This window comes from Micromonospora sp. CV4 (genome assembly GCF_003667455.1).
Lineage (GTDB): Bacteria > Actinomycetota > Actinomycetes > Mycobacteriales > Micromonosporaceae > Micromonospora.
On record NZ_RCVI01000254.1, the window covers coordinates 1 to 57,671 of the forward strand.

A 57,671-nucleotide genomic window follows, 5' to 3' on the forward strand; every position below is an offset into this window, starting at 1 on the left:
GGCGAGGACTCGCCACCGCCACCGCCACCGCCGTCCTGGCTCGACGCGGACGACCCGGAGCACCCCCCGGAGGCGTCCTCCCGCGAGGTGCAGAACATCCCGCTTGGGCTGGGCGCGCTGCTGCTCGGTGTGGCCGCGGTGGTTTTCGCCGCGGTGGCGACCAGTTCGATGGACGCGCTGGCCCGGCTCGGCATCCTGCTCCTCGCCACGGCGCTGCTGCTGCTCGCCCCGCCGGCGTTGGCCCGACGCGGGCTCACCTCGACCGCCGAGACGATCTCCGCGGTCGGCCTGCTGCTGGTGCCGCTCGCCGGAAACGCTCTGTGGGCGGTGGACCGGATCGGCAACGGCGGCGCCTCCGGCGCGGTCTTCGCAGGGGTGATCTTCGCGGTCACCGCCGCCGTCGCGTTCGGGTACGCCGGCTGGACGGGCCTGCGCACCCCCCGGTTCGCCACCGTGCTCGCCGCGCAGCCGGTGCTGCCGCTGCTGGCGTACGACCGGATCACCGGGCCGGGTGGCTGGGCCCTGGTGCTCACCCTGGTCGCCCTCCTCGACCTCTGGCTGACCCGCTCCGCGGTCACGGTGGAGCGGCCCGTCCGGCAGGACCTGCCGGACCCGGGCACGCCGTCGGCGCCCCGGCAGCGCAGCGCCGAGAGCCGGCCCGAGGGCGACCCGGAGGAGGCCGCCGAGCTGGTCGACGCCGACGCGGGGTCCGCCGCCGCACTGCCGACCCGCCCCGTGCCCGGGCTGCGCGAGCTGATCTGGCTGCTCCACGCGGTGGCGGTCGCCGTCGCCCTGGCGTACGCGGTCACCGCCCTGCTCCGGGCGCAGACCGTGCCGACGGCGGCCGGCGCCGGTGCGGCGCTGATGCTGGCCGCCACGGTCGGACTGGGCGGCGCGTTGGTGCTGCGCCGCCCGCCGCTGCCGGACGTCGCGGCCGGCATCCTCACCCTGGCCGTGATCGGGACGCTCGGCCGGATCGCCTCGGTGGCGCTGCCCGGCCGGGCTCTGCTGCTGATCGCCGCGGTCATCACGGTGACCGGGCTGGCCGTACGCGCGGTCCCCGAGGCCGCCCGGCGCGGCCCGCAGGTCGCCTCGGCGGTGGCGCTCACCGTCAGCGGGCTGGTGGTGGCCGGGGGCGCGCTGCGCGCCGGCGTGGCCCCGGTCCGGGCGGCGCTGCCCGCTTGGGGCGCCGACCTCGACCGGTACCCGGCCGAGCTGGCCGCCGCGGTCGGCCCGACCACCTGGCAGCTCGCGGCCGCCGCGTTCCTGCTCACCATCGCCGCGGTGCTCGCCCTGCCGCCGGACATCCGCCGCGAGTTCGCCGTCGCCGGGGCGGCGCTGACCGCACTGGCCGTGCCGGCCTCCTTCGGTCTCGGCTGGGCGGCGGCACCCTGGCCGATGGTGCTCACCGCCGTCGGCATCGGGGTGATCGGGCTCTCCGCACGCACCACCCGGGCCGCGCAGGCGCATGCCGTCGGGGCCGCCGTGGTGGGCCTGTTCGGAGCGGGCGCCAGCCTGGTGGGGCCGGTGCTCACCGCCGCGGTCCTGCTCACCCTCTTCGCCGCCGGCGCTCTGGTCGCGCTGGCGCCCCGGATCCGGATCGCCTCGGCCGCTGCCGACACGGTTGCCGCCTGGGCTGCCGGGGGCGCCGCGTTCGCGCTGCCCGGGGCGGTCGCCGCGTTCGTGGCCGCCACCGTGCCCACCGACCCGACCCCCACCCCGGCGAGCCTGCGCGAGGTGACCGTCCCCGTGCTGGCGGCGAGCTTCCTCGCGGTCTGCGTGACCCTCGGCTACGCCGCCATGGTGCAGGTGTCCCAGCGGCGCATCCCGGCGCCGCTGTCGGTCGGCACCGGGCTGGGCGCGCTGGTGGTCACCGCCGCCGCCTTCGGCGCGCCCGGGGCGACCGTCGCCGACGCCTGGGTCGGGGCCCTGCTGCTGGTCGCCGCCGTACTGCTCTTCCTGGCACCGTCGATCGACGCCGGCCGCCGCTCCGACCACAAGCTGGACGGCTCGGACCTGGCCGCCGCGGCGGTCACCACCGCCCTGATCGCCACGCTGGTCCGGATCGCCGCCGTGCTGACCCCGGGCGGTCAGCTGGCGGTGGCCGCCGGCCTGGTGCTGGTGGTCGCCGTCGGGGTCCGCGCCATGCCCGAGGAGTGGCGGCGCGGGCCGATCCTCGGGATCACCGTCGGCGGCCTGCTGATCGGCGTACTGGCCGGGTGGACGGCGCTGCGCGGTGGGTTGGGCGTCCTGGCGACCCCCGGTCCGATCTGGGACGGCAACCTGAGCGACTGGCCGGCCGCGCCGACCGGCGGCGCCACCTGGCAGGCCCCGGTCGCGCTGGTCCTGCTGGCCATCGCCGCCGGCATCCTGCTACCCCCTCCGTGGCGGTGGGACGTGTCCGGCGCGGCGGTGGTGCTCGCCACGATCGGCGCGCCGGCCGCGTTCGACCTGCCCTGGTGGTCACCGGTCCTCGTCGGCGGAATGGTCGCCACCGTCTACGGGATGGCCGCGGTGGCCACCGAGGAGGCCCGGGCCGGGCTGTCCCGGGCCACCGTGGCCGGAGTGGTCGCGCTGCACGCGGCCGGCGCCGGCCTGGTCCGACCGTGGACCACCGCGCTGGCGCTGGGCAGCATCGCGCTGATCGGCGTGGTGGTGGCCGCGCTGGCCCGCGTACTGGCCGGCCCGCAGGTCACCGACATCGAGACCGAGGGGATGCCACCGCACCTGGTGCAGATCGGCGGTGCGGCCGCGGGCGCCGCCCTGCTGGCTCTGCCCGGCTCGGTGGCGGCACTGGCCGCCGAGTTCAACCACTCGGCACAGGTGGTGTTGACCGCCGCGCTGGCCGCGTCCAGCCTCGGTCTGGCCACCGTCGCCGCCGTCCGCCGGCACGTCCCGCAGTACCTGCCCTGGGTCAGCGTGGCCGTGGTCGGCGGGGCCACCATCAGCGCACTCGCCGCCATCCCCACCGGCCTCGCCTCGGGCGTCTACGCGGCCGCCGCCGCGCTCCTCGGCGTACTGGCCGAGCTGATCCGCGCGGCCACCGTGCCGCCGACCGGCTCGGCCCAGCCGGTCCGGCGCTGGGCGGTGCTGCTCGACGGCGCACTGCGACGACTGCCGGACGACCCGGAGCGGCGGCGCTGGCGGGTCAGCCCGTCCGCCGGCGCGCTGGCCGCAGCCGGCCTGCCGACCGCCCTGGCGCTCGCGTCGATCACACCCGCTCTGATCACCGCCCTGGTCGAGCCGCACCGCACGTTGAGCCGCATCTGGCAGGGTCCGCCGCCGGAACTGCTCTCCCCACCGCCGGACGTGGTCGACCCGACCCACGTGCTGACCGCGCTGCTGCTCACCGCGACCGCAGCGCTGGCCGCCACCGGATTCAGCGGTGGACGGCGGTCCCGGGCCGTGCCGGTGGTGCTGCCCGGCGCCGCCGTCACGCTGCTAATCGCGCCCATCGCGCTGGGCAACGGGTGGCCGGCGAGTTCCCTCGCCGCGCTCTCGGTCTTCACCATCGCGATGCTCGGCCTCGCACTGACCCCACCCCCGCCACTGGTCGAGCCGGCCCGCTCGCTGCGGTTGGCCCGGGTGCTGGTGTTCCTCATCGGCCTGGCCGCCGGAGGCGCCGGGCTGGCCGGCAGCCTGGCCACCCGGGAACTGACCCTGTTCACCCTCGGCGGCGCGGTCGGCGTGGGCGTGGTGGCGGCGCTGTACGGCACCACCCAGCGGGCCCGCATTCTCGGCTGGCTCTTCGCCTCGCTGATGGCGCAGCTCTTCGTGCTCACCGCCGGCCTGGTCGCCGGGCTGGCCGCGGTCTGGTCCGCGTTCGGCGTCCTCGCGGTCGGGGCGGCCCTTCAGGTGTTCGCGGCGACCCTGCCCCGACTGCGTCGACCGGAGGCGCAGCGCGAGGCCGCGACCGTGGAATGGAGCGGGTACGCGGCGGCGCTGATCGCACTGGCCCTCGCCTTCGACTCGCCCCGGCACATCGCCGCCCTGCTCGCCGCGTGGGGCGCGGTCCTCGGGGTGGCGGCGACCCGACCCAACCGCCGGCCGGTGGAACGCCGGATCCTGTTCTGGGCGGTGGTGGCCTGCGAGATCACCGCCTGGTGGATCCTGATGCGGGTCGCCGACGTGGCGCTGCCCGAGGCGTACACGCTGCCGTTCGCCGCGCTGGCTCTGCTGGTCGGGGTGCTGGAGCTGCGCCAGCGCTCGGACATGAGCAGTTGGGTGGCGTACGGGCCGGCGCTGGTCGCCGCGTTCGTGCCCACGCTGGCGATCGTGCTGGCCACCGAGTCCAGCACGCTGCGGCAGATGCTGCTGCTGCTCGGCGCGGTGGCAGTGCTGATCTTCGGCTCGTCCAGCCGGCAGCAGGCGCCGGTGATCGTCGGCGCGTCGGTCACGGCGATCACCGCGATCCACGCGCTGTTCAGCCTCGGCCCGTGGCTGGCACTGATCCCGGTGGGCATCCTCCTGCTGATCCTCGGCGCCAGCAACGAACGCCGCCGTCGCGCCCAGGAACGCCTACAGACCGCCCTACGCGGCATGAGATGAATCGGAGGGTCCCCACGGCGTCGGGTGAGTGGGCACGCTGAGCGTGCCAGGTACGTACAGCGGGCTGCGGCTGAGCGTGCCGCGGTACGTACGGTGGCTGCGGTTAGCGGGGCGGGTGGGTGCGTCGGTTGCGGTGAGCGTGGGGGCTTGCCAACCCTCAGGACAGGATGACCGCACCGTGGCGACCAAGATCCGCACAACAACAGGGAAAGTGCTGCCTCCGCAGCGCCCGAGGCAACACTTTCCCTGAAAGTGCGCAACCAGCGGGCACCCCCGCCGGCACCCCGCTGGCCGGTGACCCGACGTGGGGCATCACCGGCAGGCCGCGACACCCGGTCGGACCCGGCGGAGCACAGGGTTTCGGGGGGAGCCCGCCCGCGGAGGGATCAAGCCTGACCGCCCGGAGCGGGCGGGCTCCCCCCGAAACCCCCACGGCCGAAACCCACGGCCAACAACCCACGGCCGAAACCCACGGCCAACACCCCACGGCCAGCCCGGACAAGGGCAGCGATCAGCTGAGAGTCTCCTGGAGAGCGGCTTCCTTGGCGGCTACCAGCTGCTCCAGATCCTGCTGGTAGGTCGCCATCTTGGCGCGCAGGTGCTCGTCGGCCGCGCCGAGGATCCGCACGGCGAGCAGGCCGGCGTTGCGGGCGTTGCCGATCGACACGGTGGCCACCGGGATCCCGGCCGGCATCTGCACGATGGAGAGCAGCGAGTCCATGCCGTCGAGGTGCTTCAGCGGCACCGGCACGCCGATCACCGGCAGCGGGGTCACCGAGGCGACCATGCCGGGCAGCGCGGCGGCCCCGCCGGCACCAGCGATGATCACCTTGAGGCCCCGGTCGGCGGCGTCGCGGCCGTACTCGATCATCGCGACCGGAGTCCGGTGGGCCGAGATCACCCGGACCTCGTACGGCACCCCGAAGTCGTCCAGCACCTCGGCGGCGGCCCGCATGGTCGGCCAGTCCGAGTCGCTGCCCATGATCAACCCGACCGTGCTCACTGCGGCTCCCTCATCGTTCGCGCCCGTGCGGCTCACTCGTGGCCCTCGCGCAGCCAGCGTGCGGCACGCACGGCCCGCGCCCGTACGTCGTCCAGGTCGTCGCCGAGCACCGTGACGTGCCCGATCTTGCGGCCGGGCCGCACCTGCTTGCCGTAGAGGTGCACCTTGGCCCCCGGCTCGGCCGCGAAGAGGTGGTGCAGCCGTTCGTCGATCGACATCCCGCCCGGCTCGCCGCCGAGCACGTTCGCCGACACCACGACGGGGGCGGCCAGCGCGGTGTCACCCATCGGGTAGTCCAGGACCGCCCGCAGGTGCTGCTCGAACTGGGAGGTCCGGGCCCCCTCGATGGTCCAGTGCCCGGAGTTGTGCGGACGCATCGCCAGCTCGTTGACCACGATCGCCGGGCGGCCGGCCGCGTCACGCACCTCGAAGAGTTCCACGGCGAGCAGGCCGATCACGCCGAGCGCCGTGGCCAGGTCGATGGCGAGCTGCTGGGCGGCGACCGCCAGCTCCTCGTCCAGGCCGGGCGCCGGGGCGAGCACCTCCACGTTGATGCCGTCCCGCTGCACCGTCTCGACCACCGGGTACGCGGCCACCTGGCCGAACGGCGAGCGGGCCACCTGCACGGCCAGCTCCCGCAGCAGTGGCACCCGTTCCTCGACGATCAGCCGCGTGCCGCCGGCGAGCAGGGTTCGCGCCAGCTCGGTGGCCTGGGTGGCGTCGTCGACCATCCAGACTCCCCGGCCGTCGTAGCCGCCCCGGGCCGCCTTGAGCACCACCGGCCAGCCGACCTGCTCCCCGAAGGCGATCAGGTCGGCGGGCTCACTGACCGGCTGCCACGCGGGGTTGGGCGCGCCCAGCTCGGTGAGGCGTTCCCGCATGACCTGCTTGTCCTGGGCGTGCAGCAGCGCGTCCGCCGGCGGGTACAGGGTGACGCCCTCCGCGGCCAGCGTGCGAATGTGCTCGGTGGGCACGTGCTCGTGGTCGAAGGTGACCACGTCGCAGCCCTTGGCGAAGGTGCGCAGCGCGGCCAGGTCGGTGTGGTCGCCGTACTGGACGTCGGCGGCGACCAGCGCCGCGCCGTCGTCGGGGGCGACCGCGAGTACGCGCAGTGACTGGCCGAGGGCGATCGCGGCCTGGTGGGTCATCCGGGCCAACTGGCCGCCACCCACCATGCCGACAACAGGCAGACCGGTACGGGAATCCATAGCGCGGCCAGCCTATCCGGGCCGTCGGCGCGGCCACCCGCAGGGCCGGCGCTCCCGCCGTCGACCCGTTCGCGTGCCGCCGTGGGTGCCGGCCCCGGGCGGGGGCGACCTCGCGGACCGCTACGCCGGGCAATCGGCGGCACGCTCAGCCGAGCTCGGCGACCAGCTCCTCGACCGACGTGACCGGGCGCTGGCAGACGAAGCCCCGGCAGACGTACGCGGCGGACCGCCCGTCGACCAGCGGCCGGTCGACCAGCAGGGGCACCCCGGGCTGGTCCGGGCGCCCGGCGACCACCACCGCGCCGGGCGGGGCGTGGCGGTGGGCGGCTGCCACCAGCGGGTCGCCGGCCGGGTCGTCGGTCGCCACGGCGATCTCGTACGGCCCGGAGAGCAGCGCCTCGCCGACCGTGGCCGCGTACCCGGTGAACCGGGCGTGCCGCCCGACGATCGGCGCGACCGTGCCGAGCGCCACCTCGGCGGCCTCCCGGTAGCGGGTCTCCCCGCTCAGGGCCGTGTACGCGACCAGCCCGGCGATCAGCGCCGACCGCCCGGACGGGGTGGCGTTGTCGGTCGGGTCCGCCGGCCGGGTGACCAGCCGCTCGGCGTCGTCGGCGGTGTCGTAGAAGGCGCCGCCGGGCGCGGCGAAGTGCTCCAGCGCGGTGTCGAGCAGCCCGCCGGCCAGCGTGAGCCAGCGGCCCTCGCCGGTGAGCTGGTGCAACGCGCAGAACGCCTCGGCCACGCAGCCGTAGTCCTCCAGCACGCCGGCCGGCTCACCGACCGCACCGCCCCGGGAGACCCGACGCAACCGGCCATCGACCAGGTGCACGGTGGCCAGGTGCTCGGCGGCGTCGCGCATCGCACCGTCGACGACGATGACGACGCCCTCCATCAGGTTGGCGTCCTCGTCCTGCGGCGACGCGTACAGCGCGACGACCTGCTGGAACTCGACGATGGCGGTGATCGCCAGACCGTTCCAGGCCGCCACCACCTTGTCGTCACGGGCCGGCTGTGGGCGGTTGTCCCGGGCCGTGAGCAGCCGCCCCACCACCTGCTGCCAGCGGGCCCGGACCTCGGGTGCGGCATCGTCGACGTCCCGGGCGAGCCGCAGCACGCTCGTGCCGTGCTCAAAGGTGCCGTCTTCGGTTACGGCGAACAGGTCGGCCGCCCAGCGGCCGTCCTCCTCGCCCAGCACCTCGACCAGTTGGGCCGGCGTCCAGGCGTAGGTGAGCCCCTCGACGCCTTCGGTGTCGGCGTCCAGCGCGGACGCGAAGCCCTCCCCCGGCCGGTGCAGCTCGTCGGCGAGGAAGCGGGCGGTGTCCCGGGCGACCCGGCGCGCCAGCGGGTCGCCGGTCAGCCGCCAGATCTGGGTGTAGACCCGCAGCAGCAGCGCGTTGTCGTAGAGCATCTTCTCGAAGTGCGGCACCGTCCAGTGCGCGTCCACCGAGTACCGGGCGAAGCCCCCGGCGAGCTGGTCGTAGATGCCGCCCCGGGCCATCGCCTCGGCGGTGTGCCGCACGATCTCCAGGCTGCGCGGATCGCCCGTGCGCTGGTGGTGACGCAGCAGGAAGAGCAGGTTCATGTGCGGCGGGAACTTCGGGGCGCCCCCGAAGCCGCCGTTGGTCGTGTCGTACTCGCCGGCCAGGTTGGCGGCCGCGGCGTCGAGCAGCGGGGCGTCCAGCGGCGCGGTGGGTCCGCCCACGGCCTGGGCGCCGCCGATCGCCTCGACCACCGCAGCGCCCTGGCGCAGCACCTCCTCGCGCTGGTCCCGCCAGGCGGTGGCGACCGACTGGAGCAACCGGACGAAGTTCTCCCGCGGAAAGTAGGTGCCGCAGAAGAACGGGGTGCCGTCCGGGGTGGCGAAAACTGTCATCGGCCAGCCGCCCTGACCGGTCATCGCCTGGGTGGCGGTCATGTAGACCGCGTCCACGTCCGGGCGTTCCTCACGGTCCACCTTGATCGATACGAAGTCGTCGTTCATCAGGGCGCCGACGTGCTCGTTCTCGAACGACTCGTGCGCCATCACGTGGCACCAGTGGCAGGCGGCGTAACCCACCGAGATGAGCACCGGCACGTCCCGCCGCTTCGCCTCGGCGAACGCCTCGTCGCACCAGGGCCACCAGTCGACCGGGTTGTCGGCGTGCTGGAGCAGGTAGGGACTGGTGGCGCTGGCGAGTCGGTTCACCCGACGACCATAACCAGCCCCGACCGGATGCGCCGGGCGGTCACCCGGCCCAGGCCGCGCGGGCCTGGGCCGGGCGCGGATCAGCGCCGCCTCAGGCTGACCGTCGCGGTCGCGGAGTCGCTGACGAAGATGTCGTACGTGGTGTCGTACGAGCTGGCATTGGCGGTCACCTCGACGTCACCCTTCCGGAACGGGGTGGAGGTGAACGAGGGTGAGCTCGTGGTCCAGGCGACCGGGGCGCCCGGGGTGCAGGCCACCTCAGCCCGGACGAGTCCTTCGGCGCGCCTGCCGTGCCACGTCTGGGTCATGCCGCCCTCGACGTAGACGGTGGCCGGTGCGGTGCAGGTCACGGTGCCGCGCACCGTCGCCTCGTCGGTGCGGGTGTCGATCGTGCCCGAGGTCGCCACCTGCACGCCGACGGCGAGCACCGGCGGCGCCGGTGGGTTGGCGACGTGCACCTCGCCGCGGGCCGAGCCGGTGCTGTAGTTGCAGCGCTGCTCGAACGTGGCGTCGAACCGTTCCAGGTAGCCGTGGGGGCCCCAGGAGATGTCCGTGACGGTGAACGAGCCGGTCTGCCCGTTCGTGCAGAACCGGTCGTTGCCGCTCAGCGCGATCCCGGGCAGCGGGCTCTCGTAGAGATACTCGGTGGCGCCGGTGTAGGTGCCGACGGTCAGCGGCTGACCGACCGGCGCGCTCAGGTCGATCGTCCAGGGCCCGGCGGGCGGGTCGAAGACCTGGACGGTGAGGTGGTTCGCGGTGCCCCAGACGTTGAAGCCGTCCCCGGTCGCCGTGGCGAACGAGTAGCTCCGGCCTTCGCTGACCGGGTCATCCGGATCGCCGGTGACGGCCAGCGAGCCGGACTGCGGCGCCTTGGCCTGCACTGGTGGGGCTGCGGCCAGCGCGCCGACCGTCGCGGCGGCCAGCGCGAGCGCTGCGGCGAGGATGGGACGTTTCCGGGAGAGTCGCATGCTGTCCCCTCGACAGGTGAACGTGGCGGCTCCGTAGATCACGACATCCACGCAGCTCAATCGCGACTCTAGGACGTCGGCGGACGATTGACTGCCCCGTCCGGAAGTGATCAGCGGCGGACGCCGGCGGTCCGGAGGCGGCTTCGGCGCGCAGGGTCAGGAGGCGCCGTCGGCGCGGAGGCGGAAGACGTTCGACTCCGCCGAGTCGCGCAGCGAGCCGAGCACCGCGCCGATCTTGTCGGCGGGCATCGGCTTGAAGAAGTGGTAGCCCTGCGCGGAGGTGCAGCCCAGCTCGGCGAGCGCCATCCGCTGCTCGGCGGTCTCCACCCCCTCGGCCACCACCCGCAGCCCCAGCTCGTGGGCGAGGCCCACGGTGGTTCGTACGATCGCAGCCGCCTCCGGCGAGTCCGCCATCCGGATCACGAAGGAGCGGTCCACCTTCAACTCGTCCACCGCGATCCGGGTGAGGAAGGTCAGCGAGGAGAAGCCGGTGCCGAAGTCGTCCACCGCGAGCTGCACACCCATCGACCGGAGCGTGGCCAGCACCTCGTCGATGACCTCCAGCTCGCTCATCACCACCGTCTCGGTGATCTCCAGGACCAGCCGGTGCGGCGGCACCTGGTGCCGGCGCAGCGCGTCGGCGATCTCCGTCGGCAGCCGGGGATCGAGCAGGCTACGCGCCGACAGGTTGACCGAGATCGGGACGTCGAGCCCCTCCCGGGCCCAGTCGGCGGCCACGCTGAGGGCCTTGTCCAGCACGTACCGGGTGAAGGTGCCGAGCTGCTCGCTGTTTTCCACCGGGCGGATGAAGTCGGCCGGGCCCAGCCAGCCGCGCCGGGGATGCCGCCACCGGATCAGCGCCTCCACGCCGGTGGGCGCGCCGGTCGCCAGGTCGACCGCCGGCTGCAACGCCAGCACCAGCTGGTCGTCGACCTCCAGCGCCTCACGCAACTCGGCGAGCAGGGCCAGCTGGTCGGTGCTGGCCGCGTCCCGGGTGCTGTCGTACGCGGCGACACTGCCGCCACCCTCCTTGGCCTGGTACATCGCGATGTCGGCCCGGCGCAGCAGCTCCGTCAGGTCGGCGGTGCCAGCGTCGGCCACGACCACCCCGACGGAGACCTCGATCGACATCCGCACCCCGGCCACCTCGGTCGGCGCGGCCAACCGTTCGGCGATCTCCCGGGCCTGGCGGAGCGCGTGCGCCATCGGGGCGGCCCGGTCGCCGACCACCGGCACCGAGCTGAGCAGCAGAGCGAACTCGTCGCCACCGAGCCGGCCGAGCAGGTCACCGGGGCGGGCCATCGCGCTGAGCCGGTTCGCGGTCAGCCGCAGCAGTTGGTCACCCGCGGCGTGCCCCAGCGTGTCGTTGACTTCCTTGAACTGGTTGATGTCCAGCAGCAGCAACGCCACCGGGTGGTCGTGCGCGAGCTGCCGCAGCGTCTGATCACCCTTGCCGAGCATCGCGGCCCGGTTGGCCAGCCCGGTGAGCGGGTCGTGCACCGCCTCGTACGACGAGCGGGCGGTGACCAGACGCAGCTCGCGGTGGGTCGCGGCGTCGTGCAGCGCGGCGGCGAGCGCGTCGCCGAACGCGGCCACCGCGTCGCGTTCCCGGGGGGTGGGTGGAGCGGACCGGGGGAACCGGACCCGCAGCCGACCGACCGGCGCGGCACCGACCGACAGCGCACGGATCAGCTCGTCCTCGTCGGGCTCCGACCGGCCCGGCGGGCCCACCTCCCGGTCGACCAACTGGCCGCCGGCGTCACCCCGGTAGCGGCGCCACCGGCCGTCGGCCCGGGCCACGTCCACATCGACCAGCTCGGCGTTGAACAGCGCCAACGCGCCGGTCACCGCCGCGCTGGCCACGCCCCGCTCGTCGAGCTGGTTGAGGGCCGCGGTGGCCTCGGCGAAGGCCCGCCACGTCCGGCGTTCCTGGTCGGCGCGCAGCCGGTAACGGTAGGTCTGCTGAAGCAGCCAGAGCAGCGGCGGGAGCAGCAGCAACCAGCGCGGGTCGAGCTCCAGCAGCGCGACCACCACCAGGCCGACCGCCACGTTGCCGACGAACATCAGCAGCTTGCCGCGCAGCGCGGCGAGCAAAGGGGGCCCGATCGGCAGCCCGTGCCGCAGGCCCAGCGTCACCCCACCGAGCCAGGCGGTCACCAGGAGGTACGTCACCGAGCCCGCGATCACGGCCAGCGCCAGCATCGGGGTGGGCGCGGCGAGCAGCGGATGGCCCAGCGCGGTGGCCACGGACACGGCCAGCGCCGACGCGGCGGCCAGCGACGCGGCGATCCGGACGATCTCCAGCATCGGACGGCGGTCGTTGTGCAGCGAGAGGACCGTCCAGGCCAGCCCGGCGCCGAGCAGGGTGGCCGCCGGCAGCCAGCCGGCCGGCGCCAGGTAGAGGCAGACGATCAGCGCCGCCTCACCCCAGGTGATGCTGACCATGCCGGCGGCCGAGCGGAACCGCAGCCGTGCGAACTGGGCGACGGCGAAGACGGCGACGGCGATGCCGAAGCGGGCCGGCCCGCCGAGCGGATCGTCGGCCGGCAGCCCGTGCGGGAGGGTCAACCCGACCGCGGCGGCGATCAGGGCGGTCAGCGTCACGGCGGCGGTGAGCACGAGCAGCCGGGCCGGCATGCCGCGCACCCCGAGCCGGTCGAACGGGTCGCCGGCCGGGCCGGAGGTCATCGACCTCCCCCGTCAGCCGACCGACCGACGACGGTACGGCGGGCGGCCGGTGCTGTGACGGTCATCGGCGCCCCCTTCCGCGCACGGCTCGGGAACTTTTGGTCCCCCCGGCGGAAGGCTAAGCCAAACCGGGTGGTCGCAACAGGGGGCGACCACCCGGTTCGGCGTGAATCATGCGCGGACTACCCGTTCCGGTGCTGCTGGTGCCCGTTGGGAGCGGGCGTGGAGGAATCACGCGCTCCGGTCCCGTCTGTCGGATCGGCGACTGCCGCTTCGGCCCTGGTCGGGTCGGTCGGCGGCGTCTGCTGCGGAAACCGGCCGGGCAGCCGGCGCAGCCGGGCGTTCATGTTGCGGATCAGCAGGATGGTCGCGGCGGCCAGCAGCAGGATGAGGAACAGGCCCATCGGACCGGCCAGACCACCCGTGCGGGTGTCCCCGAAGTTGTTCTCCGCGAGCACCTGGGCAGCGGTCAGCATGGCGTTCCTCCGATGTGCGGTTGGTTACCAGGGTAGCCCTGCGCGGAATCAGCGCGCGTGCGCCGTCTCCCGCACCCCGGCGAACAGATCGGACTCCGGCATCGGGCTGTCCACCACCGAGCGGGCGAGCTCGTAGTCCTCCGTCGGCCAGGCCCGCTGCTGGAGCTCCATCGGCACGTGGAACCAGAAGCCGTCCGGGTCGACCTGGGTGGCGTGGGCGCGCAGCGCGTCGTCGCGGACCGGGAAGTAATCGGCGCACTGCACCCGGGTGGTGATGCGGGGGCCCTTGTCCGGCCGGTCCTCCCAGCGCTTGAGCCACTCCTCGTAGGGCGACTCCTGGCCGATGGCGAGCATGCCCTCGTGCAAGGCCATGATCTTGGCCTTGGAGAAGCCGATGTCGTAGTAGAGCTTCAGGGGCTGCCACGGGGCGCCCAGCTCCGGATAGCGCTCCGGGTCGCCGGCCGCCTCGAAGGCGGCCACGCTCACCTTGTGGCACATGATGTGGTCGGGGTGCGGGTAGCCGCCCTCTTCGTCGTACGTGGTGACCACGTGCGGACGGAACTCGCGCATCAGCCGCACCAGCGGGCCCGCGGCCACCTCGACGTCCTGGAGGGCGAAGCAGCCCTCGGGCAGCGGCGGCAGCGGGTCACCCTCGGGCAGCCCGGAGTCGACGAAGCCGAGCCACGCCTGCTCGACGCCGAGGATCGCCCGGGCGGCGTCCATCTCGGCACGGCGGATCTCGCCGATGTCGGCCCACACGTCGGGGCGGTCGAGCTTGGGGTTGAGCACGCTGCCGCGCTCGCCGCCGGTGCAGGTCACGACCAGGACGTCCACGCCCTCGGCGACATACTTCGCCATGGTCGCCGCACCCTTGCTCGACTCGTCGTCCGGGTGCGCGTGGACGGCCATGAGACGCAGCTGTTCTGCCAACTTCGGCACTCCTCGTCTGTGCCGGCCGGTGGACCCGACCGGGCTCGACCGGCTGACCCGCCGGAATCCCCCGCACCCGATGGCCGGTCGGCGCCATGGGGCCCGACCTGCCATTCCTGCCGCTGAGCCGGGCTGGGAGGATGGACTCTGTCATTCTTGCTGATGCCGCCGACAACAACGCCAGGAGATACCCGCCGGTGACCGAGACGCACGCCACAATTTCGCCGGGCGCACCGGTTTTCCCGGCCGGCCGCTACGGCCGCCGTCGGGCGACCGGCGGCGGGCGCCGTCGCACGCTGCTGGCCGCGCTGGCGCTGCTGGTGCTGGTGGGGGCGCTGAGCCTGATCTCGTTCCGGCTCTACCGGCAGTACGGCGATCCCGTCTACGACGCCCAGGTGATCACCTACACCGACATCACGGACAACCAGGTGCTGGTCGACTTCCGGGTGACCGTGCCACCGGGCGGATCGGCGGTCTGCGTGCTGCGCGCCCGGGACCGCGCCGGCGCCGAGGTGGCCCGCGAGGAGGTCACGGTGACCGCCGAGCCGGGCGACCGGCACGTGACCGCCCGGCACCGCCTGGCCACCACCGCGCGGCCGTTCATCGGCGAGGTGCTGCGCTGCCGAGCCCCGGTCTGAGCGGCCAGGACAGCGCCGCGGCAGGGAGCCGCGAACGGGCCGTGCGGGCCCCCGCCGCCCGGCGTCGGATGCGGACACCAGCCGTGATCGCCGACACCCTGTGTCGTACCGCACTGGTAACTTGGTAGTTCACCTGTCAGCCAGCCACGCACAACTGAGGAGACCGCCTGTGTCCACTGGCAACGAGGCGCCCGCCACCTGGCTGTCGCAGGACGCGTACGACCGCCTCCAGGCCGAGCTCGACGAGCACATCGCCAACCGCCCGGCGATCGCCGCGGAGATCAACGCCCGGCGCGAGGAGGGCGACCTGCGGGAGAACGGCGGCTACCACGCCGCCCGCGAGGAGCAGGGCAAGGCTGAGGGCCGGATCCGCTACCTGCAGGAGCTGCTGCGCACCGCCAAGGTCGGCGAGGCGCCGACGACGGATGCGGTGTCGCCCGGCATGGTGGTGACGATCTACTTCGACGACGACACCGATGACACCGAGACCTTCCTGCTCGGCTCCCGGGAGATCGCGGCCACCACCGACCTGACCGTCTACAGCCCCGAGTCGGCGCTCGGCAAGGCGATCCTGGGCGGTCGGCCCGGGCAGACCTGCACCTACACGGCGCCGAGCGGCGCCGACATCAAGGTGACCGTGGTCAGCTTCGAGCCGTTCTCCGGCTGATCGCCACCGGCCCCACCGCACGCTGAGGCGTACCGCCGCCGGGGCGTGGCACCTGCGGGTGTCACGCCTCGCCGGCGAAGACCACCTGGTAGCCGCTGGCCCGCAGCGCGCTGATCAGCGTGTCCGAGTGCTCCACCCCTCGTGTCTCCACCGACAGCGCCACCTCCACCTCGCCGAGGCCGAGGTGCGGGTTGGCCCGCTGGTGCTCCACGTCCACCACGTTGGCCCGGTGCTCGGCGATCTGGCTGAGCAGCGAGGCCAACTGCCCGGGCCGGTCCGAGCAGCGCACCGTCACCCGGAGATAGCGACCCGCGGCGGCGAGCCCGTGTTCGATCACCCGCAGCATCAGCAACGGGTCGATGTTGCCGCCGGAGAGCACCGCGACCACCGGGGCCTCCACCTGCACCACACCGGCCAGCAGTGCGGCCACGCCGACCGCGCCGGCCGGCTCGACCACCTGCTTGCCGCGCTCCAGCAGCATCAGCAGGGCCCGGGAGATGTCCTCCTCGGAGACCGTGACGATCTCGTCGACCAGCTTGCGGACGTGGCTGAAGGTGATCTCGCCCGGCCGGCCGACCGCGATGCCGTCGGCGATGGTGGAGAAGGCGGGCAACCGGACCGGTTCCCCGGCCACCAGTGAGGGCGGGAAGGCCGCCGCGCCGGCCGCCTGCACGCCGATGATGCGGACGTCGGGTCGCAGCGCCTTGGCGGCCACCGCCATGCCGGAGATCAGACCACCGCCACCCACCCCGGTGATGATGGTCCGTACGTCCGGGCACTGTTCGAGGATCTCCAGCGCCACCGTGCCCTGGCCGGCGATCACATCCGGGTGGTCGAACGGGTGGATCAGCACGGCGCCGGTGCGCTCGGCGTACGTGTGCGCGGCGACCAGCGCCTCGTCGACCGTGTTGCCGACCAACTCGACCTGCGCGCCGTACCCCTTCGTGGCGGCCACCTTCGGCAGCGGCGCGTTGACCGGCATGAAGACCGTGGCGTGTGTGCCGACCAGGCCGGCGGCCAGCGCCACGCCCTGCGCGTGGTTGCCGGCGCTCGCCGCGACCACGCCGCGTTCCCGCTCCGCCGCCGACAGCCGGGAGATGCGCACGTACGCGCCGCGCACCTTGTAGGAGCCGGCCCGCTGCACGTTCTCGCACTTCAGCCACGTCGGCCCACCCAGCGCCGCGCTCAGCGGCCGGGAGGGCTCCAGTGGCGTGGTCCGGACGACGCCGGCGAGCAGTTTCCGCGCGGCCCGCACGTCGTCGAGCCCGACCAGTTCCGTCATGCCCCGATCGTGCCACCCGCCCCCGGCGTCCCCTGCGGCGACACCGGGGTCGTCGGAGGCGCCGCGGCCGGCACGGGTCCACCCGGCACCGGCGCAGCGAGGACCGGAGGCGCCGGCCGGCCCGGTGCGGTCGGCCAGGCCGGCAGGGCCCGGGCGATAGGTGCCGCCTGCGCGCCGGAGATCTGCCGGACCAGCACGATCAGCGATGCGCGCACACCGTGGACGATCATGCGGTGGCCGGCGACCCCGTGCCGACGCGGGGATAGCCGGGGGCGTGCCGGGACCATGGGGCGGCCATCTCGAACTGACCGGCCACGCCGAGCAGCAGCAGCTCCGAGCCGGGCGGACCGACCAGCTGCACGGCGACGGGCAGCCCGTCCGGGCGGCGACCCACCGGCACCACGATCGCCGGCAGACCGGCGATGTTCCACGGCGCCGCGTACGGGGCGTACCGGATGTTGGCCGCCATGTTCGCCCGCCAGGACCGGTCGGACCAGCGTGCGGCCTCCGGCGGCGCGCTGGCCAGCGCCGGGGTGAGCAGCAGGTCGACGGAGTGGTCGGTGAAGAAGTCGGTCGACCGCTGCCGCCAGGCGGCCCGGTCGGCCTCCCGGACGTAGCCGCGACGCTGCGCCCACTCGCCCAGCGCGACGTGTCGCCGGGTGCGCCGTTGCAGGTCGCGCCGGTTCAGCCCGCCGGCCCGGACGTCGGCGGCTGCGGCGGCGAACCAGGTGGCGATGCCCTGCAGGCCGAGCGCGGTGGGATAGACCGGATCGGCCGGCACGGTGTCGTGTCCGGCCGCGGCGAGCAGGCGGCTGGCGGCGGTGACCGCGTCGCGGTTGGGCGCGTCCGGCGAGACACCGCGCACCGGGGAGCGCAGCGAGACGCCCACCCGCAGCCGCTGCGGCGGGACCAGCTTCTCCGGTCGCCGACCGGCGAGCACCGAGAAGCCGACCGCCGCGTCGGCCACCGTGCTGGTCAACATGCCGTGCTCGGTGAGGCCGAACCAGTCGTCCGCCCCGAGCTGGCAGGGGACCACGCCCCGGCCGGGCTTGAGCCCGACCAGGCCACAGCAGGCCGCCGGGATCCGGATCGAACCGAGACCGTCGTTGCCGTGCGCGATCGGCACGAGGCCGGCAGCCACCGCGGCGGCGGCGCCGCCGGAGGAGCCGCCGGGGGTACGCGCGCTGTCCCACGGGTTGCGGGTCACCCCGCTGTCGTCGTCGGTGAGCGCCCACAGCCCCAGCTCGGGCATCCGGGTCACGCCGAGGATCACCGCGCCGGCGCCGCGCAGGCGACGCACCACCTCGTGGTCGGCCTCCGCGACCTCGGTGCGTACGGCGGCGGAGCCGTTCCAGGTGGGCAGGCCGGCGACCGGAGTGTTCTCCTTGACCGCCACCGGCACCCCGGCCAGCGGCAGGTTGGCGAGGTCCTCCTGCTCGTCGACCTTCTCCGCCTCGGTGATCGCCTCGCCGCCGCGCACGGCGCGGAACGCGGCCAGCTCGGCGTCGGCCCGAGCGATGTACTCGAGGTGGTCGGCGACGACCTGGGTGGCCGAGACGTCTCCCCTGCGTACGCCCCGGGCGATCTGCTTGGCGGTCGCCCCGACCCAGGTCGCCATGATGTCCTGCACGGCCATCCTCCCCAGCGGTCAGCCCAGTGCCTGCTCCAGATCGGCGAGCAGGTCGTCGACCGTCTCGATGCCGACAGACAGTCGCACGAGATCGCCGGGAACTTCAAGCGGCGAGCCGGCAGCACTTGCGTGTGTCATCCGGCCCGGGTGCTCGATCAGGGATTCCACCCCGCCCAGCGACTCGGCGAGCACGAAGAGCTTGGCCCGGTTGCAGATCTCCACGGCGTGGTCCTCGCCGCCGGCCGCCCGGAAGGAGATCATGCCGCCGAACCGACGCATCTGCTTGGCGGCCACCTCGTGACCGGGGTGCGAGGGCAGCCCGGGGTAGATCACCTGGGCGACCTTGGCGTGCCCGTCGAGGTAGCCGGCGAGCCGCTCGGCGTTGTCGCAGTGCCGGTCCATGCGTACCCCGAGGGTCTTGATTCCGCGCAGGGTGAGCCAGGCGTCGAACGGCCCGTTGATCGCGCCCATCGCGTTCTGGTGGTAGCGCAGCTCCTCGCCGAGCGCGGCGTCGGCGACGACGAGCGCGCCACCCACCACGTCGGAGTGGCCACCGATGTACTTGGTGGTGGAGTGCACCACCACGTCCGCGCCGTGCGCGATCGGCTGTTGCAGGTACGGGGAGGCGAAGGTGTTGTCGACCACCAGCAGCGCGCCCGCGTCGTGCGCCACGCCGGCCAGGGCGGCGATGTCGGCGATGCCGAGCAGCGGGTTGGTCGGCGTCTCCACCCAGACGATCTTCGTACGGCCCGGCTGCACGGCGGCCCGGACCGCGTCCGCGTCGGACACCTTGGCCGGGGTGAACTCCAGGCCCCACCGCTGCGCGACCCGGGCGAAGAGCCGGTACGTACCGCCGTACGCGTCGTCCGGGATGACCACGTGATCGCCCGGCTGGCACACGGCCCGCAGCAGGGTGTCCTCGGCGGCCAGGCCGCTGGCGAAGGCGAGCCCCACGGGCCCGCCCTCCAGCGCGGCCAGGCACTCCTGGAGCGCGTCCCGGGTCGGGTTGCCGGATCGGCTGTACTCGTAGCCGAGCCGGGGCGCGCCGACAGCGTCCTGCGCGTACGTGCTGGTCTGGTAGATCGGTGGGATCACCGCGCCGGTGCGGGCCTCAGGGTCCTGACCGGCGTGGATGGCGAGCGTCTCGAAGCCGTGGTTCATGGTGGTGAGGCTAGTGCCCCGTCCCGAGGGTTGGAATGGAACCCGCGCTCCCGGGCGAGGCCGGACCGTCTGGCCCGGCCCCGCGCACCGGGGATCCGGTCAGGCGGCCGGGACGGGCAGGACGTGCAGGGTGGCCGGGCGGGCCCCGGTCCAGTCCGAGGTGACCGCGTAGACGCGGGCTCCGTTCGGAGACCAGGCCAGCCCTCCGGCGCTGAGCTCGTCGCCCAGCTCGTAGCGAACCAGTTCGGTGCCGTCCGTGGAGAACACGAAGAAGTCCGGATCGTAGGCGGCGGAAGCGCCGGCGGCGATCTGGGTGCCGGTACGCGACACCTCGACGGCGCGTGGGTACGGACCGGTGGCGTACGTCGCGGTGGGGGTGGCGATCTCGGCGAACGGGAACGCCTGCACCAGCGGCGGGGAACCGGCAGCTGTGTAGAGGGTCGCGCCGGTCGGGTCGAGGGCGATGTCCCGCAGATTGCTGCCGACGGCCGAGAACTGGTTGGTCCGCAGCAGGGCCAGCGCTCCCCCAGCGCCGATCCCGTAGGCGTACACCGACGCCGGGCTCAGCGACGGTTGCCCGGCGAGCAGCACCGACCGGTTCTGACTGGCGGCGGCCAGCAGTGGAGCATTGTAGAAATCTTCGCTGGCCACCCCGGTGCTGAGCCGGGCCGGTTGACGGCCGAGGTCGATCCGGCCGATGTTGCCGCCCCACTGGTCGCAGCCGTAGCCGAACCACAGGTAACGGCCGGTCAGCGCCAGCGACGAAGGGCACTCGCCCGCGCCGGTGTCGTACCGGGCCGACTCGACCAGCGAGCCGGTGTCGAAGGCGGCGATGGCGTTGGCGGTCGGCAGCGCCACGTAGAGGGTCCGCCGGTCGGCGCTGAGCAGAAGGTCGGTGGGGCCGGGCAGGCCCGACAGGGTGCCGACCACCGTGCCGGTCGCGCTGGTCACCACGACGTCGGTGGCGGAGCGGCCACCGCTGACGAAGACCCGGTCACCGGCCGACACCACGTCGGCCGCCGTGCTCAGCGGCAGCGGGGTCGCGGTCGGCGCGGGGGCCGCCTGGGCGTGGCCCGGAAACGCGCCGCCGAGCAGCCCGGCGGTCAGTGTCGCCAGAGCCAGGGTGGTGCTTCTTCTGATGCGCAACGTTCGTCCCTTCGAAGCATCGACGAGCAGACCCCGGCGGCCGGCGGGGCACATCCAGGCCAATCAATGACTACCACAGTCGATGCGTCCCCGGGGGGCACCGTGTCCCGCCGGGCAGGCGGCATAGCCTGGGCCGATGAGCGGTTGCGTGTTCTGCGGGATCGTGGCGGGTGAGGTGCCGGCGTTCCGGGTCGCCGACGAGCCCGACGGGGTGGCTTTTCTGGACACCCGGCCGGTGTTCAAGGGGCATGTGCTGGTGGTACCCCGGGTCCACCTGGTGACCCTGGCGGAGCTGCCGGCCGACCTGCTGCCGGGCTACTTCGCGCTGGTCCGGCGGCTCGCCGTGGCGGTGGAGACCGGTCTGGGGGCCGGCGGGACGTTCGTGGCCATGAACAACAAGGTGTCCCAATCGGTGCCACACCTGCACACCCACGTGGTTCCGCGGACCAAGGGTGACGGGCTGCGGGGTTTCTTCTGGCCGCGTACCCGTTACGAAGACGACGCTGAGGCCCAGACCTGTGCAGATCGGGTGGCCGCCGCATTCCCGGGTGGGGCCTGACTCACGGCGGCGCGGGTAAGACAGGCGGACCCACCGGTGTTACACGCTGGGAGAGGTACGAGAGGAGAGTCCCACCGTGTTTTTGCGCCGTATGAACGCCGAGATGGTCTCGCCCGAGCAGGCCCTGCCGGGCCGCGCGATCGCCATGCCGGTCGCCGACCGGCACGAGGTGCTGGGTACCCCGCTGAAGGGCCCGTTCCCGGAGGGCCTCCAGGTCGCAGTCTTCGGCATGGGCTGTTTCTGGGGCGCCGAGCGGCTGTTCTGGACGTTGCCCGGGGTGTACACCACCTCCGCCGGCTACGCCGGTGGCAGCACCAGGAACCCGACGTACGAGGAGACGTGTTCCGGCCGGACCGGGCACGCCGAGGTCGTCCAGGTGGTCTACGACCCGAGCAAGATCGCTTACGAGGATCTGCTGAAGGTCTTCTGGGAGAACCACGACCCGACCCAGGGCATGCGCCAGGGCAACGACGTGGGTACCCAGTACCGGTCGGCGATCTACACGACCACCGACGAGCAGCGGGCCATCGCTGAGTCGTCCCGGGACGCCTTCCAGCCGATCGTGACGCGGGCCGGCAAGGGTGAGATCACCACCGAGATCGCCCCGCTCGGCAGCTACTACTTCGCCGAGGACTACCACCAGCAGTACCTGGCTCCGACGAAGAACCCGAACGGGTACTGCAACCACGGCCCGAACGGGCTGAGCTGCCCGGTCGGCGTGGCCCGTACCGCCGGCTGACCGCCAGCCACCCGCACGACCGCGATGCCCGGCCGCCGAGAGGTGGCCGGGCATTCCCGTTTGGCGTGTGATCGAAATCCGTTGCCGAGCCCCGTCGGGACTCGATAGCGTGGCGGTACACGTGAAAGGAGGTGGTCCAGACTTGTATAGCAATCGGACTCGTGAGGTGGCTGTCAGCTAGCCGCTGTCCTCGACAGTGATCGGTCCGCCGCGAGGCGGGCACCAGCACCATCGTCGAGACCGTGTGGCAGCGGTGCGGCGAATCCACGACAGCCACCCGACCCCCGGGGTGCCGGCCAAGTCCAGCCGGCCCGCGCGAAAGCGCGGAGCGCCCCGGGGGTCGCTCCATATCCAAAGGAGCGGCGATGTCCATGCGTGAGCTGGTGGTGCTGGGAACGGCCAGCCAGGCGCCGACGCGTCAGCGCAACCACAACGGGTACGTGCTGCGCTGGGACGACGAGGTGATCCTCTTCGACCCGGGCGAGGGCAGCCAGCGGCAACTCCTGCACACGACGGTCACCGCCACCGACCTGACCCGGATCTGCGTCACCCACTTCCACGGCGACCACTGCCTCGGCCTGCCCGGCACCATCCAGCGGCTCTCGCTGGACCGCGTGGCGCACCCGGTCGCCGTGCACTTCCCGGCCGGCGGCGCCGAATACTTCGCCCGGCTGCGGCACGCCACCTCCTTCTACGAGACCGCCGAGCTGCTCGTCGAGCCGATCGAGGTCGACGGGCAGCGGATCACCCTGGGCTGCGGCACGCTGGAGGCGCGCCGGCTGCGGCACCCCATCGAGACGTACGGCTACCGGCTGGTCGAGCCGGACGGCTGCCGGATGCTGCCGGAGAAGCTGGCCGCGTACGGCATCGCCGGGCCGGCCGTCGGCGAGCTGATCCGGGTGGGGCACCTGGACCTGGACGGCCGCCGCGTCACCCGGGACGAGGTGAGCGTGCCGCGGCCGGGGCAGCGGTTCGCCTTCGTGATGGACACCGGCCTCTGCGACGGGGTCTACGCCCTCGCCGAGCACGCCGACCTGCTGGTCATCGAGTCGACCTTCCTGGAGTCGGAGGCCGCGCTCGCCGCCGAGGTCGGCCATCTGACCGCGGCGCAGGCCGCCCGGGTGGCGACCGAGTCCGGGGTACGCCGGCTGGTGCTCACCCACTTCTCCCAGCGGTACCCGGACCCGCGCCGGTTCCACGACGAGGCGCGCGCGCACTTCGACGGCGACCTGATCATCGCCGAGGATCTGACCACCGTGCAGCTCCCGCCACGCCGGGTAGCCTCGGCCGGGTGACCGTCACGCTCCGCCCCGCCACCACTGATGACCTGATGGGGGTGGGCGCCCTGCACCAGCGCTCCCGGGTCGCCGCGTACTCGTCCTTCCTGCCGGCCGAGGCGCTGGCCGACCCCACGCCGGAGGCGATGGGGCGGTACTGGAGCGAGCGATGGAGCTGGGAGCGGGACACCCACCGGATGACCGTGGCGGAGCGCGGCGGGAAACTGGTCGGGTTCAGCCACCTGGGCCCGGACGACGAGGACGACCCGGCGACCGGGCTGCTCAACGCGATCCACCTCGACCCGGCCGAGCAGGGGCGGGGCCTCGGCCGCACGCTCATGGTGGACGCGCTGGACGCCATGCGGGCCCGGGGCTGGCGGCGGGCGGCGCTCTGGGTGCTGCGGGACAACGCCCACGCCCGCGCCTTCTATGAGCGCGGCGGTTGGACCCCCACCGGCATGGAACGCGAGGAGCACATCGGCGCCGCCCTCACCCCCCAACTCCGCTACACCCGCGCGCTCGCGGTGTAGGACCGCCCTCGTCCCGGCACGCCGGCGATCGATGTTCGCTCTCGGCGGATCGGGGCATGCCGGCCGGCGCGGCGGCGTTGGGGCCGGCATGGACAGCGATCACACCAGTTCCGGCCCGGCCGAGGAGGCCGCGCTGGACGCGTACTCCCGGGTGGTCACGACCGTGGCGGCCCGGGTGCTGCCCAGTGTGGCCGCGCTGTCGGTGCGGACCGCACGCGGAGCCGGCGCCGGCTCCGCGGTCACCGTGGGCACCGACGGTCTGCTGCTGACCAGCGCACACGTGGTGCAGGGCGCCGCCGGCGGCTCGGCGGCGTTCGGCGACGGCACCGAGACGACGTTCCGGGTGGTCGGCGCCGACCCGCTCTCCGACCTCGCCGTGCTGCGGGTCGACGAGACCACCGTGCCACCGGTGGAGCTGGGCGACGCCGACGCACTGCGGATCGGCCAGCTGGTGGTGGCCGTCGGCAACCCGATGGGGCTGGCCGGTTCCGTGACCGCCGGGGTGGTCTCCGGGCTCGGCCGCTCGCTACCGGCCCGCGACGGGCGGGTCACCCGGCTGATCGAGGACGTGATCCAGACCGACGCGGCGCTCAACCCGGGCAACTCCGGCGGCGCGCTGGCCGACTCCGCCGGGCGGGTGATCGGCGTGAACACCGCCGTCGCCGGCTACGGACTGGGGCTGGCGGTGCCGATCAACGCCACCACCCGACACATCATCGCCGAGTTGACCACCGCCGGCCGGGTCCGTCGCGCCTGGCTCGGCGTGGCCGGCGTACCCGTTCCGCTGCCACCCGAGGTGACCGCTCGTACCGGCCAGCGGCGCGGTCTGCGCGTGGTGGAGGTGGTGCCGGGCAGCCCGGCCGGCGTGGCCGGGCTCTACCTGGGCGACATCATCCTCAGCGCCGGCGGACGAGCGGTGGCCGACGGTCAGGGACTACAGCGGCTGATGCTCGGCCCCGCCATCGGCACCCGGCTGCCGGTGACCGTGCTGCGCAAGGGCGCGTTCGTCGACGTCGTCGCGGTCCCGACCGAGCTGCGCGCCTGACACTTCCGGCCGGCGGGGTGCCCGACGGCCGGAAGTGTCGAACGAGGCGGTTCAGTGCTCAGCGGGCGCCGAGGTGGGCCAGGAGGTCCTGGCGGGTGAGGACGCCCTTTGGCTTGCCGTCGACGAGGACCAGAGCGGCGTCGGACTTCTCCAGCAGGCCGACGGCCTCGCTGACCGGCTGGCCCCCACCGATCATCGGCAGCGGGTCGCCCATGTGCCGCTCGATGGTGTCGTGCAGGTGCGCCTGACCGGTGAACAGCGCGTCGAGCAGGTCCCGCTCGGCGATGGAGCCGGCCACCTCGCCGGTCACCACCGGCGGCTCGGCCTTGAGCACCGGCAGCTGCGAGACGCCGTACTCGCGCATGTAGTCGATCGCGTCGCGGACCGTCTCGGTCGGGTGCACGTGCACCAGTTCGGGCAGCCCGCCCGGCTTGCTCGCCAAAGCGTCGGCCACGGTCGGCTCGGTGCCGGAGTTGTCGAGGAAGCCGTACCGGGCCATCCACGAGTCGTTGAAGATCTTGGAAAGGTAGCCCCGGCCGCCGTCCGGCAGCAGCACGACCACCACGTCGTCCGGGCCGGCCCGGCGAGCCACCTCCAGCGCGGCGACCACCGCCATGCCGCAGGAGCCGCCGACCAGCAGCCCCTCCTCGCGGGCCAGCCGCCGGGTCATCTCGAAGGACGCCTTGTCGGAGACCTCCACGATCTCGTCGGCGACGCCCCGGTCGTACGTCTCCGGCCAGAAGTCCTCGCCGACGCCCTCCACCAGGTACGGCCGGCCGGTGCCGCCGGAGTAGACCGAGCCCTCCGGGTCCGCCCCGATGATCCGCACCCGACCCTCGGAGGCCTCCTTGAGGTAGCGGCCGATGCCGGAGATGGTGCCGCCGGTGCCGACGCCCGCCACGAAGTGGGTGAGCCCGCCCTCGGTCTGCTTCCACAGCTCCGGACCGGTCGTCTCGTAGTGCGAGCGCGGGTTGGCCGGGTTGCTGTACTGGTTGGGCTTCCAGGCGCCGGGGATCTCCCGGGTCAGCCGGTCCGAGACGTTGTAGTACGAGCGCGGGTCCTCCGGGGCGACGGCGGTCGGGCAGACCACCACCTCGGCGCCGTACGCCCGGAGCACGTCCTGCTTGTCCTGGCTGACCTTGTCGGGGCAGACGAAGACGCAGCGGTAGCCCTTGAGCTGGGCCACCAGGGCCAGCCCGACGCCGGTGTTGCCGCTGGTCGGCTCGACGATGGTGCCGCCGGGCTTGAGCAGGCCGGCCGCCTCGGCGTCCTCCACCATCCGCAGCGCGATCCGGTCCTTCACCGAGCCGCCGGGGTTGACGTACTCAACCTTGGCGAGCACGGTGGCCTGGATGCCCTCGGTGACGTTACGCAGACGTACCAGCGGGGTGTTGCCGATCATGTCGACGACGTTGTCGTAGTACTGCACGATGTGCCCTTCGTTGCGGCGCCGGCGATGGCGGCCGGGCAGACGTTTCCTCGCCGCCCAGGGTACGTGCCGTCAGGGCACCAGCCCCCCGGGGATGACCGAGCTGCGTCGGGTCTCCCACTCCAGGAAGCGATCGGTCTCGGCGAGTACGCTCCCGGCCAGCCAAGTGATCATGACCGCGTCGTCGGCGAGCCCGAAGATCGCCAGTGGGATCTCGGGGAGCAGGTCGATCGGCGAGACGATGTACGCCGTCGCCGCGGTCATCAGGGCCAGTCGGAGGCCACCGTCGTACTCCCCACGGGCGGTGGCCCGGATCATCCGGGGCAACGCCGCCAACCTCGCGCCCAGCGACGGCCCGCCGCGTGCCCCGGCCGCCAGTGCCCGGGCCAGGGCCGTGAACGCCGCGCTGCGCTTCAGTGTCTTCCCCATCGTCGCGCTCCTCTCCGCCGGATCAGCGTGGCGGGTCGGCGCAACTCCGCCGGCCTCCTCCGGACAGGTACCCCGTCGCGTCGGTTTCCAGGCACCCGCGAGCCGTCACGACGACAGCGGCGTGTCGGCCCGGCGAGATAATGTCGTGGTATGGGGGTGGCTGGTTCCGTCGTACCCGTTGATCCGCGCTGGCGGCAGGCCCGGCGGGTCGCCCGTCTGGCGGCCATCGGCACGGGCGCCACGGCGGCGGCCGCGATCGCGACCGGCGGGGTGCTGCTCGGCCAGGCCCGCCAGGCCCGGCGCACCATCCCGATGGCCGAGGCGCCGCCGCCGCGCTGTGACGGGATGTACGGCGCGAAGTTCCCCGGCCCGGCGCTCACCATGGTCGTGCTCGGCGACTCGTCGGCGGCCGGCTACGGGGTGCACCGCCGCCGGGAGACGCCCGGCGCGCTGCTCGCCACCGGCCTGTCCCGAAGGCTGCACCGGCCGGTGCGGCTGCACCGTTTCGCGGTGGTCGGGGCCATCTCAGCGGTGCTGCGGCACCAGGTGGAGGCGGCGCTGGACCGCCAGCCCGACATCGCCGTGATCCTGATCGGCGGCAACGACATCACCAACCGCACCCCGCGCGGGCTGGCCGTGCGCTACCTGGTCGAGGCGGTCCGCACGCTGCGCGACGCCGGCTGCGAGGTGGTCGTCGGCACCTGCCCCGACCTCGGCGCGATCCGCCCGATCCAGCCACCGCTGCGCTGGCTGGCGCACCGGTGGAGCCGGCAGCTCGCCGCCGCGCAGACGGTGGCCGTGGTCGAGGCGGGCGGCTGGACGGTCTCCCTCGGCGACCTGCTCGGTCCGCGCTTCGCCGCCGAGCCACACCGGATGTTCGCCTGGGACCGGTTCCATCCCTCCGCCGAGGGGTACGCGGTGGCCGCCGCCGCGCTGCTGCCGACGATGCTCTCCGCGCTCGGCGCGGGGCAGGAACGACGGGTCGCACCGACACCCGGCGAGGGCGTACGGTCGCTGCCGGAGGCCGCGCAGGAGGCGGCCCGGCACGCCGGCACGGAGGTCAGCGGCACCCAGGTCCGGGGCCACGACCACGGGCCGGCCGGTCGGTGGGCGCAGTTGCGTCGCCGGGCGTTCTTCGGTGTCGGTGCGGTGCCGCAGCGCGGGGCCGCACCGGACACGTCGACAGTGGAGGGACTGGCATGAACGAGCGCAGCGGGCGGGACGTGACCGCCGGTTTCCCGGTCCGGCTGGGTCGGGCGGCGGCGCTCTCGCTGCTCGCCGGCACCGTGGGCGGTGCTGCCGTCCTGGCCGGCGAGGCGTTCGTCGCCCGACACCGGCGCTACGCCCAGCCGGAGCTGGGGCTGGCGCTGCGGGCCACGATCGGCCGGGCTGGCGCGCCGCCGCTGCGGCTGGTGCTGCTCGGCGACTCGTCGGCGTTGGGCGTGGGCGTCGACCGGCTCGAGGACACCATCGGCGGGCAGTTGGCGAACCTGCTCGCCGAGGGCCCGACCGGGCGGCGGGTGCACCTGTCCAGCGTCGGCGTCTCCGGGTCCCGCTCGACGGATCTGACCACCCAGGTGGCGCGGGCCCTGCTCGGCGAGCGGCCCGACGTGGCGCTGATCCTGATCGGGGCGAACGACGCCACCGGCCTGCGCCGGCCCGCCGACGCGGCGGCGTACCTCGGTGCGGCGGTGCACCGGTTGCGCGAGGCGCGGGTCGAGGTGGTGGTGGGCACCTGCCCCGACCTCGGCGCGGTGCGCGCCATCGCGCCCCCGTTGCGCCAGGTGGTCGGCTGGTCCGGGCGTCGCATGGCCCGCGCCCAGACCACGGCCGTGCTGGATGCCGGCGGCGCGGTGGTCGATCTGGCCACCGAGACCGGGCCGGTGTTCCGGGCCGACGCGGGGACCCTCTGCCACGACGGCTTCCATCCCTCCGCGGACGGCTACCGGGTGTGGGCGCACGCCCTGCTCCCCGCCGTCGCGGCCGCCGCAGCGGTCGACTCCCGACGCTAGATCGACGGGGCTCGGGGTGACATTTCCCGCCGGGCCGGCTTCTTCCGCGCCAAGTTACCGGCGGGTTAACGTGGGTCCATGCCGATTGAGTCGTCCCGCGACGCCGTCATCGTCGCCACCGCCCGCTCCCCCATCGGCCGGGCGCACAAGGGGTCCCTGCGCGATGTCCGCTCGGACGACCTCGCCGCGACCATCGTCCAGGCGGCCCTGGACAAGATCCCCCAGCTCGATCCGACCACGATCGACGACCTCTACCTCGGGTGCGGCCTGCCCGGTGGCGAGCAGGGCTTCAACATGGCCCGCGTGGTGTCCACCCTGCTCGGGCTGGACACCGTGCCCGGCGCCACGCTGACCCGCTACTGCGCCTCTTCCCTGCAGACCACCCGGATGGCCATGCACGCGATCCGGGCCGGCGAGGGCGACGTGTTCGTCTCCGCCGGCGTGGAGATGGTCTCCCGGTACGCGCGGGGCAGCTCCGACGGGCTGCCCCCCGAGGCGCAAACGCTGGTCGGCGGCGGCTGGGAGAACCCACGCTTCGCGGCGGCCGGTGAGCGCTCGAAGCGTCGCGCGCAGGGTGGCGCCGAGGTGTGGGCCGACCCGCGCGAGTCCGGCGAGCTGCCGGACATCTACCTGACCATGGGGCAGACCGCGGAGAACCTGGCCCAGGTGTACGACGTCACCCGCGCCGACATGGACGCGTTCGGCGTCCGCAGCCAGAACCTCGCCGAGAAGGCCATCGCCGACGGCTTCTGGGCCCGCGAGATCACCCCGGTCACCACTCCGGACGGCACGGTGGTGAGCACCGACGACGGCCCGCGGGCGGGCGTCACCCTGGAGGGCGTGTCCGGCCTGAAGCCGGTGTTCCGTCCGGACGGTCGGATCACCGCCGGCAACTGCTGCCCGCTCAACGACGGCGCCGCCGCCGTGGTCATCATGAGCGCCCAGCGGGCCGAGGAGCTCGGGTTGACCCCGCTGGCCCGGATCGTCTCCACCGGCGTGACCGCGCTGTCGCCGGAGATCATGGGCCTCGGTCCGGTCGAAGCGTCCCGACAGGCGCTGCGCCGGGCCGGCATGACCATCGACGACGTCGACCTGGTCGAGATCAACGAGGCGTTCGCCGCGCAGGTCATCCCCTCCTACCGGCAGCTGGGCATCCCGGAGGAGAAGCTGAACGTGATGGGCGGCGCGATCGCGGTCGGCCACCCGTTCGGCATGACCGGCGCCCGGATCACCGGCACCCTGCTCAACGCCCTCGAGTGGCACGACAAGACCATCGGTCTGGAGACCATGTGCGTCGGCGGCGGTCAGGGCATGGCCATGGTGCTGGAGCGGCTGAGCTGAGCTCAGAGCGCGCTGCGGGTCGCCGTCACCTCGGCGGCGGCCCGCGCCAGCACCTCGGCACCCGGGCCGGCGGCAACGAGGTCCGCCGCGACCACCCGTAGCTGGTCGGGCAGGGCCAGGTCGTTGTCCAGCCGCGGCACCTCCCGGCGGGGTGCGCCCTCGGCGTCGGCGGCCAGGTTGGCGATCTCCTGCACCAGCCGGTGCATCAGGTCGGCGCGGGGCACGTTGCCGGTGGTCGCCACCGCCGCCCAGCGCGGCTGCTCCCAGTGCCCGACCTGACGGACCAGCAACTGCACCGCCTGGTCCAACTCCGCTGCGCTCATCGCCGCCGAGTCTACGGCCGGACGGCGCGGAGCCCGAGATCGACTCGATTTCCCCGGACATCGGCGTATCACCGCGACCGGGAGACCCCGACATCAGGAAAACCGAGTCGATCATGCACGGCCGGGTCAGCGGCGCAGGTAACTGAGCAGCCGCAACAACTGCCAGTAGAGGAAGACCAACCCGGTGAGCAGGCCGAACGCGCTCAGCCACGCGTACCGCCGGGGTCGACCGTCGCGCACCGAGCGCTCGACGAGATCGAAGTCCAGGATGAAGCTGAACGCGCCGGCGATGATGGCCACGACCGAGAAGGCGTACGGCAGCCAGCCGACCTCCCCACTGACGCTGTAGACCGCCAGCCCCGGCCGCCCCGAAATCAGGTACGACACCAGGTTGACCACGCTGAGCACGGCGATACCGAGCAGCGTGCCGATCACCAGGCGGGCCAACCGGGGCGACGCCCGGATGATCCGGGCCCGGTAGAGCGCCGCCATGCCGAGAAAGACGCCGAAGGTGCCGGCCACCGCCTGCACCACGATGCCCGGATAGACCTGTTCGAAGGTACGGCTCGCGACCCCCAGCAGCAGGCCCTGGAGAAGGGCGTAGCCGACGATCGGCACCGGGTTGGTGATCCCCCGCAGCGAGATGACCAGGACCAGTGCGATCGAGGCGAGAGCGCTGCCGGCAAGCGCGGCGCCCAGCCACACGGCGTCGGGGATCACCGCCCAGGAGACCGCCGCGGCCGCGCCGGTCAGCAGCAACAACCCGACGGTACGGACCACCACGTCGTCGACGGTCATCGCCTCGACGTCGCGGGCACCGAGGACCCGGGCCTCCAACCGGCCGGTCTCGTCCAGCCGGTTGAGCACCGGATTGTTGCTGCGCACCGCCGCCTCCTTCGCCCGCGTACCCCCAGGGCGTGTGTCAAAGTCCCTGGCCGGCCTGCGACGGAGGCTTTGACACACGCCCTCGCAGTCACTCTGCCCCGGGCGGACCGGCGGCGGCGGGTAAACGGCACGGCCGGCGCAGACGACGGCGCCCGCCCCCGCGGAAGCGGAGGCGGGCGCCGGTCAGCAGCGCGGACGAGGTCAGTCGTCGCCCTGGAAGTAGCTCAGCAGTCGCAGGATCTCGATGTAGAGCCAGACCAGGCTGACCAGGATGCCGAAGGCGGCCGTCCAGGAGTAGCGCTGCGGCAGGCCCATCCGGACGCCGTCCTCGATCTCCTTGAAGCTGAGCACGAAGCTCAGCGAGGCGACCACGATGCACACCAGGCTGAAGCCGATCGCCAACGGGCTACCGTCGCGCAGACCGGTGTTGACGCCGAACAGGGCCAGCACCAGGTTGATCAGCATGACCGCGAAGAGGCCGACCATCACCGCGATCATGCCCTTGACGAAGGCCGGGGTTGCCCGGATGACCTTCGCCCGGTAGAGCATCGCCATCAGGAAGAAGATGCCGAAGCTGGCCGCGGCGGCCTGGAGCACGATGCCGTCGTACGCCGTCTCGAACGCCTTGCTGACCATGCCGACGAAGACACCCTCGACGACCGCGTACGTGATGACCAGCGCCGGGTTGGCCATCCGGGAGAACGAGATGATCAGGCCGAGCACCAGGCCGACGACCGCCGCGCCGATCCAGGCGGCACCGACCAGCGCGTCGGGCACGAGCACCCAGGCGGCCGCGGCGGAGATGCCGAGGATGCCGAGCAGGGCGACGGTCTTGACCACCACGTCGTCGACGGTCATGGGCGCCACGGTGGGGGGCGCTGCCGGGTAACCGGCCTGGGACGGGTACTGCTGGGGAATGCCGGGCTGTCCGTACGGCCCGGTCGGGGCGTACCCGGCGGAACGCTCCCGCTCGGCCGCCTGGCCGAGCCGGGCGAGCACCGGGTTCGAGGTCTTCACTGTCTGGCCTCCCTCAGGGGGTCGTTTGCACGTGAACGTGCCCTCCAAGAGTAAACGGCCGGACCAACTCCTGGTGATCACGAATGAGAATGCGTCCTGGCCCCGCTGGTGCCCGGGGCGGGGGTCGAACCCGCACGCCTTGCGGCAGCCGCTTTTAAGGCGGCCGTGTCTGCCGTTCCACCACCCGGGCGGGTGGCACCGGCGCGCCGACACGCACGGTGCAGTGTCACCGTAGCCGGTTCGCGGCGACCCGGCGTACCCCGCCAGGCTGGCCGCATTAGGGTCGATGCCGTGAGCAGCGCAGCCCCCACGGCCTCCGACGCCGCCCCTGAGCAGGCCTTCCGCCTCGCCGATCAGATCAACCGCCAACCCTGGGCCGTCCGGCTGCTGGCCGCCGCCCGCCGGCACCGGGCGGACCTGCTCGTCGCGCTGATCTGCACGGTGGTGGCCGGCTGGCTCACCCACGGGCTGTGGCCCGACCCGTCCGGACGGACGCTGGCGCTGAACCCGGAGGACCAGACCCTCTACGAGTGGTTCCTCGCGGTCGACGCGCGAGCGTTGCTCGGTGACTTCAGCCTGCTCACCGACCGGCTCAACGCCCCCGACGGGGTCAACCTGATGACCAACACCACGGTCATCGCGCTCGGCATCGTCTGCGCGCCGATCACGCTGCTGCTCGGCGCCCCGGTCACCTTCGCGCTACTCGCCGCCGCCAACCTGGCCGGCACCGCCGTCGCCTGGTACCTGCTGTTCCACCGGGCGTTGCGCGCCCGACGGCTCGCCGCCGCCCTCGGCGGAGGACTGTGCGGGTTCGGCCCCGGCATGATCTCGCAGACCAACAGTCATCTGCACATGACCGCCCAGTGGCTGGTGCCGGTGATCGTCTGGCTGGTGGTCCGGCTGTTGCGGGCGTCCGACCCGGGACCGACGCCGCCCGGCACCCCCGCCGGGCCCGGCCGGTCACTGCCCGCCGGACCGGACCGGCGGCGCGTGTTCAGCTCCGCGGCCGGGCTCGCCACGGCGGTCACCGCACAGGTCTTCATCGGCGAGGAGGTGCTCTTCCTCGCCGCCGTCACGATGCTGGTGATGGCGGTCAGCTACGCCGTGGCGGACCGGGACCTGGCCCGCCGGGCGCTGCCGACCTTCGCCGGCGGGCTGGCGGTCGCCGCCGGGCTGGCCCTGCTGGTGCTCGGATATCCGCTGTGGTTCCAGTTCGCCGGGCCGCAGGGGGTCGCCGACGGGATGTTCAGCCCGGCCTACTTCTCCGCCGACCTGAGCAGCTGGTGGACCGTCTCCCCGCTGTCGGTGGCCGGCAGCGCCGAGTCCGCCCGGCTGACCACCGGCCCGGCCGAGTACAACACGTTCCTCGGCTGGCCGCTGCTGCTGGTCACCGCGGCCTGCGCGGTCTGGATCTGGGTGGGGCGCCGCCGGCTGGTGCTCGCCTGCGTGGTCGCGGCACTGGTGATGGGCGCGCTCTCGCTCGGCCCGGAGGTGGTGCTCGGCGGCACCAGGACGGCGCTGCCCGGCCCGTACGCCCTGCTGGCCGGGCTGCCGGTGGTGGACGGCGCGCTGCCGATGCGGTTCGGCCTGGCGCTGCTCCCGATCATCGCGACGCTGCTGGTGCTGGCGCTCGACAAGGCCCTGCGGAGCACCGGTCGGGCGCGGCGGCTGGTGCCGCTGGCCGTCGTCGCGGCCCTGCTGCCGATCTTCCCGACCCCGCTGCCGACGGCAGAGCGGCCCGCCGTGCCGGAGTTCATCACCGGCGGGCACTGGCGGCAGTGCGTCCGTCCCGGCGGGGTGCTGGTCCCGGTGCCGCTGCCCACGCCCAAGGAACCGTGGCCGATGCGCTGGGCCGCGGCCGCCGACGCCGGCTTCGGTCTGCCCGAGGGCTTCTTCATCGGCCCGTACGGGCGGGGCGGCACCGCGGCGATGGGCACCTTCAAGCAGCCCACGTCCGCCCTGCTCGCCGACGTCGCGCGACGCGGCGACCAGCCGGCCATCGGTGACGAGCAGCGCCGGCAGGCCGCCCGGGACGCGGACTTCTGGGGCGCCTCGTGCGTGGCCCTGGCGGACGACGCCCCACACGTGGAGAGTCTGCGCGCGACCCTGGAGCAGCTCTACGGCCCGGCCACCCGGATCGCCGACGCCTGGATCTGGCGGGTCTGACCGGCTCCGACGCGGTGTCGGAAAAGGGCCCCTCCCGCACCGAAGACGGTAGCGGAGGGGCCCTTCTCGTACGACTGGGTCAGACCCGGGGAGCGCCGACCGGCTGGGACGCCTCGACGAACTCCTCGCGCGGGTCGTGCAGCTGGCCCAGGGCGACCACCTCGCGCTTGAGGAAGAACGCCAGCGACCAGTCCACCACCACCCGCACCTTGCGGTTGAACGACGGGATCCGGCTCATGTGGTACGTCCGGTGCATGAACCAGGCCGGCCAGCCGGTCATCTTGATGCCGTACACCTGGGCGACGCCCTTGTGCAGGCCGAGGCTGGCCACGCTGCCGACGTGCTTGTGCTTGTAGTTGACCGGCTCGCGGCCCCGGATGACCGCCGCGATGTTGTCGGCCATCAGGGCGGCCTGCCGCACCGCGTGCTGGGCGCTCGGCGAGCAGAAGTTGCCCGGCTCCTTGGTCAGGTCGGGCACCGCCGAACAGTCCCCGGCGCTCCAGGCGCCCTCGACCACCCGGTCACCGTCGACCACCTGGAGAGTGGGCAGGCAGGTGACCCGCCGGCGGTCGTCGCGCGGGAGATCGGTGGCGTCCAGCATCGGCGACGGCTTCACGCCGGCCGTCCAGACGATGGTGTCGGAGCGGAAGCTGTCCCCGTCGGAGAGCTTGACCACCCCGTCGACGCAGGACTCCAGCCGGGTGTCCAGTCGGATGTCCATGTTCCGCTTGAGCAGCTGCTGCACCGTGTAGGCGCCCATGTCCCGGTCCACCTCGGGCAGCACCCGCTGGGTGGCCTCGACGAGCACCCAGCGCATCTCCTCGGGCTCCAGCTCCGGGTAGTAGCGCATGGCGTCTCGGGCCATGTCCTCCATCTCGGCGAGCGCCTCGATGCCGGCGTAGCCACCACCGACGAAGGTGAAGGTCAGCGCCGATCGGCGGACGTCCGGATCGGGGGTAACGGCGGCCACGTCCAGCCGGTCCAGCACGTGGTTGCGGAGGTAGATCGCCTCGCCGATGGTCTTGAACCCGATGCCCTGCTCGTGCAGGCCGGGGATCGGCAGCGTCCGGGACACCGAGCCCGGGGCCACGATCACGTGGTCGTACGCGATCTCCCGGGCCGGGCCGACGATCGGCTGCACGGTGGCCACCTTGCGGTCGTGCTCGACACGGGTGACCGTGCCCGCCACCACCGTGCACCGCCGCAACTCACGCCGCAGCGGCACCACGGAGTGCCGGGGAGAGATGTTGCCCGCTGCGGCCTCGGGCAGGAACGGCTGGTAGGTCATGTGCGGCTGGGGGTCAACCACGATGACCTCAGCCTCACGGGAGCTGAGCTTCTTCGACAGGCGCAGGGCGGCATAGAGACCGACGTGCCCGGCACCCACCACAAGGATCCGCTTCGGATTCACGTCATCTATCTTTCCCCGACCGACTCAGGTAATCCCGCTCGCGGCCCCCATCTGTGACGGAGCACAACCCCTGTGACCTGGATAACCCTGCTGCATCACCCATTACCTGCGTCGCAGGAGCCAACCCAGCAACGCGGCTATCCCCACCGCCACGAGCAACCCGAGCACGGTGACCCACTGGTGCCCGCTCTGCCCGTCGATGCCCGCGACCTGCAACAGCAGCACCCCCAGCACGGCGGTACCCAGCAGCACCGCGGCCGCCCGCAGCAGCCAACGCGTGATCAGCTCCGGGTCCACCACCCCGTCGTAGGGCAGCAGCGCGGCCAGCGCGCAGAGAGTGTGCCCCAGGTAGAGCAGCGCGGCGACGGCGAGCAGCCGCCAGAGCGCCACCGGGCGGCCGTAACCGTCGGTGGCGAGCAGCCAGCCGCCGACCATGACCAGCGCCGCGAAGGTCGGCCAGACCCGGCGCGGACCCACCGCGGGCAGCAGCGCGGCCCCCGCGAGCAAGCCGAGCGGCCGGCCGGACAGCACCTCGGCGGGGAACGCCACCGCGAACCCGGCCAGCACGGTGACGAAGATCCCGACCCGAACCATGAGCGGGGCGAGGCTGATCCGGGCGAAGGCGTCCTGGGCCGCCCGGACCCGCCCGGTGACGGCGTCCATCATCTGCGCCCCCTCATCGGGCTCCCACCCTCGGGGCCATCGCCAGCCGCGCCACGTCCCGCAGCACCTGGTCCAGGCTGCCGGCGCCGGCCCACCGGACCACCGGAACGCCGTGCTCCCGGAGCTGCCCGATCATGATTTCCCGGTCCAGCCGCCACAACCGGTACGCGACCTCGGCCCAACCCCCGTCCTTCGGCGGCGTCAGGTCGGTCGGCAGCGTGTCCACCGCCACCACGAACCGCCCGGCGCGGGCCAGCCGGGCCAGCATCTGCGCCGACCGCTCGTCCAGCAGCGGGGTCAGCACCACCACCAGCGCGTCCGAGGAGAGCAGTTGCGGGCCGAACACCTGGTCGTACGGCTCGTGCGGGGAGGACTCGGCACGCACGTCGAGCAGCCACTCCAGCACCGTCAGGTACTGCCGACGGCCGGCGGCCGGACGCAGGCGGCGCGCCGCCGGACCGTACTCCAGCAGCGAGACCCGGTCGCCCCGGTGCAGATAGTGCTCGGCGATCGCGGCGGTGGCCCGCACCGTGGTGTCCAGGACCGACGCCGCGCCGCCCACCCCGCCGGAGCGACCGGCCTCGGCGAGCACGTCGAGCAGCACCACCACCTCGGCGTCCCGGTCGGAGAGGGTGGCCGCCACGTGCAGTTGCCGGGCGCGCAACGACACCCGCCAGTCGATGCGGCGCAAGCGGTCACCGGGCCCGAAGATCCGCACGCCGGCCAGCTCGCCGCCCTCCCCGGGCCGCCGCGAGTGGTGCGCTCCGACCAGGCCGGCGGCTCGCGGCATCGCCTCCACCGCCTCGAACGGTTCGGTTCGCGGATAGACCCGGACCCGGACCGGCTCGGTGATCACCGCCCGGGAGACCAGCAAACCACCGGCCGTGGCGACCCGCGCGCCGGCCGGACCAACCGGGTGCCGACCCCAGCGCAGGGCCCTGCCGGCCAGTTCGAGGTCCACCGCCGTCGCCCTGGGCACCGACGTCACGAACGGCCGGTCGGCGACGGAGCGCCGCCTGCCACCGGCCGGTGCCGCGCCATCGCTCGGCGTCGCCTCGTCCGGCGACCCGTCGAGGCCGAAGCCGGCCCGCTCGATCCGCAGCCACGGAGAGACCCGGGACCGCACCACCACCAGGTCGTAGTCGACCGTGTCCGGGTTGCCGACGCTCACCGCCGCCGTCACCGCGCCGCCCTCGACCAACGGCCCGTCCTCACCGGGGACGATCCACACCTGCGGCAGCGTGGAGGGCCGGCGGCGCAGCGCGTACGCGGTGCCGAGCGCGAACGGTACGGCCAGCACGATCAGGTCGACCCGCCCCAGCAGCACCCCCACCACCAGGAACAGGCCGGCGAGCAGCACCGCCCGGCCGAGTGCCCAGGTGGGCGCCCAGCCGGTGGCCGGCTCCGGCTCGGCGGATCGCGGCGCGGGCACGGTCGGTCCCGTCATCAGTGTCGGGGCCCGCCGGAGGCGTAGCTGGGCAGCGCGCCGCTCGCCGGCGCCGGAGTGCCCTCCAGCACCTCGCCGACCACGAACGCCGGGTCGACCCGGCGCAGCCACATCTCCGGGCGCAGGGTGATCCGGTGGGCCAGCGCGGGCGCCGCCACCTCCTTGACGTCCTCCGGCACCACGTAGTCCCGGCCGCCGAACACCGCACGGACGCGGGCCAGCAGCAACAGCGCCAGCGAGCCCCGCGGCGACGCCCCGACCAGCACCGACGGGTGCTCCCGGGTGGCGGCGGTGAGCGCCACGATGTAGCGGCCGATGGAGTCCTCCACCACCACGTCCTCCAGGGCGGCCTGCATCGCCCGCAGGGTGGCCGCGTCGACCACCGGCTTGATCTCCGCCTCCTCGCGGCGGCGACCCATCCGGCGGCGCAGCACCTCCCACTCCTCGTCGTGCTCCGGGTAGCCGAAGGAGACCCGGAGCAGGAACCGGTCCAGCTGCGCCTCCGGCAGTGGATAGGTGCCCTCGTACTCGATCGGGTTGGCGGTGGCCAGCACGTGGAACGGCTCGTCCAGCTTGTAGGTCACCCCCTCCACCGAGACCTGCTTCTCCTGCATGGCCTCCAGCAGCGCGGACTGGGTCTTCGGGGGCGTCCGGTTGATCTCGTCGGCGAGGAGCAGGTTCGTGAAGACCGGGCCGGCCCGGAAGGTGAAGTCGCCGTTGCGCTGGTCGTAGAGGAACGAGCCGGTGACGTCGGCGGGGAGCAGGTCCGGGGTGAACTGGAGCCGGCGGAAATCCAACCCGAGTGCCTGGGCGAAGGAGCGGGCGGTGAGCGTCTTGCCCAGACCCGGCAGGTCCTCCAGCAGGACGTGCCCACCGGCCAGGATGCCGGCGAGGACCAGCTCCAACGCGTCCCGCTTGCCGACCACGACCGTGCCGACCGCGTCCAGCACCGCCCGGGCCAGACGGCCGACCTCGGCGGCGGGCATGCTCGGGTCCACGTCGTTCATCAGATCTTCTCCAGTTCGGCGACGATCACCGCGATGTCGCGCGGCGACGGGGGGCGGCGAGGCGGGCTCTCCAGAAACGTCCACAGCCGCTCGCCCAGCAGGACACGGGCGCGGGCCGGGTCCGACTCGCGGGTGACGCCGTGCTTCAGGCGCATCCGTTCGTCGGCCAGTTCAGCGATTCGGGGCAGGACCACGCCGGTGAAGCGTTCGGGTCGCGTCGTGGACCAGTCGAGCGGCCATTCCCAGCGGTTGACGGCGGTGCGCAGCGCGTCCCGGGCGCCCCAGTTGTAGCTGCCGTCCTCCTCGCCCCTCGCCATCCGCCCGCCCGGCGGCGGCGGGGGTGGCGGCGCGAGCAGGCCGGTGACCCGGCGGACCGCCAGCACCGCGAGCACCCCGGCGATCAGCACGGGCAGGGAGACCTGGAGGCCGACCGCCCGCAGCCCGGCGACCAGCACCGCGACCAGCGCCGCCGCGATCGCGAGCGAGCGCAGCACGAGGCGCGCCCGACCGCCACGCGACTGCGGGTCGGCCCGCGCCGGTTCCTCCTCGAAGGCGAGCAGGTCGTCGATGCTGGTGCTGCTCACGGTGCGACCTCCGGCGCGGGGGCCACCGTGGCCAGTTCGTGGCGCAGCCGGCGCAGGGCGGCCCGGGCCTGGTCGCGGGTGCGTCCGTCGACCGGGCGGGTCGCGTACCGGGCCTCCCGGTAGACGTGCGCGAACTCGGCCAGCACGTCGGCGCTGACGATCGCCGGCACCCCGGCCGACGGGTCGCCGCGCAGCAGCCGGGTGACCAGGTCGGTGGGGGTGTCGCCGAGCCGCCGGGGAACACCGGCCGTGGCGGCGGCCTCCTCCAGGCGTACCCAGCAGGCGATCACCGCCACCCGGGGATCGGTGTCCCGGTCGTCCAGCTCCACCAGGCCGGCGTCGAGGGCGGCGACCACCTCGCGGGCGGTGCCCTCGGCCGTACGCCGGGCCTTCTGCGCCGGCAGTGCCCGGGTGGTGCGGCGCACCGCACCGCGGATGAGGATCCAGGTGAGGTAACCGAACACGGCGACGATGGCCAGCCCGAGCAGCACCATCGCCACCGTGGCGATCCACTGCGGGATGTGCGCCTGGGTGGCCTCGCCGGCCTCGCGCGGCTCCACCGGGATCGACGGCGATGGCTCCGCCGTCGGGTACTCGGGGACCCAGGGGACGTTCTCCGCTGCCGGCGGGATCCGGCTGGCCCCGATCGACGAGTGCGCCGAGGCCAACGCGGCCCCGGCGAGCAGGACGGCGACCGCACCCACCGGCCACCATCGGCGGAGCAGGCCGAGCACCTGGCGCAGCACCCCGGGCTCTTCGGCGGGGTACGGCGTGGGCGGGCGCGTTCCGTCCGTCATGGCCACCGCCCCACGCGCTCTCAGTCCACTCCGGCCAGCTGCTTGGCCCGGCCGAAGACATCGTCCAGCATTTCTGGCGTCAGCCGCCCGGTGAAGGTGTTCTGCTGGCTGACGTGGTAGCAGCCGAGCAGTTCCGGTGCGGCCGTGCCGGACCAGTGTGCCCCATGGCCGAACCTCGGTCGCGGGCTGGGCGGGCGCTGCCCGTACACCTGGTGCAGCACCGGCCACCACGCTGCCCAGGCGAACGCGCCCAGCGCGACCACGACGCGCAGGGTGGGCCGGATGAGGGCGACCTCCCGGTGCAGCCAGGGCGCGCAGGTGTCCCGCTCGTCCGGGGTGGGCTTGTTGTCCGGCGGCGCGCACCGGACGGCCGAGAAGATGCGGGTGTCCCGCAGTGTCAGCCCGTCGTCGGCGGCGACACTGGTCGGCTGGTTGGCGAGCCCGGCGCGGTGCAGGGCGGCGAAGAGCACGTCACCCGACCGGTCGCCGGTGAAGATCCGGCCGGTGCGGTTGCCACCGTGCGCGGCGGGCGCCAGGCCGAGGATCGCGATCCGCGCGTCGGCGGCGCCGAAGCCCGGGACCGGCCGGCCCCAGTACTCCTGGTCGCGGAACGCGGCCCGGCGGGTGCGGGCCACGTCCTCCCTCCACCGGACCAGCCGTGGGCAGGCGAAACAGTCGCTCACCGCCGCGTCCAGGTCGGCCAGATCGGTCGCCCGCGCGGCGCGGGCGACCACCTGATCGGGGGTACGCGACTCAGCCAAGCTTGGCCCGGAAGAGTTCCAGGGTGCGGGCGAAGGCGCTGGCGGCGGCCCGCTGGTCGAACGCCTCCGGCCGGTCGTCGTTGAAGAAGGCGTGCGAGGTGCCGGGGTAGTCGTAGAGGTGGCAGGTCCCGCCGGCCTCCTCAATGGCCCGGCGGGCGGTCTGCACACCCTCGGCGGCCGACGTGCCGTCCTCTTCGGAGCAGTGGATGACGGCGGCCTTGCCGGCGTAGTCGGCCCAGTCGGGGCGCATCGACTCCCAGGGCAGTACGGGGTAGAAGCCCACGCTGGCGACGATGCGCTCGGAGATCGTCGCCGACCAGAGAGCCAGGCTGCCGCCGGCGCAGAAGCCCACCGCGCCCACCTTGCCGGTGACCTCCGGCCGGCCGGCGAGGTAGTCGGCGGCGCCGGCGATGTCCTTCGCCGCCTCGTCCATTCGCATCGCCATCAGCAGCCGCTGTGCCTCGTCCGGTTCGCTGGTGGTCTCACCGTGGTAGAAGTCCGGAGCGAGGGCGACGAAGCCGGCCTCGGCGAACCGGTCCGCCACCGACCGGATGTGCGGGACCAGGCCCCACCACTCCTGGATGACGATGACGGCAGGGCTGGCGACGCCGCTGGCGGGTATCGCGAGATACCCCTCGCTCGTGCCCCCGTTGCTGCGGTAGCTCACCATCTCGCCCATCGGCCGTCCTCCTAGCGGTCAGTCATCGTTGGCTGGTCGCCCAGTGGTCCTACGTGCCGGTAGCCTGCCATGCCACGACGCCGCCGGGAAGACGCGGGAACAGTGGCATTCACCTCCCGTTTGCCGGGTGGTGACTGCGCGTACGCCGACGGCGGCGGGGAAGGTTCCCCGCCGCCGTCGGCGCCGCTGCCCGGTCTGGTGACGCTCCGGTCAGGCCTTCTTGGTCAGGCAGAGCAGGTAGCCCGTCTTGCCCGGCTCGATGCTGTAGAAGACGTAGCCCTCCTCGCCCTCCTTGAGGTAGCCGTCGCACGCGGTGCCGGCCTTGGCCTGCGCCTCGGTCTGCCCGTCGACCCGACCGACCACGTTGTACGCCGCGTCGGTGGAGGTGCACTCGACGACCTTGGCGCCGTCGACCTCCTCCTCCTCGGTGCCGGTGACCTCGGGCAGCTCGGCAATGCAGTCGCCGGCCTTGGCGTCGGCGGTCTCGTCCTTGTTCAGGAAGTTGCCGATCGTGGTGGCGAGGCCGAACTTCAGGCCGGCGATGACGACGAACACGACGATCGCGCCGATGATGCCGAGGGCCTTCTTTGCACCGGGCTTCTTCGCCTCCGGCTCGACCGGCGACGGCGTCTCGACGGCCGGCTGGGGCGGCGCGACGTCGGACGCGGGGGGCGGTGCGACCTGCTCTGACACGGGGGTTCCTTCCGAGGGGTTGATGAGCAGACGACACCGTAACGATCATTGATTTCCGGCGTCGTCCCGCTCGCCTCGTCCGTTCAGCCATTTCCCAGCTTCGTGTGCATGATCCAATTCACATCGCCGTTCAGCCCGTCGCGGTCGGGGTCGGCGCGCCGCTCGGTGTGGGACTGGGCGTCACGGTCGGGCTCACCGTGGGTTGTCCGGTGGACGTCCCGGACGGGTCCGGCGTGGTGGTCGACCCCGGCGTGCTGGTCGACTCGGGCGTCGCGGACGGAACCACAGCGCCGGGGGCGCGGGGCCCGAAGGGCGCCTGGTTCGGGCAGTACGGGTACGCCCGCAGCAGCGGCTTGCCGTACTCGTCGGCGAGGTCCGTGCAGTCCGGGTAGCCAAGCCGGATCGGGTCTCCGTTCTGGTCGAAGAGCCGGGCGTTCTCCACCAGCCGGCCCTCGCTGTCGTAGACGAAGACGTCCCGGACCCGGTCGTACGGGCCGTTGATCGACGCAGGGTCGATGCCGTAGTCGCCGTAGCGCATCCGGTCCTCCGCCTGGATCAGGGAGGAGAGCGCGAAGACCACCAACACCGCACTGCCGACCTGCACCGCCGAGCGCGGCCACCGGGTCAGCTGGGCCGAACGACGGCCGATCCAGATGGAGGCGAGCACGAAGCCGAGCAGCATGATGAATCCGGCGAGCAGTTCTCCGCCGAACCGGGGCAGCAGGCCGAAGCTGCCGCCGGTGCTGATCACGGTGACCAGCATCGCCGCCAGGTAGCCGCGGAGCACCCACCAACCGGGGCGCAGCAGCCGGAGGAAGTCGCTTGCCGTCGCGTACCCCAGGGGTGGGCCGAGCCGGGTGTCCAGGGCGCGCAGCCGGCCGCGGACCCGGACCACCGCGGTCGCGACCCGCTGGTCGAGATTGCGGCCACCGCCCGGCTCGGCGCCCGCTGCGGAGCGCAGCTCGGCGGCGTACGTCTCGGGCTCGCCCAGCCGCTCGACGAGGGTGCCCTCGGCCTCGGCGGCGACCTCGGTGAGGTGGTCGGCGAGATCCTCGGTCAGCTCGTCGCGTTGCGTGGTCGGCAGGTCGGCCAGGGCGGCCCGGACCCGCGCCACGTAGTCGGTGATCTCCTGCTCCGTGACGGTCATGCCGCCAGCCCCCGATCGTCGAGCAGACTGTCCATGGTGGTGGCGAACGAGCGCCAGAGCTTGCCGGAGCGGGCCAACTGGTCGCGCCCCGCGGCGTTGAGCGAGTAGTACTTGCGGTGCGGCCCGGATTCGCTCGGCACGACGTAGGTGGTGAGCAGGCCGGCGGCGAAGAGGCGGCGCAGCGTGCCGTAGACCGAGGCGTCGCCGACCTCCTCCAACCCGGCCTCCCGGAGCCGGCGCAGGATGTCGTAGCCGTAGCCGTCCTCCTCCCGGAGCACGGCCAGGACGGCGAGGTCGAGCACGCCCTTCAGCAACTGTGTGGTGTCCACGCATTGCACACTAGTGTGCAATGCGAAGTAGCGTCAACGGTTTCGCCCCGACACGCCGTAGCGGGGCTGGCGGGTCCGGGGGGTCAGACCGGGCGCTGGGCGGTGATCGACTCCAGATCGGCGATATCGGGGTTTCCCGAGGACGTGGACACCGCGATATCGGCGATCTGGAGAGGCGGTCTGGAGAGGCGGAGGGGGACTCGCCGCGCCGCTGAGCTGTCTAGTGGAGACTCCAGGCGATGCCGTCGAGGATGTCGTGCTCGGAGGCGACCACCGACGGCATGCCGGCCCGCTCCATGATCACCCGGAGCACCAGCGCACCCGCGCCGATCACGTCGGCCCGGCCCGGATGCATCACCGGGATCGCCAACCGCTGTTCACGCGTCCGGCCCAGCAGGTCGGCCGTCACCTCGGCCACCGCGTCGTACGACACCCGGGCGTGGTGGATGCGCTCGGGGTCGTACTCCCGCAGGCCCTGGGCGATGGCGACCACGGTCGTGACCGACCCGGCGAGACCGATCAGCGTTGCCGCCTCCCGGCCGGGCACCACCGCGAGCGCCCGGTCCACCACCGCCGCGATGTCGGCCTGCGCGGCCGCGACCTGCTCCGGCGTCGGCGGATCGCCGGGCAGGTGCCGCTCGGTCATCCGGACGCAGCCGATGTCCACCGAGATCGCCGCCCGCACCCCGCCGACCCGGTCACCGACCACGAACTCGGTGGAGCCGCCGCCGATGTCCACGACCAGGAACGGCTCCTTGGCGTCGGCGGGCAGCCCACGCACCGCACCGGTGAAGGAGAGCCGCGCCTCCTCGTCACCGCTGACCACCTCCGGCGCGACCCCGAGGGTGCGCTGCACCATCTCGGTGAAGTCAGCGGCGTTCGCCGCGTCCCGGGAGGCCGAGGTGGCGCACATCCGCACCCGCTCCGCACCCAGCTTCTCGATGTCGGCGGCGTACGACGCCAGCGCCACCCTGGTCCGCTCGATCGCCTCCGGCGCCAACCGGCCGGTCCGGTCCACGCCCTGCCCCAGCCGGACAATCTCCATCCGTCGGGTCAGGTCGGTCAGCGGCGCCTGCGAGCCGGCCGACGGCTCGGGCAGGTCGGCGACCAGCAGTCGGATCGAGTTGGTCCCGCAGTCGATGGCCGCCACACGCGTCGTCACGGCAGCAACCTTACGGCAGGCCAGGCGGTCGCCCGGCGGCTTGTCCGGCGGCTTGTCCGGCGGCTTGTCCGGCGGTGGGGCACTCCGCGGAAAGGTCCGGCGCCGGCATCTCCGAACCCGCACCCAACAGGTGGGTGCCGAGCGGTGTCAGGTGGTGCCGGACGGCTCCGCCGTCCCGTTCGCTGGCGATCAGCCCGGCCGCCCGCAGCGCGGTGGCGTGCTCCGACGTCGAAGAGAGACTGATCCCGACGGCCCGGGCCAGCACCGTCGTGGTCAGCCCGCCGTCCTCCGCGAGCCGACGGAGCACCAGCGCCCGGGTGGTGCCGAGCAGCCGCCCGAGTCGGTCGACCGCCGCAGAGGCGGCCCGGCGAGGCATCGGCACCGGGTAGACGAGCAGGATCGGCCGCCCCGGCTCGACCAGCACCCGAGGGCGGGGACCAGCCAGCGGAGAGGGCACCAGGACGAGCCCGTGCCCGGCGCCGGTCAGCTCCTCGTGCCACCAGGTCCGCACCTCCAGCACGGGCTCCCGCCAGCGGATCGCCGGGTGCAGTCCGTCGAAGAGGCTGGCCAGGCCGTGCCGCACCAACCGCTGGCTGGCGCAGGCCACCTGCTGGCGGTGCCCCGCCACCAGGTCGGGCCAGTGCGGCGCCAGGACGGCCTCGAACCAGGTGTGCACCGCCCCGCCGAACAGGTCCAGCAGCTCCGGGTCGGCCGCCGCGAACCGCCGCCGCAGCGGGCTGGCGGTCACGTCGGCGTACGTCGCGGTTACCTCGGCTCGGACCCGCCGCGCCGGGGTGGCCCGCATCGCCTCCAGCCCGGCCGCCACCGACTCCGCGCCGTCGAAGGGGGTGACGAAATCCGGCAGGCTCCCCCGACCGGGCAGAAGGTGCCGCAGGATCGCGGTGGCGGCCTGGGCGACGCCGGCGGCCTCGACAGCCATCGCGTGCTCGGCCAGGGACGGCGCCATCACCGCGACCGTGGGATCACGCAGCCACTGACTGGCCAGCAGCGCGGTCCCGACCGGGTGCAGCCGGTCGGCGAACCGCACCCGGCACAGGTCCGCCGGACCGAGCTCGAGGCGAAGCATGGAGACAGCCTGCCTGCCTTCGGCCAGGACCGAAAGGGTTGATCCGCAGGCCGGCCGCCTCCAGTGTGGACGCCGGGATCGACGGGGGGTGGCCGGCGTGCGTCGGACGATGGCAGTGTTGACGGGGCTCTGTCTCATCGTGGCCGTCGCGGCCTGCGAGCGGGGGGAGCCGTCGTCGGCCCCGCCGGCCGCACCGTCCCCGTCGGTCGAACGCCCGGCGCCGGGCGACCACCGGCTCACCCTGAAGCACAACGGGCTGGACCGCACCTACCTGCTGCACGCACCACCCGGGTACGACCCCAGCCGGTCGCCCGCGCTGGTCATCGCGATGCACTTCTATCCCGGAACCGGCTCCGCGATGCGGGAGCTGACCGGTCTGGACGCCAAGGCCGACAAGGACAACGTCCTGGTCGCCTACCCCGACGGGAACGCCGGCGGCTTCAACGCGCTGATCTGCTGCGGCAAGGCGGACGACGTCGGCTTCCTCAACGCCCTCACCGACCACCTGGTGCAGACCTGGCGGGTGGACCCGACCCGGGTCTTCCTCACCGGCATCTCGAACGGCGCCGACATGAGTTTTCGGGCGGCGGTGGAGAGTACGGGCCGTTTCGCCGCGATCGGAGTGGTCAGCGGCGGCTACAGCGGTCCCCTGACCACGCCCGAGAACTACGTACCGAAGAGCCCCGTTTCGGTGATCACCTTCATCGGGTCCCAGGACCGGAACGACTCGGTCTTCGAGGCGGGCATGCGGACCTGGCAGCAGCGACTCCGGTGCAAGCCCAGCCCCAAGGCGTCCGGAGTGCCGGGAGTCACCCGGACCATGGCCCGCTGCGCGGACGGCAGCGACGTCAGCATCTACACGATCGCCAGCATGGGCCACAGCTGGCCGGGTGCGACAACCGGTCAGCTCGCCGCACCCACCGCGGGTCTGTCCGCCAGCGACCTGATGTGGGAGTTCTTCGCCGCGCACCCCCGCAAGGCCACCACCTAGAGCCGCAGCAGCATCCGGGTGTTGCCCAGCGTGTTCGGCTTGACCCGCTCCAGGTCCAGGAACTCCGCGACACCCTCGTCGTACGAGCGCAGCAACTGCTCGTAGACCGGCTGCGGCACCGGCGCGCCGTCGATCGCCTGGAACCCGAACGAGGCGAAGAACCGGGTCTCGAACGTGAGCACGAAGATCCGGGCGACGCCCAGCTCCCGGGCCGCGTCGATCAGCTCACCCACCAGCCGGTGCCCGATCCGTTGGCCCCGGCAGGACGGATCCACCGCGACGGTGCGGATCTCGGCCAGGTCCTCCCACATCACGTGCAGCGCCCCGCAGCCCACCACGGCGTCGTCCCCGGCGCGGACCGCCACCCGGAACTCCTGCACGTCCTCGTAGAGGGTGACGGTGGCCTTGCTCAGCAGCCGCCGGTCGTCGGTGTACGTGTCGACCAGCCGCCGAATGCCCCGCACATCCCCGGTGCGGGCCCGCCGCACCAGGATCTGACTCTCGGGTGCCGAGGCCCCGGCCTGCCCGCTCATTCGCCCGCCGGCACGTCCACGCACGGGCCGGCCGTCCACCAGGGTTCGACCAGCGCCAGCGTCTCGTCGCCGAACGGGTTCACCCCGGGGCCGGCACCCAGCGCGTGCCCCAGGTGCACGTGCAGGCACTTCACCCGGCCGGGCATCCCGCCGGCCGAGATGCCGGCGATCTCGGGCACCTCGCCGATCGCCTCCCGGCGGGTGAGGTAGTCCTCGTGCGCCGCCCGGTAGTGGGCGGCCAGCTCGGGATCCGTCGTCAGCCGGTCGGCCATCTCCTTCATCAGCCCGGCCGACTCCAGCCGGCTGCACGCCGCCGTGGCCCGGGGGCAGGTCAGGTAGTACAGCGTCGGGAACGGGGTGCCGTCGGCGAGGCGGGGCGTCGTCTCCACCACGTCCGGCAGGCCACACGGGCAGCGGTGCGCCACCGCCCGGGTCCCACGGGGCGGGCGGCCGAGCTGCGCGGCCACCGCGGCCAGGTCGGCCTCGGTGGCCGGCTCGCGGTGCGGCAGGGGTACGGAATCCGCCGCCGACTCCGGCGGTGGTGCGACAGTCACGGTGCCCATCTCTCCTGGTGCGCTGGTCGGTGGCTCACTTGCCGGGTTGCTGGCTGTCCGCCGCCTGAACGCTCGACCAGAGCGTGTCGTACCAGGTCACCGGACCGGTCGGGGCGGCCGGCCCGTCCGGCTTTCCGGCGTCCCGGGCGGCGCCCTCCGGGTCGTGCAGCACCACCATCATCTTCTCGCCCGGCCGGCCCATGAAGAACCGCTCCCGGGCTTTGGTCTCGATGTACGCCTTGTCCTTCCATTTGGCGGCCTCGGCGGCGAGCTTGCCGATCTCTTCTTCCTGCGCCACCTGGGCGGCCTCCATCCGCTCGATGTCGGCCTGCTGGTCCAGGTAGACCCGAACCGGGTAGGTGTAGGCCAGCGCGAGTGCGATCAGGACCGCGAACAACACGGTGGCCCGGCCGGTGAAGCGACGGGGGTGGGGTGCGGCGAGCCGTTTGACGGCACCACCGGTGGCGGTGCGTCGAGCGGCGGCCGGACGGTTCGCGGAGCGGACCGCCTCAGCGCCCCGGGCCGCGCCCGGCGCCCGACCAGCGGCGCCGCGCGGCTCGGCGCGTACGCCGGTCTCCCGGACCGATCCCCGAGTGGCGCGGCCACCACCCGGCCGACCGGACTGACCCGGTCGGCGGGCGGGACGCTGACCACCCGGTGTGCGGCGCTGCTGCATCGTCACACCCCTCCCCCGAGGCTTCCCGACAACCTTTTAGGCCGAACGGTAGCGCGGGAACGCCCCAGCGCCGGCGTAGCGCGCCGCGTCGGCCAGCTCCTCCTCGATCCGGAGCAGCTGGTTGTACTTGGCGACCCGGTCCGAGCGGGCCGGCGCGCCGGTCTTGATCTGACCGCAGCCGGTGGCGACCGCCAGGTCGGCGATGGTCGTGTCCTCGGTCTCGCCGGAGCGGTGGCTCATCATGCACTTGAAGCCGGCCCGGTGGGCCAGGTCCACCGCGTCCAGGGTCTCGGTCAGCGAACCGATCTGGTTGACCTTGACCAGGACCGCGTTCGCCGCCTTCTCCGCGATGCCGCGGGCGATGCGCTGCGGGTTGGTCACGAACAGGTCGTCACCGACGATCTGCACCCGGTCGCCGATCGAGGCGGTCAGCGTCTGCCAGCCGGTCCAGTCGTCCTCCGCCAGCGGGTCCTCGATCGACACGATCGGGTACTCGTCGGCCAGCTTGGTGTAGTAGGTGCTCATGTCCTCGGCGGACTTCGGGCTGCCCTCGAAGGTGTAGGTGCCGTTGTCGAAGAACTCCGTCGCCGCCACGTCGAGCGCGAACACGATGTCGCTGCCCAGCCGGTACCCGGCCTTCTCGACCGCCTCGGCGATCAGGTCCAGCGCCGCGGCGTTGGTCGGCAGGTTCGGCGCGAAGCCGCCCTCGTCGCCGAGCCCGGTCGACAGGCCCTTCTTCTTCAGCACCGACTTGAGCGCGTGGTAGACCTCCGCGCCGGAGCGCAGCGCCTCACGGAAGGTGGGCGCGCCGATCGGCGCGATCATGAATTCCTGGATGTCGACGTTGGAGTCGGCGTGCGCGCCACCGTTGAGGATGTTCATCATCGGCACCGGCAGGAGGTGCGCGTTCGGGCCGCCCAGGTAGCGGAAGAGGCTCAGCTCGGCGCTGCCGGCGGCGGCCTTCGCGATCGCGAGGGAGACGCCGAGGATGGCGTTCGCGCCCAGCTCCGACTTGCTGTCGGTGCCGTCGATGTCGAGCATCTTCTGGTCGATCAGGCGCTGCTCGCTGGCCTCGTACCCGATGATCTGGTCGACGATCTTGTCTTCGACGTTGGAGACCGCCTTCTCCACGCCCTTGCCCTGGTAGCGGTCGGCGTCACCGTCGCGCAGCTCGATCGCCTCGAAGGCGCCGGTGGAGGCGCCGGAGGGCACGGCGGCGCGGGCCACCGTGCCGTCGTCCAGGCCGACCTCGACCTCGACCGTCGGGTTGCCCCGCGAGTCGAGAATCTCCCGGGCGACGATTCCCTCGATGGTTGCCACTGAGTCGCTCCTCGTTGTTGTGATCCGGTCCGTGGGTGGGCCGCGACGGTGCGGCTGAGGCAGGTGTTGAACGCAGCGTATCGGGCCACGGGATCGGGCACGGCGTCGCCCGCGCACCCGGGTCGCCCACGGTGACGGACATTCCCGGATTTCCGGGCGTCAACCGGCAACGGGTTTGCGCTGCGCCGACCCGATCCACCAGGCTGGTCGCCATGCCCGCCGCCTCGACCACCCTCCGCATGCTCGCCGTGTCGGTCATCGCGTCGCTCACGGTCACCGGCTGTCAGACATTCGAGGACGCCGGACGCGCCATGGGCCGCTCCGATCTGGTCAACGACCTCGCCGCCCGGCTCGATCGGGCGCTGGAACTGACCTACTCGGCCGAATACCAGCTCCCCGGCGGCGAGACCGCCGCGATCGTGCAGGCCCAGGATCCGGCCCGCTCCACGTACAGCTACCCGGGTGGGCGACTCACCGTCACCCCGGACGGGATCACACGGTGCACGGCGGCCGGCGGCCGCACAGCGTGCACGCTGGTCACGCCGCCCACCCCCGGCAGCAAGCCCACCGTGGCGCTCTTCGCCGAGGCGAACGAGCAGGGCCTCGTCACCCCACCGGTGGTGGTGGGGCTGCTGACCGCCGCCGCGCTCGACCCGCAGGCGGTCATCAGGCAGAGCGACACCACCGTCGCCGGGCACCACGCCACCTGCGTGGAGGTGCAGCGGTCGGACGGCGACCTCACGGCCTGCGTGACCACCGACGGCGTGCTCGGCAGCTTCACGGGGTCGGTCGACGGCAAGCCGATGGAGCTGGCACTGAGCAGCTACTCCGAGACGGTGCCGAAGGACGCGTTCGACCCGCCCGCCGGCGCCACCGTGGTGGACCGCCGGCCGGGCGGCTCGTGACCGGCCCGGCCGTCGGGTCCGCGAACACCGCGCCGCGAGCCGGGTTCCAGCCGGGGGCCGACCTCGGTCGCCCGCCCGCGCCCACCGACCTGGCCCTGCCGGTGGTCGGCGCGAAGCTGCTGCTCACCGCCGACGGGACGGTGGGCCGGGTCGCCGACCTGCCCGCCGACACCCCCTGGGTGCCGCTGGGCACCGTCGACGGGGTGCCCGCATGGGCGACCGACCTGGCCACCGCCGACGGGATCCCCGGCCGGGCTCGCGGTTGGGCGTCGCTCGCCGCCGAGGTGCCCGAGCCGCTCGCCACGCTGGCCGGCCGGGCGTTGGCCGTGGTCACCTGGCGACGTACCCACCGGTGGTGCGGCGCGTGCCGTGCCGAGCTGACCGACCAGCCCGGCGAGACCGCCCGGCGCTGCCCCGACTGCGGCCTGTACGTCCCCATGCAGCTCTCCACGGCGGTGCTGGTCGCGATCACCCGGCCCGGTCCCGCCGGCCGCGCCGACGAGCTGCTGCTGGTCCGGCACGCCACCGGGCCGACCGGGCTCTGGGCACTGGTGGCCGGCTTCGTCGAGGCCGGCGAGACGCTGGAGTCGGCGGTGCACCGCGAGGTCGGCGAGGAGGTCGGGCTCAGCGTCGACCAGCTGGCCTACTTCGGCAGCCAGCCGTGGGCGATCTCCGGCCCCGGGGTGCTGCTCGCCGGCTTCACCGCCCGCGCCGCCGACCCGCGGGCCGAGCCGGTGGTCGACGGCCGGGAGCTGACCCGGGCCCACTGGTTCGGCCTGGACGCGCTGCCGGCGGAACTGCCGCCCGCGTACTCCATCTCGCGCTGGCTGATCGACGCGACGGTGACCGCCGGACGGCGGTGACCGCCGTGACCGCGACCGGTCGGCGGGCCTCGACCGGGGTGGGTCAGACGCCGAGCAGGGTGCGCAGGTGGCGCGGGGGCGGGCAGTCGTGGGCGAGCATCGCGTCGTGCCAGTCACGCACCGACACCCCGTGCGGGCGGGCGGCGGCGATCTCGGCCACCTCGCTGTACCCGACGAAGTAGGTGGAGAGCTGCGTGGACGTGAGCAGCGACCGGCGCCACTTGCCGGCAGCCTCGCCCTCCTCCTGGAAGCCGCGCCCGGTCATCAGGGCCATCGCCTCGGCCTCGGGCAGGTCCTCGGCGTGCACCAACTGGTCGAGCAGCGCGTTGATGGTCATCCGCAGCTGCATCTTGAGCTGCTGCAACCGCACCGGCAGGCCACCGAAGCCGAGCCCGGCCATCAGCTCCTCGGCGTACACGGCCCAGCCCTCGATGAACGGGCCCGACTCGGCCAGCGCCCGGACCCGGGTGCCACCGACGTAGCGGCGGGCGTGGGCGAGCTGGAGGAAGTGCCCGGGCATCGCCTCGTGCACGGTCAGGTTGCGGATCATGTGGTCGTTGTACTCGCGGTAGAACGACTCGACGCGGTGCGCCGGCCAGTCGGTGGGGGTGGGCGCGATGCAGTAGAACGTCGGCAGGGCCGCGGTCTCCAGCGGGCCGGGCGAGTCGCAGTACGCCACCGCGACGCCCCGGGCGAACTCCGGCATCTCCTGGATCACGCACCGGTCGTCGACCAGGGTGACCAGGTCGTGCGCGCGGACGAAGTCGGTCGCCTCGTCCAGGGTCACGCCGGCCAGCTCGACGATGGTCCGGTCGTCCGGGTGCTCGGCGGCGAGCACGTCCAGCGCCCGGCGTACCGTCGCGTCGTCCGCCCCGCCGCCGACCAGCTCGACGGACGCCTCGCGGATCTCCGCGGTGACCCGGTCCAGGTTGGCCCAGGCGCGGCGCTGGATCTCGGCGGCGCCCAGCTCGGTGTCGAGGGTGTGCCAGAGCCGGGCCTCCCAGCGGCGGCGGCCCAGGCGGGGGTCACGACCGGGGCCGCTGTCGGCGGCCAGGCCGGTGCGCAGCCAGGCGACGAACTCCTCCAGCGCGGCGATCGCCGCGGTCGCCGCCGGCTCCACCCGGTCGAGGCTGCCGGGCGCCTGGGCGAGCAGCGGCGGCAGCTCGTCGCGGATCAACGCGGCCGTGCCGGTGAACTGCCCGACCGCCGTCTCGGCGTGGATCCGCGGCATGTCCCGCAGCGTCGCGCGGGCGGTGGCGAGGGCGTCCGGTACGGCGGCGAGCCGGCCGGCGAGGTGGGTCAGCCGCACCTCGGCCGGGGCGTACGGGCGGGCCAGCAACGGGTGCAGCAGCGGCCCGGGGTTGTGACGCAGAGGGTCCCACTCGTGCGACCGGATCTCGGTCAGCTCGAACAGCTCCCGGTCGACGAACGAGGTGAGCAGCGCATGGTCGACCTGCTCCTCGACGTCCAGCGAGTCGGGGTCCAGTTCGGACAGTGCGTTCGCCGCGTCGGAGAGCATCGCCCGGTCGGTGGCCAGCGCCCCGGGGGACAGATCCGGCAGCCGGTCGTCGTACCGGTGATCCCCCGCCGCGGTCGCCACCCCCGGCCGCGTCTCCAACAACGCCTCGACGACCCGCTCCGCCAGAACCCCGAACGCTTCCACCCCCCGACCCTACCGACCACCCCTCGGCCAGCCGTGTTGATCAAGAGGTTTGCGTCAGGATCAGGCCTGGAAGTGACGCGAACCTCTTGATCAACGTCGTCAGTCGGCGGGCGGGGTGGGGCGCTCGGCGGCGCGGACCGCCTCGGCGTAGGCGAGGGTGGTGCGGCGCAGGGCGGCCTCCGGGTCCAGGTCGGCCTGGCGGGCCGCCGCGACCGTGGACAGCAGGCTGGCGCCGAGCCTCGCCTCCGGGTCCACCTGTGAGTCGGCCAGCGGCGGCGGGACGGCGAGCCCGACCCGTGCGGCGCGGTCCAGGATCGTCGCGGCCAGGGCGAGGGCGGGCTGGCTCAACGCCACGCCGTCCAGCACCGAATCGCGCGCCTTCTCGGCCCGCTTGATCCGCTCCCAGTTGGCGGTGATCTCCTCCAGCGTGCCCGCCTCCGCACCGGCGAAGACATGCGGATTGCGCCGGATCATCTTGTCGACCAGGCCACCCGCCACGTCGTCGACGTTCCACCGCTCGCCCTCGGGCAACTCCTCGGCGAGCCGGGCGTGCAGCACCACCTGGAGCAGCACGTCACCCAGCTCCTCGCGCAGCGCATCGGTGTCGCCGGCGCTGATCGCGTCGTACGCCTCGTAGCTCTCCTCCAGCAGATAACCGGCGAGGCTGCGGTGCGTCTGCGCCCGCTTCCACGGGTCACCCCCCGGCGACGCCAACCGGTCCAGCACGGCCACCGCGTCGAGCAGCCGGGCGCCCGGCGGATCCCACGAGCCGTACATCAGCTCCAACTCGGCCAGCCCAGGCTCCCGGGCCAGCCGCAGACCCAGCTGCCGGGCCAGGGACTCGTCGCCCGCCGGGCCGGCCAGCCAGACCGCAGCGCCATGCGCCGCGACCGCGTCCAGCAGCGGCTGCGTCGCCGGGCCGTCCACGATCGTGACCTCGGCGCCCGCCTGCCGCACGGCCGTGGCCAACTCGCTCTCCGCGCCGGCCAGCACCGGATGCTGGCGTACGACATCCCAGGCGGCCGAGGTCAGCAGACCGGCCGGCAGTCGGGGCGAGGTGACCAGCAGGATGATCCGTGCCGTCATGCTCAGCTGGCCGTGCCCTCAGCCTCCGGAGTGGCGGTCGACCCGACCGGCTCCGGGGTGGAGATGTCGGTGACCGCGTCGGAGCCCAGCTCACCCAGCGGCACGCTCACGGCGGGCACGTCACCGGGGAAGCTCAGCACCGGGAACTCGAGTGGGCGGTAGCGGGGGCTGACCGTCACGTCGTAGCCTTCGGCCGCCTCGACCAACGACCGTCGGGTGGCCAGCGCGCCGCGCAGCTGCTCGCCGTCGAGTTGGCGGGCGGCGTCCTCGTCGGTCATGTTGGCCGGGATCTGGCCCGCCTCGCGGCCGACCCCGATGAGGGTGGCCATCTCCTGCGCGGTCGGCGCGACCGGCTCGGACGGCACACCGGACAGGCAGGTGTAGAGGTCGGCCATCTCCCGCACGTACCCGGTCCCGGGCTCCAGCCCGAGAACCTCAGCGACCTGCTCGCGCGGCACCTGGCCGCGCGGCTGGTAGTTCTTCTCGGCGGAGATCCGCTCGCACACCTCACTCAGCACCAGCACGCTGGCCACCTGAACGGCGCCGGGCAGCTGCGGCTCCGGCGGCGCGGGCTGGCCCGCGGTGGTGGGCGACGCGGTCGGCGACGCGGTCGGCTTCGGGTTCTTGTCGCGCAGATCCTTCAGCACGGCGGCGACCCGGTCATCGGTGATGCGGTGGTCACCGACGTAGGCGGCGATACCGGGCTCGGCACGGCAACCGGACAGGGCGACGAGACCGACCGCCACGCTGGCGACGGCGACAAGACGGCGAGCACGCATGACGGTCACTCTCTCACGGCAGGACGCGTCGCTGTGACGCCCCCCACCGCACAGGCCCGGGGCGACCAGGATGGCGCCGGCGCGCCCGACACCACCCTGATCGAAACCCCCGGGCTCAGGCGGTCGCTCCCGCCGGCACAGCCGGAGCGGGGGCGCCCAGCACGTCGGAGAGCAGTTGGGCGCACCACTCCAGCAGGGCCTGGTCGCGCAGCGGCTCGCCACCGACCCGGCGCGTGCTGGGCCGGGGCACGCTGACCTGGTCGGTCGCCTGCTTGTAGACCGCGTCCGGGTGGTAACGCTTGAGCCGCAGCTGCTTCGAGTCGGGCAGCGGCAACGGCCCGAACCGGACGTGCTTGCCCTGCATCGACACGTCGGCCAGGCCGTACCGCCGGGCCAGCAGGCGGAACCGGGCCACCGCGACCAGGTTCTGCACCGGGGCCGGCGGCTCGCCGTACCGGTCGGTCATCTCGGCGACCATCTCGCGCAGCCGCTCCTCGTCGCGCGCCTCGGCGAGCTTGCGGTACATCTCCAACCGCAGGCGCTCCACGCTCACGTAGTCGTGCGGCAGATGCGCGTCGACCGGCAGGTCGATCTTGACGTCGGCCTCCTCCTCGGGCCGCTCACCCTTGAACGCCGAGACCGCCTCGCCGACCATCCGCACGTACAGGTCGAAGCCGACGCCCTCGATGTGCCCGGACTGCTCGCCGCCGAGCAGGTTGCCGGCGCCCCGGATCTCCAGGTCCTTCATCGCCACGTACATGCCCGCGCCCAACTCGGTGTGCTGGGCGATGGTCGCCAACCGCTCGTGGGCGTGCTCGGTGAGCGGCTTCTCCGGCGGGTAGAGGAAGTACGCGTACGCCCGCTCCCGACCCCGGCCGACCCGGCCGCGGATCTGGTGCAACTGGGCCAGGCCGAGCAGGTCCGCCCGCTCCACGATCAGGGTGTTGGCGTTCGGGATGTCGATGCCCGACTCCACGATCGTGGTGCAGACCAGCACGTCGAACTCCTTCTCCCAGAAGCCGACCATGACCTTCTCCAGGGCCTCCTCGCCCATCTGGCCGTGCGCCACCGCGACCCGCGCCTCGGGCACCAGCTCACGCAGCCGACGCGCCGCCCGGTCGATCGACTCGACCCGGTTGTGCAGGTAGAAGACCTGCCCGTCGCGGAGCAGCTCGCGGTGGATGGACGCGGCCACCTGCCGGTCGTCCTGCGCGCCGACGAAGGTGAGCACCGGGTGCCGCTCCTCCGGCGGGGTGGCGATGGTGGACATCTCCCGGATGCCGGTGATCGCCATCTCCAGGGTGCGCGGGATCGGGGTGGCCGACATGCTCAGCACGTCGACCGAGGCGCGCAGCGTCTTCAGGTGCTCCTTGTGCTCGACACCGAAGCGCTGCTCCTCATCGACGATCACCAGACCCAGCTGCTTGAACCGGGTGGCGGTCTGGAGCAGCCGGTGGGTGCCGATGACGATGTCGACGGTGCCGTCGGCGACCATCTCCAGCGTCCGCTCGGTCTCCTTCGGGGTCTGGAACCGGGACAGCTGCCGGATCACCACCGGGAACTGGCTCATCCGCTCGGCGAACGTGTTGTAGTGCTGCTGCACCAGCAGCGTCGTCGGCACCAGCACCGCCACCTGCTTGCCGTCCTGCACCGCCTTGAACGCCGCCCGGACCGCGATCTCGGTCTTGCCGTAGCCGACGTCGCCGCAGATCAACCGGTCCATCGGGACGGTCTGCTCCATGTCCCGCTTGACCTCGTCGATCGCGGCGAGCTGATCCGGCGTCTCCTGCCAGGGGAACGCGTCCTCCAACTCCCGCTGCCACGGGGTGTCCGGGCCGAACGAGTGGCCCTTGGACGCCTTGCGGGCGGCGTAGAGCTGGATCAGCTGCGCGGCGATCTCCCGGACCGCCTTGCGCGCCCGGGCCTTGGACTTCTGCCAGTCCGAGCCGCCCATCTTGTGCAGGGTCGGCTGCTCGCCACCCACGTAGCGGGAGAGCTGGTCGAGCTGATCGGTCGGCACGAAGAGCCGGTCGCCGGGCTGACCGCGCTTGCTGGCCGCGTACTCGATGACCAGGTATTCCCGGCTGGCGCCGTTGACGGTGCGCTGCACCAGCTCGACGTACCGGCCGATGCCGTGCTGCTCGTGCACCACGTGGTCGCCGGCCTTGAGCTCCAGCGGGTCGATGGTGTTGCGTCGCCGGCTCGGCATCTTGCGCATGTCCCGCGTGGACGTGCCCCGACCCCCGGTGACGTCG

51 protein-coding genes, 1 tRNA gene and 1 pseudogene (1 of these 53 running past the window's edge) are annotated in these 57,671 nt (G+C 73.3%); 15 read left to right on the plus strand and 38 right to left on the minus strand.

Going from position 1 to position 57,671, the window contains the following annotated elements; translation table 11 throughout:
- The coding region (locus tag EAD98_RS14145; protein ID WP_121654512.1) for an SCO7613 C-terminal domain-containing membrane protein at positions 1–4,548 on the plus strand (4,548 nt) is incomplete at its 5' end.
- A gap of 511 nt (positions 4,549–5,059) precedes the next feature.
- Here the strand turns inward: EAD98_RS14145 and purE are convergent.
- The 7 genes from purE to mca all read right to left on the minus strand — a co-directional run bounded on the left by purE (position 5,060) and on the right by mca (position 14,003).
- Entirely contained in the window at positions 5,060–5,551 is a 492-nt protein-coding gene (purE, locus tag EAD98_RS14150; protein WP_121654513.1) for a 5-(carboxyamino)imidazole ribonucleotide mutase, read from the minus strand.
- A gap of 32 nt (positions 5,552–5,583) precedes the next feature.
- Entirely contained in the window at positions 5,584–6,759 is a 1,176-nt protein-coding gene (locus EAD98_RS14155; RefSeq protein ID WP_121654514.1) for a 5-(carboxyamino)imidazole ribonucleotide synthase, read from the minus strand.
- Positions 6,760–6,904: 145 nt separating this feature from the next.
- A complete protein-coding gene (locus tag EAD98_RS14160) occupies positions 6,905–8,941 on the minus strand; it encodes a thioredoxin domain-containing protein (RefSeq protein ID WP_121654515.1) in 2,037 nt (678 codons plus the stop codon).
- 80 nt (positions 8,942–9,021) lie between these two features.
- Positions 9,022–9,909 (minus strand): hypothetical protein, encoded by an 888-nt coding sequence (locus EAD98_RS14165; RefSeq protein ID WP_147457386.1) that lies wholly within the window; start codon positions 9,907–9,909, stop codon positions 9,022–9,024.
- A gap of 156 nt (positions 9,910–10,065) precedes the next feature.
- Positions 10,066–12,546: a bifunctional diguanylate cyclase/phosphodiesterase gene (locus EAD98_RS14170; protein ID WP_199723402.1), complete on the minus strand. Its 2,481-nt coding sequence runs from the start codon at positions 12,544–12,546 to the stop codon at positions 10,066–10,068.
- A 233-nt stretch (positions 12,547–12,779) separates the two neighbouring features.
- Positions 12,780–13,073, minus strand: coding sequence for a hypothetical protein (locus EAD98_RS14175; protein WP_121654518.1), 294 nt, complete (start codon positions 13,071–13,073; stop codon positions 12,780–12,782).
- A 48-nt stretch (positions 13,074–13,121) separates the two neighbouring features.
- Positions 13,122–14,003 carry a mycothiol conjugate amidase Mca gene (gene mca, locus EAD98_RS14180; RefSeq protein WP_121654557.1) on the minus strand — a complete coding sequence of 294 codons (882 nt, stop codon included), beginning with the start codon at positions 14,001–14,003 and terminating at the stop codon, positions 13,122–13,124.
- Between the two features lie 197 nt (positions 14,004–14,200).
- On the opposite strand from mca, the gene EAD98_RS14185 reads away from it, so the two are divergent.
- Positions 14,201–14,641 carry a DUF4307 domain-containing protein gene (locus tag EAD98_RS14185; protein WP_121654519.1) on the plus strand — a complete coding sequence of 147 codons (441 nt, stop codon included), beginning with the start codon at positions 14,201–14,203 and terminating at the stop codon, positions 14,639–14,641.
- A 169-nt stretch (positions 14,642–14,810) separates the two neighbouring features.
- Complete coding sequence (gene greA / locus EAD98_RS14190; RefSeq protein ID WP_053655285.1) at positions 14,811–15,308, plus strand: transcription elongation factor GreA; 498 nt, start codon at positions 14,811–14,813, stop codon at positions 15,306–15,308.
- 61 nt (positions 15,309–15,369) lie between these two features.
- Here the strand turns inward: greA and ilvA are convergent, their stop codons facing one another.
- The 4 genes from ilvA to EAD98_RS14210 form a co-directional block, all read right to left on the minus strand.
- Positions 15,370–16,590 carry a threonine ammonia-lyase gene (ilvA, locus tag EAD98_RS14195; RefSeq protein ID WP_121654520.1) on the minus strand — a complete coding sequence of 407 codons (1,221 nt, stop codon included), beginning with the start codon at positions 16,588–16,590 and terminating at the stop codon, positions 15,370–15,372.
- Between the two features lie 226 nt (positions 16,591–16,816).
- A complete protein-coding gene (locus EAD98_RS14200) occupies positions 16,817–18,226 on the minus strand; it encodes an amidase (RefSeq protein ID WP_121654521.1) in 1,410 nt (469 codons plus the stop codon).
- A gap of 12 nt (positions 18,227–18,238) precedes the next feature.
- Positions 18,239–19,381, minus strand: a complete 1,143-nt coding sequence (locus EAD98_RS14205) for a cystathionine gamma-synthase (protein ID WP_121654522.1) — start codon at positions 19,379–19,381, stop codon at positions 18,239–18,241.
- A gap of 99 nt (positions 19,382–19,480) precedes the next feature.
- Positions 19,481–20,527, minus strand: a complete 1,047-nt coding sequence (locus EAD98_RS14210) for a hypothetical protein (protein WP_121654523.1) — start codon at positions 20,525–20,527, stop codon at positions 19,481–19,483.
- Positions 20,528–20,663: 136 nt separating this feature from the next.
- On the opposite strand from EAD98_RS14210, the gene EAD98_RS14215 reads away from it, so the two are divergent.
- The 5 genes from EAD98_RS14215 (at position 20,664) to EAD98_RS14235 (ending at position 24,677) form a co-directional block, all read left to right on the plus strand.
- Positions 20,664–21,086, plus strand: a complete 423-nt coding sequence (locus EAD98_RS14215; RefSeq protein ID WP_121654524.1) for an HIT family protein — start codon at positions 20,664–20,666, stop codon at positions 21,084–21,086.
- A 76-nt stretch (positions 21,087–21,162) separates the two neighbouring features.
- Positions 21,163–21,825: a peptide-methionine (S)-S-oxide reductase MsrA gene (msrA, locus tag EAD98_RS14220; RefSeq protein WP_121654525.1), complete on the plus strand. Its 663-nt coding sequence runs from the start codon at positions 21,163–21,165 to the stop codon at positions 21,823–21,825.
- Between the two features lie 365 nt (positions 21,826–22,190).
- Positions 22,191–23,120 (plus strand): ribonuclease Z, encoded by a 930-nt coding sequence (locus EAD98_RS14225; protein WP_121654526.1) that lies wholly within the window; start codon positions 22,191–22,193, stop codon positions 23,118–23,120.
- Positions 23,117–23,632 carry a GNAT family N-acetyltransferase gene (locus EAD98_RS14230; protein ID WP_121654527.1) on the plus strand — a complete coding sequence of 172 codons (516 nt, stop codon included), beginning with the start codon at positions 23,117–23,119 and terminating at the stop codon, positions 23,630–23,632. Before EAD98_RS14225 ends, EAD98_RS14230 begins: the two co-directional genes overlap by 4 nt.
- Positions 23,633–23,720: 88 nt before the next feature.
- Positions 23,721–24,677 (plus strand): S1C family serine protease, encoded by a 957-nt coding sequence (locus EAD98_RS14235; protein WP_121654528.1) that lies wholly within the window; start codon positions 23,721–23,723, stop codon positions 24,675–24,677.
- Between the two features lie 58 nt (positions 24,678–24,735).
- Here the strand turns inward: EAD98_RS14235 and EAD98_RS14240 are convergent, their stop codons facing one another.
- Together EAD98_RS14240 and EAD98_RS14245 are read right to left on the minus strand one after the other, a co-directional pair.
- Complete coding sequence (locus tag EAD98_RS14240) at positions 24,736–26,106, minus strand: cystathionine beta-synthase (RefSeq protein WP_121654529.1); 1,371 nt, start codon at positions 26,104–26,106, stop codon at positions 24,736–24,738.
- Positions 26,107–26,178: 72 nt separating this feature from the next.
- The gene (locus tag EAD98_RS14245) at positions 26,179–26,535 is read right to left on the minus strand and encodes a YkvA family protein (RefSeq protein ID WP_121654530.1); all 357 of its coding nucleotides are present in this window, start codon (positions 26,533–26,535) and stop codon (positions 26,179–26,181) included.
- Between the two features lie 150 nt (positions 26,536–26,685).
- Here EAD98_RS14245 and EAD98_RS14250 point away from each other — a divergent pair, with 150 nt between their 5' ends.
- The 3 genes from EAD98_RS14250 to EAD98_RS14260 all read left to right on the plus strand — a co-directional run bounded on the left by EAD98_RS14250 (position 26,686) and on the right by EAD98_RS14260 (position 29,888).
- Positions 26,686–27,738, plus strand: coding sequence for an SGNH/GDSL hydrolase family protein (locus EAD98_RS14250; protein WP_121654531.1), 1,053 nt, complete (start codon positions 26,686–26,688; stop codon positions 27,736–27,738).
- A complete protein-coding gene (locus EAD98_RS14255; protein ID WP_121654532.1) occupies positions 27,735–28,547 on the plus strand; it encodes an SGNH/GDSL hydrolase family protein in 813 nt (270 codons plus the stop codon). Before EAD98_RS14250 ends, EAD98_RS14255 begins: the two co-directional genes overlap by 4 nt.
- Positions 28,548–28,625: 78 nt before the next feature.
- Complete coding sequence (locus EAD98_RS14260) at positions 28,626–29,888, plus strand: acetyl-CoA C-acetyltransferase (RefSeq protein WP_121654533.1); 1,263 nt, start codon at positions 28,626–28,628, stop codon at positions 29,886–29,888.
- 2 nt (positions 29,889–29,890) lie between these two features.
- Here EAD98_RS14260 and EAD98_RS14265 read toward each other — a convergent pair whose 3' ends face one another.
- The 4 genes from EAD98_RS14265 to EAD98_RS14280 all read right to left on the minus strand — a co-directional run bounded on the left by EAD98_RS14265 (position 29,891) and on the right by EAD98_RS14280 (position 32,303).
- Positions 29,891–30,211, minus strand: a complete 321-nt coding sequence (locus tag EAD98_RS14265) for a hypothetical protein (RefSeq protein WP_121654534.1) — start codon at positions 30,209–30,211, stop codon at positions 29,891–29,893.
- 126 nt (positions 30,212–30,337) lie between these two features.
- Positions 30,338–31,096 (minus strand): Bax inhibitor-1/YccA family protein, encoded by a 759-nt coding sequence (locus EAD98_RS14270; RefSeq protein ID WP_121654535.1) that lies wholly within the window; start codon positions 31,094–31,096, stop codon positions 30,338–30,340.
- Between the two features lie 201 nt (positions 31,097–31,297).
- Positions 31,298–32,113, minus strand: a complete 816-nt coding sequence (locus EAD98_RS14275) for a Bax inhibitor-1/YccA family protein (RefSeq protein ID WP_121654536.1) — start codon at positions 32,111–32,113, stop codon at positions 31,298–31,300.
- 106 nt (positions 32,114–32,219) lie between these two features.
- Positions 32,220–32,303, minus strand: a tRNA-Leu gene (locus EAD98_RS14280).
- A 101-nt stretch (positions 32,304–32,404) separates the two neighbouring features.
- On the opposite strand from EAD98_RS14280, the gene EAD98_RS14285 reads away from it, so the two are divergent.
- A complete protein-coding gene (locus tag EAD98_RS14285; protein WP_199723401.1) occupies positions 32,405–34,279 on the plus strand; it encodes a hypothetical protein in 1,875 nt (624 codons plus the stop codon).
- A gap of 79 nt (positions 34,280–34,358) precedes the next feature.
- Here the strand turns inward: EAD98_RS14285 and EAD98_RS14290 are convergent, their stop codons facing one another.
- From EAD98_RS14290 to EAD98_RS14350, 13 genes are all read right to left on the minus strand, one after another.
- Positions 34,359–35,690, minus strand: coding sequence for an NAD(P)/FAD-dependent oxidoreductase (locus EAD98_RS14290; RefSeq protein WP_121654537.1), 1,332 nt, complete (start codon positions 35,688–35,690; stop codon positions 34,359–34,361).
- A 102-nt stretch (positions 35,691–35,792) separates the two neighbouring features.
- Complete coding sequence (locus EAD98_RS14295; RefSeq protein WP_121654559.1) at positions 35,793–36,353, minus strand: hypothetical protein; 561 nt, start codon at positions 36,351–36,353, stop codon at positions 35,793–35,795.
- 13 nt (positions 36,354–36,366) lie between these two features.
- The gene (locus EAD98_RS14300; protein ID WP_121654538.1) at positions 36,367–37,800 is read right to left on the minus strand and encodes a DUF58 domain-containing protein; all 1,434 of its coding nucleotides are present in this window, start codon (positions 37,798–37,800) and stop codon (positions 36,367–36,369) included.
- Entirely contained in the window at positions 37,800–38,807 is a 1,008-nt protein-coding gene (locus EAD98_RS14305) for a MoxR family ATPase (protein WP_121654539.1), read from the minus strand. The genes EAD98_RS14300 and EAD98_RS14305 overlap by 1 nt, the downstream gene beginning before the upstream one ends.
- Positions 38,807–39,391, minus strand: coding sequence for a hypothetical protein (locus EAD98_RS14310; RefSeq protein WP_121654540.1), 585 nt, complete (start codon positions 39,389–39,391; stop codon positions 38,807–38,809). The genes EAD98_RS14305 and EAD98_RS14310 overlap by 1 nt, the downstream gene beginning before the upstream one ends.
- Positions 39,388–40,188 carry a DUF4129 domain-containing protein gene (locus EAD98_RS14315; RefSeq protein WP_121654541.1) on the minus strand — a complete coding sequence of 267 codons (801 nt, stop codon included), beginning with the start codon at positions 40,186–40,188 and terminating at the stop codon, positions 39,388–39,390. Before EAD98_RS14315 ends, EAD98_RS14310 begins: the two co-directional genes overlap by 4 nt.
- A gap of 20 nt (positions 40,189–40,208) precedes the next feature.
- A complete protein-coding gene (locus tag EAD98_RS14320; RefSeq protein WP_121654542.1) occupies positions 40,209–40,922 on the minus strand; it encodes a uracil-DNA glycosylase in 714 nt (237 codons plus the stop codon).
- 19 nt (positions 40,923–40,941) lie between these two features.
- Complete coding sequence (locus tag EAD98_RS14325) at positions 40,942–41,628, minus strand: dienelactone hydrolase family protein (RefSeq protein WP_121654543.1); 687 nt, start codon at positions 41,626–41,628, stop codon at positions 40,942–40,944.
- A 210-nt stretch (positions 41,629–41,838) separates the two neighbouring features.
- Positions 41,839–42,321 (minus strand): hypothetical protein, encoded by a 483-nt coding sequence (locus tag EAD98_RS14330; protein ID WP_233583821.1) that lies wholly within the window; start codon positions 42,319–42,321, stop codon positions 41,839–41,841.
- A 130-nt stretch (positions 42,322–42,451) separates the two neighbouring features.
- Positions 42,452–43,468 carry a hypothetical protein gene (locus EAD98_RS14335; RefSeq protein WP_121654544.1) on the minus strand — a complete coding sequence of 339 codons (1,017 nt, stop codon included), beginning with the start codon at positions 43,466–43,468 and terminating at the stop codon, positions 42,452–42,454.
- On the minus strand, positions 43,465–43,797 hold the full coding sequence (locus EAD98_RS14340; protein ID WP_121654545.1) for a PadR family transcriptional regulator: 333 nt from the start codon (positions 43,795–43,797) through the stop codon (positions 43,465–43,467). Before EAD98_RS14340 ends, EAD98_RS14335 begins: the two co-directional genes overlap by 4 nt.
- Before the next feature lie 220 nt (positions 43,798–44,017).
- Positions 44,018–44,947, minus strand: a complete 930-nt coding sequence (locus tag EAD98_RS14345; protein ID WP_121654546.1) for a Ppx/GppA phosphatase family protein — start codon at positions 44,945–44,947, stop codon at positions 44,018–44,020.
- Positions 44,948–44,969: 22 nt separating this feature from the next.
- Complete coding sequence (locus EAD98_RS14350; RefSeq protein WP_158609796.1) at positions 44,970–46,046, minus strand: helix-turn-helix transcriptional regulator; 1,077 nt, start codon at positions 46,044–46,046, stop codon at positions 44,970–44,972.
- Between the two features lie 109 nt (positions 46,047–46,155).
- Here EAD98_RS14350 and EAD98_RS14355 point away from each other — a divergent pair, with 109 nt between their 5' ends.
- Positions 46,156–47,037 (plus strand): PHB depolymerase family esterase, encoded by an 882-nt coding sequence (locus EAD98_RS14355; protein WP_121654561.1) that lies wholly within the window; start codon positions 46,156–46,158, stop codon positions 47,035–47,037.
- Here the strand turns inward: EAD98_RS14355 and EAD98_RS14360 are convergent.
- The 4 genes from EAD98_RS14360 to eno are packed head-to-tail and all read right to left on the minus strand — an operon-like array spanning position 47,034 to position 50,120.
- Positions 47,034–47,570 (minus strand): amino-acid N-acetyltransferase, encoded by a 537-nt coding sequence (locus tag EAD98_RS14360; protein ID WP_121654548.1) that lies wholly within the window; start codon positions 47,568–47,570, stop codon positions 47,034–47,036. The genes EAD98_RS14355 and EAD98_RS14360 overlap by 4 nt on opposite strands.
- Complete coding sequence (locus tag EAD98_RS14365; RefSeq protein ID WP_121654562.1) at positions 47,567–48,124, minus strand: DUF501 domain-containing protein; 558 nt, start codon at positions 48,122–48,124, stop codon at positions 47,567–47,569. The genes EAD98_RS14360 and EAD98_RS14365 overlap by 4 nt, the downstream gene beginning before the upstream one ends.
- 34 nt (positions 48,125–48,158) lie before the next feature.
- Complete coding sequence (locus EAD98_RS14370; RefSeq protein WP_121654563.1) at positions 48,159–48,800, minus strand: septum formation initiator family protein; 642 nt, start codon at positions 48,798–48,800, stop codon at positions 48,159–48,161.
- Between the two features lie 36 nt (positions 48,801–48,836).
- Positions 48,837–50,120, minus strand: a complete 1,284-nt coding sequence (eno, locus tag EAD98_RS14375; RefSeq protein WP_121654549.1) for a phosphopyruvate hydratase — start codon at positions 50,118–50,120, stop codon at positions 48,837–48,839.
- Between the two features lie 212 nt (positions 50,121–50,332).
- Here eno and EAD98_RS14380 point away from each other — a divergent pair, with 212 nt between their 5' ends.
- Both EAD98_RS14380 and nudC read left to right on the plus strand, forming a co-directional pair.
- A complete protein-coding gene (locus EAD98_RS14380; protein WP_121654550.1) occupies positions 50,333–51,025 on the plus strand; it encodes a hypothetical protein in 693 nt (230 codons plus the stop codon).
- Complete coding sequence (gene nudC / locus EAD98_RS14385; protein ID WP_121654551.1) at positions 51,022–51,888, plus strand: NAD(+) diphosphatase; 867 nt, start codon at positions 51,022–51,024, stop codon at positions 51,886–51,888. Before EAD98_RS14380 ends, nudC begins: the two co-directional genes overlap by 4 nt.
- A gap of 43 nt (positions 51,889–51,931) precedes the next feature.
- On the opposite strand, the gene EAD98_RS14390 is transcribed toward nudC, so the two are convergent.
- The 4 genes and pseudogenes from EAD98_RS14390 to mfd all read right to left on the minus strand — a co-directional run.
- Complete coding sequence (locus tag EAD98_RS14390) at positions 51,932–53,551, minus strand: DUF885 domain-containing protein (RefSeq protein ID WP_121654552.1); 1,620 nt, start codon at positions 53,549–53,551, stop codon at positions 51,932–51,934.
- A gap of 99 nt (positions 53,552–53,650) precedes the next feature.
- Positions 53,651–54,637: a nucleoside triphosphate pyrophosphohydrolase gene (locus EAD98_RS14395; protein ID WP_121654553.1), complete on the minus strand. Its 987-nt coding sequence runs from the start codon at positions 54,635–54,637 to the stop codon at positions 53,651–53,653.
- 2 nt (positions 54,638–54,639) lie between these two features.
- Entirely contained in the window at positions 54,640–55,416 is a 777-nt protein-coding gene (locus tag EAD98_RS14400; RefSeq protein WP_121654564.1) for a hypothetical protein, read from the minus strand.
- Positions 55,417–55,531: 115 nt separating this feature from the next.
- Positions 55,532–57,671 (minus strand): annotated as a pseudogene (mfd, locus tag EAD98_RS14405) (transcription-repair coupling factor); its annotated part runs 1,337 nt beyond the window's last position; the annotation flags it as partial.

Bases quoted from the DNA above. Each gene is read 5' to 3' on its own strand.
- EAD98_RS14155 (WP_121654514.1), bottom strand. From the start codon at position 6,759: ATGGATTCCCGTACCGGTCTGCCTGTTGTCGGCATGGTGGGTGGCGGC.
- EAD98_RS14165 (WP_147457386.1), bottom strand. From the start codon at position 9,909: ATGCGACTCTCCCGGAAACGTCCCATCCTCGCCGCAGCGCTCGCGCTG.
- EAD98_RS14170 (WP_199723402.1), bottom strand. From the start codon at position 12,546: ATGCCGGCCCGGCTGCTCGTGCTCACCGCCGCCGTGACGCTGACCGCC.
- EAD98_RS14175 (WP_121654518.1), bottom strand. From the start codon at position 13,073: ATGCTGACCGCTGCCCAGGTGCTCGCGGAGAACAACTTCGGGGACACC.
- ilvA (WP_121654520.1), bottom strand. From the start codon at position 16,590: ATGACGGAACTGGTCGGGCTCGACGACGTGCGGGCCGCGCGGAAACTG.
- EAD98_RS14200 (WP_121654521.1), bottom strand. From the start codon at position 18,226: ATGGCCGTGCAGGACATCATGGCGACCTGGGTCGGGGCGACCGCCAAG.
- EAD98_RS14205 (WP_121654522.1), bottom strand. From the start codon at position 19,381: ATGAACCACGGCTTCGAGACGCTCGCCATCCACGCCGGTCAGGACCCT.
- EAD98_RS14215 (WP_121654524.1), top strand. From the start codon at position 20,664: ATGAGCGGTTGCGTGTTCTGCGGGATCGTGGCGGGTGAGGTGCCGGCG.
- EAD98_RS14225 (WP_121654526.1), top strand. From the start codon at position 22,191: ATGTCCATGCGTGAGCTGGTGGTGCTGGGAACGGCCAGCCAGGCGCCG.
- EAD98_RS14235 (WP_121654528.1), top strand. From the start codon at position 23,721: ATGGACAGCGATCACACCAGTTCCGGCCCGGCCGAGGAGGCCGCGCTG.
- EAD98_RS14245 (WP_121654530.1), bottom strand. From the start codon at position 26,535: ATGGGGAAGACACTGAAGCGCAGCGCGGCGTTCACGGCCCTGGCCCGG.
- EAD98_RS14250 (WP_121654531.1), top strand. From the start codon at position 26,686: ATGGGGGTGGCTGGTTCCGTCGTACCCGTTGATCCGCGCTGGCGGCAG.
- EAD98_RS14255 (WP_121654532.1), top strand. From the start codon at position 27,735: ATGAACGAGCGCAGCGGGCGGGACGTGACCGCCGGTTTCCCGGTCCGG.
- EAD98_RS14260 (WP_121654533.1), top strand. From the start codon at position 28,626: ATGCCGATTGAGTCGTCCCGCGACGCCGTCATCGTCGCCACCGCCCGC.
- EAD98_RS14265 (WP_121654534.1), bottom strand. From the start codon at position 30,211: ATGAGCGCAGCGGAGTTGGACCAGGCGGTGCAGTTGCTGGTCCGTCAG.
- EAD98_RS14295 (WP_121654559.1), bottom strand. From the start codon at position 36,353: ATGGACGCCGTCACCGGGCGGGTCCGGGCGGCCCAGGACGCCTTCGCC.
- EAD98_RS14300 (WP_121654538.1), bottom strand. From the start codon at position 37,800: ATGACGGGACCGACCGTGCCCGCGCCGCGATCCGCCGAGCCGGAGCCG.
- EAD98_RS14305 (WP_121654539.1), bottom strand. From the start codon at position 38,807: ATGAACGACGTGGACCCGAGCATGCCCGCCGCCGAGGTCGGCCGTCTG.
- EAD98_RS14315 (WP_121654541.1), bottom strand. From the start codon at position 40,188: ATGACGGACGGAACGCGCCCGCCCACGCCGTACCCCGCCGAAGAGCCC.
- EAD98_RS14325 (WP_121654543.1), bottom strand. From the start codon at position 41,628: ATGGGCGAGATGGTGAGCTACCGCAGCAACGGGGGCACGAGCGAGGGG.
- EAD98_RS14335 (WP_121654544.1), bottom strand. From the start codon at position 43,468: ATGACCGTCACGGAGCAGGAGATCACCGACTACGTGGCGCGGGTCCGG.
- EAD98_RS14350 (WP_158609796.1), bottom strand. From the start codon at position 46,046: ATGCTTCGCCTCGAGCTCGGTCCGGCGGACCTGTGCCGGGTGCGGTTC.
- EAD98_RS14355 (WP_121654561.1), top strand. From the start codon at position 46,156: ATGGCAGTGTTGACGGGGCTCTGTCTCATCGTGGCCGTCGCGGCCTGC.
- EAD98_RS14360 (WP_121654548.1), bottom strand. From the start codon at position 47,570: ATGAGCGGGCAGGCCGGGGCCTCGGCACCCGAGAGTCAGATCCTGGTG.
- EAD98_RS14370 (WP_121654563.1), bottom strand. From the start codon at position 48,800: ATGCAGCAGCGCCGCACACCGGGTGGTCAGCGTCCCGCCCGCCGACCG.
- EAD98_RS14380 (WP_121654550.1), top strand. From the start codon at position 50,333: ATGCCCGCCGCCTCGACCACCCTCCGCATGCTCGCCGTGTCGGTCATC.
- EAD98_RS14395 (WP_121654553.1), bottom strand. From the start codon at position 54,637: ATGACGGCACGGATCATCCTGCTGGTCACCTCGCCCCGACTGCCGGCC.
- EAD98_RS14400 (WP_121654564.1), bottom strand. From the start codon at position 55,416: ATGCGTGCTCGCCGTCTTGTCGCCGTCGCCAGCGTGGCGGTCGGTCTC.